At 65.5% G+C, this 56,079-nt stretch carries 54 protein-coding genes (2 of these 54 only partly in view); 18 read left to right on the forward strand and 36 right to left on the reverse strand.

Features of this window, described 5'->3' with window-relative positions; translation table 11 throughout:
- Positions 1-613, reverse strand: the 5' portion of a protein-coding gene (locus ABLE71_RS06450; protein WP_348782525.1) for a glutathione S-transferase family protein. It extends 80 nt beyond the left edge of the window; only the first 613 of its 693 coding nucleotides appear in the window; its start codon is at positions 611-613; the stop codon falls past the left edge of the window.
- Positions 614-773: 160 nt separating this feature from the next.
- Between ABLE71_RS06450 and ABLE71_RS06455 the strand changes: the two genes are divergently transcribed.
- Positions 774-1,580: an undecaprenyl-diphosphate phosphatase gene (locus ABLE71_RS06455; protein ID WP_348782526.1), complete on the forward strand. Its 807-nt coding sequence runs from the start codon at positions 774-776 to the stop codon at positions 1,578-1,580.
- Here the strand turns inward: ABLE71_RS06455 and ABLE71_RS06460 are convergent.
- The 7 genes from ABLE71_RS06460 to ABLE71_RS06490 all read right to left on the reverse strand — a co-directional run bounded on the left by ABLE71_RS06460 (position 1,577) and on the right by ABLE71_RS06490 (position 8,128).
- Positions 1,577-2,341, reverse strand: a complete 765-nt coding sequence (locus ABLE71_RS06460) for a sulfite exporter TauE/SafE family protein (RefSeq protein ID WP_348782527.1) — start codon at positions 2,339-2,341, stop codon at positions 1,577-1,579. The two genes, ABLE71_RS06455 and ABLE71_RS06460, sit on opposite strands and share 4 nt — an antisense overlap.
- 14 nt (positions 2,342-2,355) lie before the next feature.
- Positions 2,356-3,330: a complex I NDUFA9 subunit family protein gene (locus tag ABLE71_RS06465; protein ID WP_348782528.1), complete on the reverse strand. Its 975-nt coding sequence runs from the start codon at positions 3,328-3,330 to the stop codon at positions 2,356-2,358.
- Between the two features lie 447 nt (positions 3,331-3,777).
- Positions 3,778-4,791: an Ldh family oxidoreductase gene (locus ABLE71_RS06470; RefSeq protein WP_348782529.1), complete on the reverse strand. Its 1,014-nt coding sequence runs from the start codon at positions 4,789-4,791 to the stop codon at positions 3,778-3,780.
- Between the two features lie 3 nt (positions 4,792-4,794).
- Positions 4,795-5,610, reverse strand: a complete 816-nt coding sequence (locus ABLE71_RS06475) for an ABC transporter permease (protein WP_348782530.1) — start codon at positions 5,608-5,610, stop codon at positions 4,795-4,797.
- Entirely contained in the window at positions 5,610-6,269 is a 660-nt protein-coding gene (locus ABLE71_RS06480) for an ABC transporter permease subunit (RefSeq protein ID WP_348783675.1), read from the reverse strand. The genes ABLE71_RS06475 and ABLE71_RS06480 overlap by 1 nt, the downstream gene beginning before the upstream one ends.
- A gap of 196 nt (positions 6,270-6,465) precedes the next feature.
- Positions 6,466-7,245, reverse strand: a complete 780-nt coding sequence (locus ABLE71_RS06485) for a transporter substrate-binding domain-containing protein (RefSeq protein ID WP_348782531.1) — start codon at positions 7,243-7,245, stop codon at positions 6,466-6,468.
- A 67-nt stretch (positions 7,246-7,312) separates the two neighbouring features.
- A complete protein-coding gene (locus ABLE71_RS06490) occupies positions 7,313-8,128 on the reverse strand; it encodes an ABC transporter ATP-binding protein (RefSeq protein WP_348782532.1) in 816 nt (271 codons plus the stop codon).
- Positions 8,129-8,353: 225 nt separating this feature from the next.
- Between ABLE71_RS06490 and ABLE71_RS06495 the strand changes: the two genes are divergently transcribed.
- The 3 genes from ABLE71_RS06495 to ABLE71_RS06505 are packed head-to-tail and all read left to right on the forward strand — an operon-like array spanning position 8,354 to position 11,502.
- The gene (locus tag ABLE71_RS06495) at positions 8,354-9,202 is read left to right on the forward strand and encodes an arginine deiminase family protein (protein WP_348783676.1); all 849 of its coding nucleotides are present in this window, start codon (positions 8,354-8,356) and stop codon (positions 9,200-9,202) included.
- The gene (locus tag ABLE71_RS06500; RefSeq protein WP_348782533.1) at positions 9,199-10,779 is read left to right on the forward strand and encodes a 5-guanidino-2-oxopentanoate decarboxylase; all 1,581 of its coding nucleotides are present in this window, start codon (positions 9,199-9,201) and stop codon (positions 10,777-10,779) included. Before ABLE71_RS06495 ends, ABLE71_RS06500 begins: the two co-directional genes overlap by 4 nt.
- Positions 10,780-10,782: 3 nt before the next feature.
- The gene (locus ABLE71_RS06505; RefSeq protein WP_348782534.1) at positions 10,783-11,502 is read left to right on the forward strand and encodes an SDR family NAD(P)-dependent oxidoreductase; all 720 of its coding nucleotides are present in this window, start codon (positions 10,783-10,785) and stop codon (positions 11,500-11,502) included.
- A gap of 18 nt (positions 11,503-11,520) precedes the next feature.
- Here the strand turns inward: ABLE71_RS06505 and ABLE71_RS06510 are convergent, their stop codons facing one another.
- The 4 genes from ABLE71_RS06510 to ABLE71_RS06525 all read right to left on the reverse strand — a co-directional run bounded on the left by ABLE71_RS06510 (position 11,521) and on the right by ABLE71_RS06525 (position 16,453).
- Positions 11,521-13,173, reverse strand: coding sequence for an MFS transporter (locus ABLE71_RS06510; protein WP_348782535.1), 1,653 nt, complete (start codon positions 13,171-13,173; stop codon positions 11,521-11,523).
- Between the two features lie 232 nt (positions 13,174-13,405).
- A complete protein-coding gene (gene rpsA / locus ABLE71_RS06515) occupies positions 13,406-15,103 on the reverse strand; it encodes a 30S ribosomal protein S1 (RefSeq protein ID WP_348782536.1) in 1,698 nt (565 codons plus the stop codon).
- Positions 15,104-15,312: 209 nt separating this feature from the next.
- The gene (gene cmk, locus ABLE71_RS06520; RefSeq protein WP_348782537.1) at positions 15,313-15,966 is read right to left on the reverse strand and encodes a (d)CMP kinase; all 654 of its coding nucleotides are present in this window, start codon (positions 15,964-15,966) and stop codon (positions 15,313-15,315) included.
- Positions 15,967-16,072: 106 nt separating this feature from the next.
- Positions 16,073-16,453 (reverse strand): DUF3307 domain-containing protein, encoded by a 381-nt coding sequence (locus ABLE71_RS06525; RefSeq protein ID WP_348782538.1) that lies wholly within the window; start codon positions 16,451-16,453, stop codon positions 16,073-16,075.
- A gap of 199 nt (positions 16,454-16,652) precedes the next feature.
- Here ABLE71_RS06525 and ABLE71_RS06530 point away from each other — a divergent pair, with 199 nt between their 5' ends.
- On the forward strand, positions 16,653-18,542 hold the full coding sequence (locus tag ABLE71_RS06530; protein WP_348782539.1) for an ABC transporter ATP-binding protein: 1,890 nt from the start codon (positions 16,653-16,655) through the stop codon (positions 18,540-18,542).
- 15 nt (positions 18,543-18,557) lie between these two features.
- Here the strand turns inward: ABLE71_RS06530 and ABLE71_RS06535 are convergent, their stop codons facing one another.
- The 5 genes from ABLE71_RS06535 to ABLE71_RS06555 are packed head-to-tail and all read right to left on the reverse strand — an operon-like array spanning position 18,558 to position 20,878.
- The gene (locus ABLE71_RS06535) at positions 18,558-18,950 is read right to left on the reverse strand and encodes a periplasmic heavy metal sensor (protein ID WP_348782540.1); all 393 of its coding nucleotides are present in this window, start codon (positions 18,948-18,950) and stop codon (positions 18,558-18,560) included.
- Positions 18,947-19,399 carry a hypothetical protein gene (locus tag ABLE71_RS06540; protein WP_348782541.1) on the reverse strand — a complete coding sequence of 151 codons (453 nt, stop codon included), beginning with the start codon at positions 19,397-19,399 and terminating at the stop codon, positions 18,947-18,949. Before ABLE71_RS06540 ends, ABLE71_RS06535 begins: the two co-directional genes overlap by 4 nt.
- On the reverse strand, positions 19,396-20,013 hold the full coding sequence (locus ABLE71_RS06545; RefSeq protein ID WP_348782542.1) for a sigma-70 family RNA polymerase sigma factor: 618 nt from the start codon (positions 20,011-20,013) through the stop codon (positions 19,396-19,398). Before ABLE71_RS06545 ends, ABLE71_RS06540 begins: the two co-directional genes overlap by 4 nt.
- A 7-nt stretch (positions 20,014-20,020) precedes the next feature.
- Positions 20,021-20,404, reverse strand: coding sequence for a hypothetical protein (locus ABLE71_RS06550; RefSeq protein WP_348782543.1), 384 nt, complete (start codon positions 20,402-20,404; stop codon positions 20,021-20,023).
- Positions 20,405-20,446: 42 nt separating this feature from the next.
- Positions 20,447-20,878, reverse strand: a complete 432-nt coding sequence (locus ABLE71_RS06555; RefSeq protein ID WP_348782544.1) for an EF-hand domain-containing protein — start codon at positions 20,876-20,878, stop codon at positions 20,447-20,449.
- Between the two features lie 210 nt (positions 20,879-21,088).
- Between ABLE71_RS06555 and ABLE71_RS06560 the strand changes: the two genes are divergently transcribed.
- Complete coding sequence (locus tag ABLE71_RS06560) at positions 21,089-21,571, forward strand: EF-hand domain-containing protein (RefSeq protein WP_348782545.1); 483 nt, start codon at positions 21,089-21,091, stop codon at positions 21,569-21,571.
- 22 nt (positions 21,572-21,593) lie between these two features.
- Complete coding sequence (locus ABLE71_RS06565) at positions 21,594-22,025, forward strand: BA14K family protein (RefSeq protein ID WP_348782546.1); 432 nt, start codon at positions 21,594-21,596, stop codon at positions 22,023-22,025.
- A 4-nt stretch (positions 22,026-22,029) separates the two neighbouring features.
- On the opposite strand, the gene sugE is transcribed toward ABLE71_RS06565, so the two are convergent.
- The 11 genes from sugE to ABLE71_RS06620 all read right to left on the reverse strand — a co-directional run bounded on the left by sugE (position 22,030) and on the right by ABLE71_RS06620 (position 33,761).
- Positions 22,030-22,344, reverse strand: coding sequence for a quaternary ammonium compound efflux SMR transporter SugE (gene sugE / locus ABLE71_RS06570; RefSeq protein WP_348782547.1), 315 nt, complete (start codon positions 22,342-22,344; stop codon positions 22,030-22,032).
- Between the two features lie 67 nt (positions 22,345-22,411).
- On the reverse strand, positions 22,412-23,044 hold the full coding sequence (locus ABLE71_RS06575) for a sarcosine oxidase subunit gamma family protein (RefSeq protein WP_348782548.1): 633 nt from the start codon (positions 23,042-23,044) through the stop codon (positions 22,412-22,414).
- On the reverse strand, positions 23,037-26,024 hold the full coding sequence (locus ABLE71_RS06580; RefSeq protein WP_348782549.1) for a sarcosine oxidase subunit alpha family protein: 2,988 nt from the start codon (positions 26,022-26,024) through the stop codon (positions 23,037-23,039). Before ABLE71_RS06580 ends, ABLE71_RS06575 begins: the two co-directional genes overlap by 8 nt.
- Entirely contained in the window at positions 26,021-26,296 is a 276-nt protein-coding gene (locus ABLE71_RS06585; RefSeq protein WP_348782550.1) for a sarcosine oxidase subunit delta, read from the reverse strand. The genes ABLE71_RS06580 and ABLE71_RS06585 overlap by 4 nt, the downstream gene beginning before the upstream one ends.
- A gap of 91 nt (positions 26,297-26,387) precedes the next feature.
- Positions 26,388-27,641, reverse strand: coding sequence for a sarcosine oxidase subunit beta family protein (locus tag ABLE71_RS06590; RefSeq protein WP_348782551.1), 1,254 nt, complete (start codon positions 27,639-27,641; stop codon positions 26,388-26,390).
- A gap of 37 nt (positions 27,642-27,678) precedes the next feature.
- Positions 27,679-28,986 carry a type III glutamate--ammonia ligase gene (glnT, locus tag ABLE71_RS06595; RefSeq protein WP_348782552.1) on the reverse strand — a complete coding sequence of 436 codons (1,308 nt, stop codon included), beginning with the start codon at positions 28,984-28,986 and terminating at the stop codon, positions 27,679-27,681.
- Between the two features lie 66 nt (positions 28,987-29,052).
- The gene (locus tag ABLE71_RS06600) at positions 29,053-30,381 is read right to left on the reverse strand and encodes an FMN-binding glutamate synthase family protein (RefSeq protein WP_348782553.1); all 1,329 of its coding nucleotides are present in this window, start codon (positions 30,379-30,381) and stop codon (positions 29,053-29,055) included.
- Between the two features lie 17 nt (positions 30,382-30,398).
- Positions 30,399-31,085 (reverse strand): GXGXG domain-containing protein, encoded by a 687-nt coding sequence (locus ABLE71_RS06605; protein ID WP_348782554.1) that lies wholly within the window; start codon positions 31,083-31,085, stop codon positions 30,399-30,401.
- Positions 31,085-31,981 carry a glutamine amidotransferase family protein gene (locus tag ABLE71_RS06610; protein WP_348782555.1) on the reverse strand — a complete coding sequence of 299 codons (897 nt, stop codon included), beginning with the start codon at positions 31,979-31,981 and terminating at the stop codon, positions 31,085-31,087. Before ABLE71_RS06610 ends, ABLE71_RS06605 begins: the two co-directional genes overlap by 1 nt.
- 138 nt (positions 31,982-32,119) lie before the next feature.
- Positions 32,120-32,338, reverse strand: a complete 219-nt coding sequence (locus ABLE71_RS06615; RefSeq protein ID WP_348782556.1) for a hypothetical protein — start codon at positions 32,336-32,338, stop codon at positions 32,120-32,122.
- Between the two features lie 19 nt (positions 32,339-32,357).
- The gene (locus ABLE71_RS06620; protein ID WP_348782557.1) at positions 32,358-33,761 is read right to left on the reverse strand and encodes an ammonium transporter; all 1,404 of its coding nucleotides are present in this window, start codon (positions 33,759-33,761) and stop codon (positions 32,358-32,360) included.
- Between the two features lie 178 nt (positions 33,762-33,939).
- Between ABLE71_RS06620 and ABLE71_RS06625 the strand changes: the two genes are divergently transcribed.
- The 4 genes from ABLE71_RS06625 (at position 33,940) to ABLE71_RS06640 (ending at position 37,789) form a co-directional block, all read left to right on the forward strand.
- A complete protein-coding gene (locus tag ABLE71_RS06625; protein WP_348782558.1) occupies positions 33,940-35,073 on the forward strand; it encodes an aminomethyltransferase family protein in 1,134 nt (377 codons plus the stop codon).
- A 52-nt stretch (positions 35,074-35,125) separates the two neighbouring features.
- Positions 35,126-35,722, forward strand: a complete 597-nt coding sequence (locus ABLE71_RS06630; RefSeq protein WP_348783677.1) for a dimethylamine monooxygenase subunit DmmA family protein — start codon at positions 35,126-35,128, stop codon at positions 35,720-35,722.
- Positions 35,719-36,684 (forward strand): PDR/VanB family oxidoreductase, encoded by a 966-nt coding sequence (locus ABLE71_RS06635; RefSeq protein ID WP_348782559.1) that lies wholly within the window; start codon positions 35,719-35,721, stop codon positions 36,682-36,684. Before ABLE71_RS06630 ends, ABLE71_RS06635 begins: the two co-directional genes overlap by 4 nt.
- A 64-nt stretch (positions 36,685-36,748) precedes the next feature.
- The gene (locus ABLE71_RS06640) at positions 36,749-37,789 is read left to right on the forward strand and encodes a DUF3445 domain-containing protein (RefSeq protein ID WP_348782560.1); all 1,041 of its coding nucleotides are present in this window, start codon (positions 36,749-36,751) and stop codon (positions 37,787-37,789) included.
- A gap of 49 nt (positions 37,790-37,838) precedes the next feature.
- Here the strand turns inward: ABLE71_RS06640 and ABLE71_RS06645 are convergent, their stop codons facing one another.
- Positions 37,839-38,555, reverse strand: a complete 717-nt coding sequence (locus ABLE71_RS06645; RefSeq protein WP_348782561.1) for a hypothetical protein — start codon at positions 38,553-38,555, stop codon at positions 37,839-37,841.
- Positions 38,556-39,340: 785 nt separating this feature from the next.
- On the opposite strand from ABLE71_RS06645, the gene ABLE71_RS06650 reads away from it, so the two are divergent.
- Complete coding sequence (locus ABLE71_RS06650; protein ID WP_348782562.1) at positions 39,341-39,676, forward strand: hypothetical protein; 336 nt, start codon at positions 39,341-39,343, stop codon at positions 39,674-39,676.
- Positions 39,677-39,698: 22 nt separating this feature from the next.
- Here ABLE71_RS06650 and ABLE71_RS06655 read toward each other — a convergent pair whose 3' ends face one another.
- Positions 39,699-41,093 (reverse strand): MATE family efflux transporter, encoded by a 1,395-nt coding sequence (locus ABLE71_RS06655; RefSeq protein ID WP_348782563.1) that lies wholly within the window; start codon positions 41,091-41,093, stop codon positions 39,699-39,701.
- 355 nt (positions 41,094-41,448) lie between these two features.
- Between ABLE71_RS06655 and ABLE71_RS06660 the strand changes: the two genes are divergently transcribed.
- From ABLE71_RS06660 to ABLE71_RS06680, 5 genes are read left to right on the forward strand one after another with little or no spacing between them, the layout of a single operon-like run.
- Complete coding sequence (locus ABLE71_RS06660; RefSeq protein ID WP_348782564.1) at positions 41,449-42,336, forward strand: metal ABC transporter substrate-binding protein; 888 nt, start codon at positions 41,449-41,451, stop codon at positions 42,334-42,336.
- Positions 42,333-43,226, forward strand: a complete 894-nt coding sequence (locus ABLE71_RS06665) for a manganese/iron ABC transporter ATP-binding protein (protein WP_348782565.1) — start codon at positions 42,333-42,335, stop codon at positions 43,224-43,226. The genes ABLE71_RS06660 and ABLE71_RS06665 overlap by 4 nt, the downstream gene beginning before the upstream one ends.
- A complete protein-coding gene (locus tag ABLE71_RS06670; RefSeq protein ID WP_348782566.1) occupies positions 43,223-44,113 on the forward strand; it encodes a metal ABC transporter permease in 891 nt (296 codons plus the stop codon). Before ABLE71_RS06665 ends, ABLE71_RS06670 begins: the two co-directional genes overlap by 4 nt.
- Complete coding sequence (locus ABLE71_RS06675) at positions 44,110-44,952, forward strand: metal ABC transporter permease (RefSeq protein ID WP_348782567.1); 843 nt, start codon at positions 44,110-44,112, stop codon at positions 44,950-44,952. The genes ABLE71_RS06670 and ABLE71_RS06675 overlap by 4 nt, the downstream gene beginning before the upstream one ends.
- 52 nt (positions 44,953-45,004) lie before the next feature.
- Positions 45,005-46,915: an adenylate/guanylate cyclase domain-containing protein gene (locus ABLE71_RS06680; protein ID WP_348782568.1), complete on the forward strand. Its 1,911-nt coding sequence runs from the start codon at positions 45,005-45,007 to the stop codon at positions 46,913-46,915.
- 81 nt (positions 46,916-46,996) lie between these two features.
- Here ABLE71_RS06680 and ugpC read toward each other — a convergent pair whose 3' ends face one another.
- The 5 genes from ugpC to ABLE71_RS06705 form a co-directional block, all read right to left on the reverse strand.
- Positions 46,997-48,109 carry a sn-glycerol-3-phosphate ABC transporter ATP-binding protein UgpC gene (ugpC, locus tag ABLE71_RS06685; protein WP_348782569.1) on the reverse strand — a complete coding sequence of 371 codons (1,113 nt, stop codon included), beginning with the start codon at positions 48,107-48,109 and terminating at the stop codon, positions 46,997-46,999.
- Positions 48,110-48,149: 40 nt separating this feature from the next.
- Positions 48,150-49,817, reverse strand: a complete 1,668-nt coding sequence (locus tag ABLE71_RS06690) for an alpha-glucosidase (protein ID WP_348782570.1) — start codon at positions 49,815-49,817, stop codon at positions 48,150-48,152.
- Between the two features lie 4 nt (positions 49,818-49,821).
- Positions 49,822-50,988, reverse strand: coding sequence for a carbohydrate ABC transporter permease (locus ABLE71_RS06695; RefSeq protein WP_348782571.1), 1,167 nt, complete (start codon positions 50,986-50,988; stop codon positions 49,822-49,824).
- Between the two features lies 1 nt (position 50,989).
- Positions 50,990-52,000, reverse strand: a complete 1,011-nt coding sequence (locus ABLE71_RS06700; RefSeq protein ID WP_348782572.1) for a sugar ABC transporter permease — start codon at positions 51,998-52,000, stop codon at positions 50,990-50,992.
- 152 nt (positions 52,001-52,152) lie between these two features.
- Positions 52,153-53,508 (reverse strand): ABC transporter substrate-binding protein, encoded by a 1,356-nt coding sequence (locus tag ABLE71_RS06705; protein ID WP_348782573.1) that lies wholly within the window; start codon positions 53,506-53,508, stop codon positions 52,153-52,155.
- 350 nt (positions 53,509-53,858) lie between these two features.
- Here ABLE71_RS06705 and ABLE71_RS06710 point away from each other — a divergent pair, with 350 nt between their 5' ends.
- Positions 53,859-54,881 (forward strand): LacI family DNA-binding transcriptional regulator, encoded by a 1,023-nt coding sequence (locus tag ABLE71_RS06710; RefSeq protein ID WP_348782574.1) that lies wholly within the window; start codon positions 53,859-53,861, stop codon positions 54,879-54,881.
- Positions 54,882-54,928: 47 nt separating this feature from the next.
- Here the strand turns inward: ABLE71_RS06710 and ABLE71_RS06715 are convergent, their stop codons facing one another.
- Positions 54,929-56,079: the 3' portion of a S8 family serine peptidase gene (locus ABLE71_RS06715; protein WP_348782575.1), read on the reverse strand. Its footprint extends 412 nt past the window's final position; only the last 1,151 of its 1,563 coding nucleotides appear in the window; its start codon lies beyond the right edge, outside the window; it ends in the stop codon at positions 54,929-54,931.

Here is a 56,079-nt window from a genome sequence, read left to right on the forward strand (position 1 = left end):
GCGATTTCATCCGCGCGTACCATTCGCGCGCCGCGCCGTGGCCGCTCCAGTCGATCTCGCCCAGATAGTCGAGGATGGAAAGCGTCGCCGCCGCGGCGAGGTCGGCATAGGTGATGCGCGGCCCTGCGAGCCAGTGGCGCGTGCCGGCAAGCCAGTTGGTGTATTTCATGTGCTGGCGCACATTCGCGCGCGCCGCCCGGATCGCTCCCGAATCGGGCGAACCGCCGCCGAGCGCCTCGGGCATCAGCGGCTTCAGCACGCGTTCGCGCACCAGATGACGCGTCACTTCCCCTTCGGTCTTCACCAGATACCAGTCGGCAAGGCGGCGTATCTCGGCGCGGTCCATCGGGTCTTCGGCGAGCAGTCGCCGGTCGCGCTTCAAAACGCCGCGTGTCTCGTCGAGATATTCGGCGATAACATGCGCCCCGATGATCGGCACGTCACCCTCAGCCAGCAGCACCGGCAGCGTACCAGCGGCGTTCAGCGCCAGGAATTCCTTGCGGCGCGTCCACGGCTTTTCCTCGATCAGCGCCAGTTCCTCGCCGAACTCGCCGAACGCCAGGCGGACGAAACGGCATGTCGCGAACATCGGATGGTGAAAAAGCGTCAGCATGATCCCGCGTTCGAAAGTCGAAAATGCGTCTGGCCTCGCGGAGGCCGCGCCGCTACATCTTGCGCGGCCCGATTCAGGGCTCGCCGCGGCGCACCGACCTATAGGGCCGGTTCCACGCCCTGACAAGCAATAGCGGCCTTCCCGGAGAGATTGCTCTAAGATGGAAAATCAGACGATCGTCAACGCCCTGATACTCGGCCTGCTCGAAGGGCTGACTGAATTCATCCCGGTCTCTTCGACAGGTCACATCTTGCTGGCGGGCCATTTCCTCGGCTTCCGTTCGACTGGAAAGGCCTTCGAGATCCTGATCCAGCTCGGCGCGATCCTCGCCATCCTGACCGTCTATTCCGGACGCCTGCTGAAGCTTCTGGCCGACTTCCCGCGCGACGCCCGCACGCGCCGGTTCGTCTTGGGCGTGCTCATCGCCTTCCTGCCGGCGGCTTTTGCCGGCGTCGTCGCGCACGGCTTCATCAAGACCGTGCTGTTCGAGACGCCGAAGCTGATCTGCGTCATGCTTCTCATCGGCGGGGTGGTGCTGTTGTGGATCGACCGGCTTGAACTCAGGCCGAAATACCATGACGTGATGGATTTCCCGCTGTCGCTCTGCCTGAAGATCGGGCTCTTCCAGTGCCTTGCGCTCATTCCCGGCACGTCGCGCTCCGGCTCGACGATCGTCGGCGCGCTGCTGATGGGCACCGACAAGCGCTCGGCAGCCGAGTTCTCATTCTTCCTCGCCATGCCGACCATGGCCGGCGCCTTCGCCTACGATCTCTACAAGAATCGCGACGTGCTTTCGGCCGCCGACCTGCCGATCATCGGCGTCGGCTTCGTCGCGGCTTTCGTCATGGCGGTCATCGTCGTGCGCTATCTGCTCGACTACGTCTCGCGCCACGGTTTTGCGCTGTTTGCCTGGTGGCGGCTGATCGTCGGCGGCGTCGGTCTCGCCGCCCTCTTTGTCTGGGGTTAGAGCCCCGTCAGCCCGCGCCGCAAAAGATCGAGCGCCAGCACCGTGATGCCGATCCGGAACCACTTCCGGAACACCTCTTCAGGCATGCGCTCGAGCAGGACGCTGCCATAAACCGTCCCGATGTACCCCGACAGCATCATGGCGGCCACCAGCGGCACCCATTCCCAGAAGGCGAAGCCGGCGATCCCGAAGACGACGATCTTCAGGAAATGCTGCGTCGTCATGGCGACCGCGCTGGTGGCAACCAGAGCCTTGCGGTCGTTCTGGAGAAACCGGGCGAAAAGCACCGCGACCAGCGGCCCGGTCGCGCCGACAAGCATCGACAGCAGCGCCAGCGCGATGCTGGCCACCGCCAGGCCCGCCTTGGTCAACCGGTCGATGCCGGGGATTTTCGCCCAGGTGAGCAGCAGGATGAAGCCGCCGAGCACGAGTTTCAGCAGCGCATCGGGAAGCTGCACCACCAGGAACACGCCCACGATCGCCCCCACGACGCTGCCGGCTATGAAGGGTTTGGCCACGTCCATCCGCACGAAGGCGCGCTGATGCCAGGCACGGCCGGTGTTCGATCCGAGTTGCACGGCGCCGTGGACCGGAATGAGCGAAGCCACCGGAACGAACAGGCCCATCAGCGCGAGCATGGCAATGCCGCCGCCTATTCCGAAAGCAGCCGTGATGGCCGACGTGAAGGCGCTGGCGACAATCAGGAGTGCCGCGACCCACGGCTCCATGCCGGACGGCAGGAGGGCTGCAACCGCATCCACGCCGGGCGCGAACCCTAGACTTCGCTTCTGTGCGTGAACTGGCCCGCCGGCCGGTAACGCCAGAGATAGCTCGGCAGCACCGCCGCTGTCGATTGCGGCTGGATGCCGAGCCCGGCGAAGGTCAGCCGGGCATCCTCGGCTTCCGTGGACACGATATTGTCCGTCTTGAGCAGCGTGACCTGGTCGCTCGTCAGCAGCGGGTTGGGCAGCAGGCCGAGGAGCGCCCCTTTGATGTGGGCGGCCCACCAAGGCACCGGCACCAGGATCCGCCTGCGGTCGATGATCTCCAGCATCTGCTCCAGGCATTGGCGGAAGGTGAGGATGTCGGGCCCGCCGAGTTCGTAGATTTTGCCGGCCTTGGCCTCGCCGTCGACCGAAAGCGCGATCGCTTCGGCGACGTCGCCGACGAAGACCGGCTGGAACTTCGTCTTGCCGCCGCCGATCAGCGGCAGCACAGGCGAATAGCGCGCCATGCCGGCGAAGCGGTTGAAGAACTGGTCTTCCGGCCCGAAGACGATCGACGGCCGGAAGACCACGGCGTCCTTGACCGTCTCGAATACCGCGTTCTCTCCGGCAGCCTTGGTGCGGGCATAGACGGATTTGGAGTTCGGATCGGCGCCGATCGCCGAACCGTGCGTCAGCCTGGCGCCCGCAGCCTTGGCGGCTTGCGCGACGTTGCCTGCGCCATCCTGCTGGACCGCGGGAAAAGTCTGCGCGCCGGACTGGTGGAGGATGCCGACGAGGTTGATCACATGAGCCGCGCCCTCGACGGCGCGGTCCACCGACCAGCGCACGCGCAGATTGGCCTGCACCGGCTGTATCTGGCCGACATTGCCGAGCGGCTGGAGATGACCGGCGAGTTCGGGCCGGCGTGTGGCGACGCGGATCAGGTAGCCGCGCTTGGCCAGCGCCCGCACCACATGCCGCCCGATGAAGCCGGAGCCACCGAACACGGTGACGAGTTTCGGGGTTTCCAGGATTTCGGTCATGGCTGGCTCCGGCGACGCCCACAGGCGCTTGGCTTGGAGCCCGTGTCTAAGTCGGATTCGAGAAAAACGCAAAGGCTGCAAAAGCGGCCAATGGAGCAGGCCGCCTTTGTAGGCTTGTCTCGCCCGGAATTCCCTGCCGCGCTTGGCGCCCACCGACCGGCGAGGGCGGCTCGCGACGCGAAAAACCCCGCCGAAGCGGGGTCTTTCGGGCACTGGGCCCCCGACGCGTTCGGGTCCCGGCCTATTCGATGCGTGTCAGCATGCGCGAAACAAGTCCTGTCGCCCGCCCTTGTCCGCCTGACATGGCGGCGCTGGTCCTCTCGCAGGCATCTGCACGACAATGGGTCGCAGGCGCGATGCAAAAGGTTCAGCGGCGGCGCAAAAATCGTTCGCGAGCGCGGCGTCGGCCATCCGGCCGTGTACTATACGCCCGCTTCCGCTCGCGGCTCAGCCGGCCTTGCGGTCGGCGAATTCGGCGATGCGCCGCACGATCTCGACCGGCACGTCGAGGCCGAGAGCCTTGGCGAGCATGCCGGCCTTGCCTCTCGCGACCCCCGGAATGTGTACCCGGTAGTCGAATGCGAGACGATCGAGCTGTTCGCGAAGCCGCGTCGCAAAGTCCGGATCGATCAGCTTCGGCTCGATAGCGAGCACGAAGAGCCCGGTTCCAGGACTGTCATGGCCCTCAGAGAAGGGCGGCGCGTCGAGCGACCAGTTGGCGCCCGACAGACCAGCCGCCAGCACCTCGACCATCAGCGCGATATTGGCGCCGCGATTGCCTCCGAAAGCCAGCAGCGCGCCCTTCATGGCCGCTGCCGGGTCGGTGGTCGGCCGGCCGCTTGCGTCGAGCGCCCAGCCGGCCGGGATTTCGCGACCCTCTTCGGCGGCTTGGCGAATGCTGACGAAGGCGGTGGCGCTCGACGCCTGGTCGATGACCAGCGGCGCTCCGCCTTCGACCGGGGCGGCGAAGGAAATCGGATTGGTGCAATAGACCGGCTTGGTGCCGCCAGCGCCGGCGAGCAGCGCCGGACCGTTGGTGGCAGCGAAAGACACCAGCCCTTCGCCCGCCAGCCGCCCGGTGAAATAGCCGAGCTCGCCGCAGGTGTAGGCGTTCCTTTGCGCAAAGATCGCCACGCCGAAGAGCCGCGCCGATTTGGCAAGCTCGGTGAAGATGCGGTCGAAACCGGTATGCGCGGCGCCGCCCTTGGCATCGGATACGTAGACCGCCAGCGCCGGCCTGGTGATAGCAGGCTCGGCTTGGCCGTCGATGCGGCCGGCTTCGAGCGCTTCGAGATAGTCCAGGAAATGCGACAGCCCCACGGCCGTCACGCCTTTCGCTTGCGCCGCCACGGAGGACTTAGCCAGCGCCTCGGCCGTCTCCTTGCTCGCCCCCGCCGCGATGGCCGCTCTCTCGCAGAGCGAAACCGCTTCAGCCAGATCCAGGCGAACAGTGTCGGCCATGTCTTATCCCAGTCGCGAGGGAATCCGGGCCTCGAGCTTGCGGAATGCAAACACCAGGATGCCGGTGATGCAGAGATAGATGAGCGCCAGCAGAAGCAGCGGCTCGTAGACGATGAAGGTGTCCTGCCTGACACGCGAGGCGACGGCGTAGATGTCGACGACGGTGATGGTGGCGACCAGCGGCGTCGCCTTGAGCAGAAGCACCGCCTCGCCAGCCAGCGTCGGCAACACGCTGTAGATCGCCTGCGGCAGCCAGATGCGGCGGAACAGCGTCCAGCGGTTCATGCCGTAGGCGCGCGCAGCCTCCAGCTGGCCGCGCGGCACGCCGGCGAAGGCGCCCCGCATTATCTCACCGGCATAGCCGCCGACCGAGAGCGTCAGCCCCAGCACCGCGTAGGGCCATGCCTGCCTAAGATACGGCCACAGGAACGACCCGCGTATCCAGGGAAATTGCGGGAACAGCGAGCCCAGCCCGTAGTAAAGAAGCCAGAGCTGAAGCAGAAACGGCGTGCCCCGGATAACGGTGCACAGAGCGTTGGCAGGCCATGCAAGCCAACGCGGACCGGTTACCTGGACGAGGCCAAGCGGAACCGCCAGTGCGAAGCCCAATATGCCGGTGACAATGAGAAGCCAGATCGTCCGCCAGAGGCCGGCGGCCGCCAGCCCGTAATAGTTGGGTATCCAGTCCCAGCGCATGAACAGCGCGGCCGAGACGACGAGCGCCACTCCTGCTGCGATCAGGCCGATGCGGTGGGGCTGCAGCCAGAGCGAGGCGCGCGCTCCGGCATCGATCAGCCCGGTAGCCACGCGCTCGGCCATCAGTGCCCCCCCGCAGGCATGCCGCGCCGCGACCAGCTCTCGATGCGCGCGATGATGACGTTGGAGACCAGGGTGATCAGCAGGTAGAGTACGCCCGCGGCGAGGAAGAAAGTGAAATACGCCTTGGTGGTGCTGGCGGCGGTGCGCGTTTCCTGCGTCAATTCGTTGAAGCCGACGATGGCGAGCAGCGCCGTGTCCTTGGTCGCGATCAGCCAGAGATTGGCGAGGCCGGGAATGGCGAAAGGCAGCATGGCCGGCAGCGTGATGCGTCTCAGCATCAGGCCGACCGACATGCCGTAGGCCCGCGCGGCCTCTATCTGCCCCTGCGGGATCGCGAGGATCGCGCCGCGGATGACCTCGGTGGCGTAGGCGCCCTGCACGATGCCGAGCACGCAGATGCCAGCGACGAGGCCGTTTATGTCGATGCGCTGGTAGCCGAAGGCTTCGAGCAGGCGGTTGATAAGGTCCGTGCCGGCGAAATAGAGGAGCAGGATGAGCACCAGCTCGGGCACGGCGCGCATCACGGTGGTGTAGAGTTCGAGCAGGTCGCGGACGATCGGCCCGCCATAGAGCTTGCCGAAGGCACCGCCGATGCCGAGTACGATGCCGATGCCGTAGGCGCCGACGGCGATCATGATGGAATTGAAGAGGCCGCGCAGGAGGTTGCCGCCCCAGCCGGGCGGGCTGAATGCCAGCAGGTCGAATATGCTCGCCTGCGAAAGCTGGAGGATGACCGCTTCGATCGGCTCGTTCCCGCACTATGCGGCGGCGCCCCTTTGCGGGATCTGCTCGCCGGTTCCCCGTCAGATGCAGTGCCAGCCACGCCGAATCCCGGCGTGGCTGGCAGAGCCTATATCAGCCGCCGTAGATGTCGAAGGTGAAATACTTCTTGGTGATCTCGTCGTATTTGCCGTTCTCGCGGATCGCCTTGATCGCCGCGTTGAGGCGGTCCTTGATAGCGGTATCCTCCTTGCGCAAGCCGGCGCCCACGCCCGGCCCGAGGATTACGAGGTCCTCGGCGACGTTGCCCTTAGAATCGCAGCAGGCCTTGCCCTGGTCGGACTGCAGGAAGGCGTCGAGCGCGATGGAATCGGCCTGGGTGGCGTCGATGCGCCCGGCCGCCAGATCCTGGTTCGCCTCGTCCTGGGTCTGGTATTCCTTGATTTCCGCCGCATCGGCGAAGTGCTTCTTCGCGTAGGCCGCGTGGACAGTCGACACCTGGACGCCGAGGATCTTCCCCTTCAGCCCTTCGGGCGTCGCGGCGAAGGTCGTGCCCTTGGCTCCGATCACAGCCGTCGGCGTGTTGTAGTACTTGTCGGAGAAGTCGATCGTCTTCTTGCGCTCGTCGGTGATCGACATGGAGTTCATGATCGCGTCGATCTTCTTGGTGGTCAGCGCCGGGATCAGGCCATCCCACGGGATCGGCACCAGTTCGCATTCGAATTTCGCCTCGGCGCAGATCGCGTTGACGATCTCGACCTCCCAGCCGCCCCAGGCCCCGGACGCGTCGGCCACGTAGAAGGGCGGGTAGGCCTCCGGCGAGAAGCCGACCTTCAGCGGCTCGGCATTGGCCATGGCCGATCCCGACGCTGCAAATAGCAGCGCCGCGGCGGCGATTTTCAGAGTTTTCAACATCACGTTCTCCCAGTTGTTGTTGTGTTCCCGGTATTCTCAGGGCTTGCCGACCCCAGGGTCCGTGGCCCTAATGCGTGTTGTGCAGGAACTGCTTCAGCCGTTCCGATTTCGGCGCGCCGAATATCTGGTCCGGCGGCCCCTCTTCCTCGACCAGCCCGTTATAGAGATAGACGACATGCGTCGCGACCCTGCTGGCGAACTTCATTTCATGGGTGACGAGGATCATGGTGCGGCCCTCGAGCGCGAGATCGCCGATCACCTTCAGCACCTCGCCGACAAGTTCCGGATCAAGTGCGGAGGTCGGCTCGTCGAACAGCATGACGCGGGGTTCGATGGCGAGCGCCCTGGCGATCGCGCCGCGCTGCTGCTGGCCGCCCGACAGGAACGCCGGATAGACGTCGCGCTTCTCGGCCAGGCCGACGCGCGCAAGCAGCCGCTCCCCGTTGGCGACGGCCTCTTCGCGCTTGACGCCGAGCACGTGGATGGGCACCTCGATAACGTTCTCGATCAGCGTCATGTGGCTCCACAGGTTGAAATTCTGGAACACCATGCCGAGCTTCGAGCGGATGCGCTCGATCTGGCGGCGGTCGGCCGGCACTGTATGGCCGTGGCTGTCCGCCTTGAGCCTGATCTCCTCGCCATTGACCCTGATCAGCCCGCTGGTCGGATTCTCAAGGCAGTTGATGCAGCGAAGCAGCGTCGACTTGCCCGAGCCCGAACCGCCGATGATGGCAACGACATCACCGTCCTTCGCCGACAGCGAGACGCCCTTCAGCACCTCGAGCTGGCCGAACTTCTTGTGCAGGTTTTCGATATGGATGGCTTCGGCCGCGCCGTCCGGCGCATCCTTCGCGGCAGATGGCGCGGCGGCGACCTTCGTCACGTCGACCGACCTGCGCTTCGCTTTGCCGCCTTTGGAAATCCCTGACCCATCACCCTGTCGCAAACGCTTCACCTTTGTCAGGATGGACCGGCCCGCTTGCCGCCGTCAACCCGCCTTCTGTGGCTCTTGCGAGTGTCTAGACGGCATGTTTATTGGCTGTTTTTCGGCTCGCCCGGAGGGAACGGAATGAACATCCAGCTGCAGCGGCAATATGGTTCGCAGTCAATGGCTGCGCCGCTCGAGCGCGTGCTGATGCGTTCGGCGGCAAGCGCCATGCGCCACGCGAAGCCGGCCGAATGGCACTACGGCCCGGGCTTCGACTGGGCACGCGCGGCGGCCCAGCACAAAACCTTTTCCGATCTCGTCGCCGCCTCCGGGGCGGAGGTCGAATGGCTGACGGACGAGGACGACGGGCTCGCCGATTCCGTCTTTACGCACGATCCGTCGCTGGTCACCGACCACGGCGCGGTCATCCTGTCGATGGGCAAGGCGCTCAGGCGCCCTGAGCCCGGCTTGCACGAGCAGGCCTACCGCCGGATGGCCGTTCCAATACTCGGCCGCATCGAGCCCCCGGGCACGGTCGAGGGTGGCGACTGCGTCTGGGTCGACGCCAAGACGCTGGCGATCGGACGCGGGGTCCGCACCAACGAGGCCGGCATCCGCCAGATGTCCGCGTTGCTTGCGCCGCATGGCGTCGAGGTGCTCGGCTACGACTTGCCGCTGTGGCATGGCGAAGAGGCCTGCCTGCATCTGATGTCGGTGATCAGCCCCCTGGCCGACGACCTGGCGCTGGTCCATTCGCCGCTGCTGCCCGCCGCCTTCTATCAGTTGCTCAAGGCGCGCGGCATAAGGCTGGTCGAAGGCGACGCCCGGGAATTCCACGACAGTTTCGGCCTCAGCCTGAACGTGCTGCCCACCGCCCCGCGCGAGGTGATCGCCGTCGCCGGCTTCCCCAAGACCACCGCGGCGATGGAGGCCGCGGGCTGCCGTGTCAGGACATTCGAGGCGGACGCGCTCTGCATCGCCTGCGAAGGCGGGCCGACCTGCCTGACCAGGCCGGTGTGGCGGTCATGACCACGCTCGGCGAAGCGCTGATCGGTCTGCTCGAAGCGCACGGCGTCGACACGGTGTTCGGCATTCCGGGCGTGCACACGGTCGAGCTCTACCGCGGGCTGGCGGGCTCGAGGATCCGCCATGTCACGCCGCGCCACGAACAGGGCGCGGGCTTCATGGCCGACGGCTACGCGCGCGCTTCGGGCAGGCCCGGCGTCGCCTTCGTCATCACCGGGCCGGGTCTCACCAACACGATCACCGCCATGGGACAGGCGCGCGCCGATTCCGTACCGATGCTCGTCATCTCCGGCGTCAACGCGACCGATACGCTGGGCAAAGGTCTCGGCCATCTGCACGAACTGCCTGACCAGCGCGGCATGATGGAGAAGGTGGCGCTGTCGTCGCGCCGCATCGCCAGGCCCGAAGAACTGCCGGGCGCGCTGGCCGACGCCTTCTCCCTCTTCGCCGGCGCACGGCCGGGGCCGGTCCATATCGAGATTCCGATCGATGTGATGGCCATGCCGGCGGACGCTCTTGCGCCGCTGCCGGTGATCGCCGGGCCGCCTGCGCCCGACGCGGCGCAGATCGCGCGGGCAGCGGCACTTGCCGGCAACGCCTCCCGCCCGCTGATCCTCGCCGGCGGCGGCGCGAAAATGGCGGAGGCGGCCCTCAGGCGCCTCGCCGAAACCCTGGACGCGCCGGTGGTGCTCACGGCGAATGCGCGGGGCCTGCTCCACGCCCACAAGCTCGCCGTGCCCGCGAGCCCGAGCCTGAAATCCGTGCGCCGGCTGATCGATGGGGCCGATCTGGTCATTGCGCTGGGCACCGAACTCGGGCCGACCGAATACGACATGTATGGCGACGGCGGCTTCGTCCTGCCCAAAAATCTCATCCGCATCGACATCGACGCCGCGCAACTGGCGCGCCATCCGGCCGCCGTCGCGATCGAGGCGGATGCCGAGGCGGCCACGGACGCGCTGTTTGTAGCTTTGCCCGGCGTGCGATCGGGGGACGGGTCCGGCACTGCGCGCGCGGCCGCCGCTCGAAACGCCGCCCGCGCCGAACTGCCCGCCTACATGCAAGCGCAGCTCGAGGCGGTCGAGACGATCCGCGACACGCTTCCCGGCTCGATCATCGTCGGCGATTCCACGCAGCCGATCTATGCTGCCAATCTCTATTACGACCACGACCGGCCGGCCGGCTGGTTTAACGCCGCGACCGGTTTCGGGGCGCTGGGATATGGGCCGCCGGCCGCGATCGGCGCGGCACTTGCAGTGCCGGACGCCACGGTCGTCTGCCTCTCGGGCGACGGCGGCTTCCAGTTCTCGCTGCCGGAGCTCGGCGCGGCGGTGGATGCGGGCGCGCCGGTCATCTTCGTCATCTGGAACAATCGCGGCTACCGCGAGATCGAGACCTCGATGCGTGACGTCGGCGTCGAGCCGGTCGGCGTTTCGCCGGCGCCGCCTGATTTCCGCAAAATCGCCGAAGCCTACGGCATCTCCGCCGAGTGGCTCGGCTCACCCGCCGGACTGTCCGAGGCCCTCCTGCGTGCCAGTGCGGCGAAAAAGCCCTATCTCATCGAAATCGCGGTGGATTGAGCGATGGCGGGCGCGTTTCACGGCAGGACGGTAGTGGTGACGGGCGGCACAGGCGCACTCGGCGCCGCCGTGCTCGACAAGCTGCTCGACGAGGGCGCCATTTGCCACGTGCCGACCAGCCATGCTGCCTCACCCAAGGGATTCGCCTTTGCCAGGCACGGGCGCGTCACGCTCTCGGCCAATGTCGAACTCGGCGATCCGACGTCCGTCGAGGCCTTTTACGCAACCATCCCGGACCTGTGGGCCTCGATCCACTGCGCAGGCGGCTTCGCGATGTCGCCACTTGGCCAACCAGGTTCGGACGCTTCGGACGACATTTTTGCCGGCATGATGGACGCCAACGCGCGAACCGCCTTTCTCTGCTGCCGCGCCGCGGCGCGCGCGATGCTCGCCTCGGGCACGGCGGGCCGCATCGTCAACGTCACCGCGCGGCCGGGGCTTGACCCGCGCAGGGGTGCCGGTATGTCCGCCTACACGGCGAGCAAGGCGGCGGTCGCCGCGATCACCGTGACGCTCGCTGAAGAACTGAAGGGCGACGGCATCCTCGTCAACGCGGTTGCGCCATCGACGCTCGATACGCCGGCGAACCGCAAGGCGATGTCCAAGGCCGATTTCTCCAAATGGGTGAGCCTCGAGGCGGCTGCGGAGGCGATCACCCATCTCGCTTCGCCAGAGAACGCGACGATCAGCGGCGCGCTCGTGCCGCTTTACGGCCGCGCCTGAGCTTACCGTCGCGCCCCCTCACGACGAGCCGTGGATATCCATCATCGGCTTCAGCTGATCCTGAGATGCCGCCCAGTCCGGCGGCCGCTCGATCATGCGGCGCACCTTGATCGGCTCTGTTCCGCTGTGCAGCCGGCGCAGCGTGTCCCACACCACCGCGTCCGAATGCGTGGTGCGCAGATTGTGCCTGATATATTCGTGCCAGGTCGGCGTATGATAGGTCTCGACCCAGATTTGCGGGTTTTCCAGGTCGCGCTTAAGCGTCCAGTTTCGCGCCCCGTCGCGCCGCCTGATCCGCCTTCGCTCGGCCATCGCATCGAGGAACTCGTGCAGATCCGCCTCGCGGATCACGTATTCGATCGAGATGACGATCGGCCCTGAACGCGGCTTCAGGTCGAGCGCGAGATTCGGCTCGCGCCAGCGGTTGAGCGGGTCGAGATTAAGCTCCGTCAGTTCGGGCAGCTTGAACCACAGACCGAGCGCGGCCCCGACAAGCATCAGCGCCGCGGAGACGAGCAGCGCCTCGACGGGACTGTAGCCCTCGGCGACCAGGCCCCATATCCAGCTTCCGAGCGCCATGCCGCCGAAGGTGGCCATCTGGTAGAGCGACATGGCGCGCCCGACAACCCAGCGCGGCGTCGACAATTGCACGGTGATGTTGAAGAGCGAGAGCGTGAGCACCCAGCTCGCGCCGCCGATCACCAGGCCGATGCAGGTGAGCCACGCGCTGGTCGAGAGCGCCTGGATGGTCGCCGAGAGCGCGAAGGCGACGAAGCCGATGCGCGCGATCCATTCGTTGGCGAGCACGCCGCGCAGCCGGCCGCCGAGGAATGCGCCGCCGATGGCGCCGATTCCGTACGCGCCGAGCAGGACGCCGTAGAGCAGCGGGCCACCCTGGATGATGTCGCGCGCGACCAGCGGCAGCAACGCCAGCGTCGAAATCGCGGTGATGCCGAAGGCGAAGCCGCGCAGCAGAACCGTTTCGATATTCGGCGACATGGCCACGTAGCGCAGCCCGGCCGAGATCGCGAGGCCGAGCGGCTCGCGCGGCAGGGTCGACGGCGGCGTCGCAAGCTTCCAGCGGAAGAGCACGATGATGAGTGCGATGTAGCTGACGGCGTTGGCGGCGAAGGCGGCCGCCGCACCCGCCGTCGCGACGATCGCGCCGCCGATCGCCGGACCGACGCTGCGCGTCAGGTTGAAGCTCATCGAGTTCAGCGCCACCGCCGCCGGGACATGGCTGCGCGGCACCATGTCGCCTACCGCCGCCTGCCATGAAGGGTTGTGCAGCGCCGTTCCGCAGCCGATCAGGAAGGTGAAGGAGAGCAGCAGCCAGGGCGTCATGATGTCGGCATAGGCGGCCAGCGCCAGCGCCACCGACACGGTGAGCATGAAGCATTGCGCAACCAGCATGACGGAGCGGCGGTTGAAATTGTCCGCAAGCGCGCCGGAGACCAGCGAGAACAGCATGATCGGCAGGGTGGTCGAGGCCTGGACCAGCGCGACCTGATCGGCCGACTGCGAGATCGAGGTCATCATCCAGGCCGCGCCGACGCCCTGGATCAGCGAACCCATGTTGGAGCCGAGCGTCGCGAACCAGACGTGCCGGAAGACGTCGGACTCGAAAGGTGCAAGCGCACCGGGGCGCACGGGAAGGGGTTGGTCAGGCATGCCGTTGTGGCCGGCGTCCGGCCCTTGGCTTTCGAAATGCGGTTTCATGAGCGCACGCGAGGGATGCGCGCGCGGGCAGGAACGCCCTGATTGAAGTCACTATCCCAGTTCGAAAGCTCCTCCGCAACTTTCACGCACCGTTTGTGGGCAAAAGAAACCCGCCGGATCGCTCCGGCGGGTTTTTGTCACGCCCACAGCACCTCTTTGAAACGGCGCGGCGGGAACCGGCAGCTTAGCTGCCCTGCTTCTTCAGCGCGGCGCCCAGGATGTCGCCGAGCGATGCGCCGGAGTCGGTCGAGCCGTACTGAGCGACGGCTTCCTTCTCCTCGGCGATTTCCAGCGCCTTGATCGACACCGACAGCCTGCGGGTCTTCTTGTCGAAGGAGATGACGCGGGCGTCCACCTTCTGGCCGACGGTGAAGCGCTCGGGGCGCTGCTCGTCGCGGTCCCTGCTGAGATCTGACCGCTTAATGAAGGTCTCTATGCCGTGATCGACGAGGCGGACGTCGAGGCCGCCATCCTTGACGCCGATGACCTCGCAGGTGACGACCGCGTTCTTGCGCAGTTCGCCGGAGCCGGCGGCCTCGCCGACCGCATCGCGCGCCATCTGCTTGATGCCGAGCGAGATACGCTCCTTCTCGATGTCGACGTCGAGAACCTGAGCCTTGACCATGTCGCCGCGGTTGTACTCCTCGATGACCTGCTCGCCCGGACGGTTCCAGTCGAGATCGGAGAGGTGCACCATGCCGTCGACGTCGCCTTCGAGCCCGATGAACAGGCCGAACTCGGTCTTGTTCTTGACCTCACCCTCGACAACCGATCCGACCGGATGGTTGCGCTGGAAGGCTTCCCAGGGATTGTCGAGCGTCTGCTTGAGGCCGAGCGAGATGCGGCGCTTGGCCGGATCGACCTCCAGCACGACCACGTCGACCTGCTGGGTGGTCGACAGGATCTTGCCGGGATGCACGTTCTTCTTCGTCCACGACATTTCCGAGACGTGGATGAGGCCCTCGATGCCCGGCTCCAGCTCCACGAAGGCGCCGTAGTCGGTGATGTTGGTGACCGTGCCGGTGATCTTCTTGCCGATCGGGAACTTGGTGCCGATCTCGCCCCACGGATCCGACTCGAGCTGCTTCATGCCGAGCGAGATGCGGTGCGTTTCCTGGTTGATGCGGATGATCTGCACCTTGACCGTCTGGCCGATATTGAGGATCTCGGTCGGATGGTTGACGCGGCGCCATGCCATGTCGGTGACATGCAGCAGGCCGTCGATGCCGCCGAGGTCGACGAACGCACCGTAGTCGGTGATGTTCTTGACCACGCCTTCGACCACCTGGCCCTCTTCGAGGTTCTGCACGATCTCCGAGCGCTGCTCGGCGCGGCTCTCTTCGAGCACGGTGCGGCGCGACACCACGATGTTGCCGCGGCGGCGATCCATCTTGAGGATCTCGAAGGGCTGCGGATTGTGCATGAGCGGTGTGACGTCGCGGATCGGACGGATGTCGACCTGGCTGCGTGGCAGGAAGGCCACGGCGCCGTCGAGATCGACGGTGAAGCCGCCCTTGACCTGGTTGAAGATGACGCCTTCGACGCGCTCGCCCTTGTTGAACTTCTCTTCGAGCCGGACCCAGCTCTCCTCGCGGCGGGCCTTGTCACGCGACAGCATGGCTTCGCCAAGCGCGTTCTCGATGCGCTCGACATAGACCTCGACCGTGTCGCCGACTTTGAGGGTGGAGTCCTTGCCCTTGACGCCGAATTCCTTCAGCGGCACGCGGCCTTCGACTTTCAGGCCGACGTCGATGATGGCCATGTCTTTTTCGATGGCCGTGATGATGCCCTTGACGACCTGGCCTTCACCCGAATGTCCGTCCGAGAAGGACTCTTCGAGAAGCGCGGAAAAATCGTCGCGGGTTGGATTTGCTACAGACATATTTTCTCCTGGGAAGCCCCGCGTCTGGCGGGACCTGGCGCCGTGGTTAGAGTTGCGTTGGCCTGCCGGCGTTCCGGGCTGGAAAAGCCCTGTTGCCGCTTTTCGCGGCGATACCGGCGCAAGAGAATGCTGGCAGGCTGGTTTTGGTATTTCCTCGGCCCGATATGGGGACTTCATCTGCTTCCGTCGATCGGAAGCGGACGCCCGGCTCAGGCCTTGTTCCGCTTGGCGAGGGCGTTGTCGATCAAAGTCCGCGCCGCCTGGAACGCGGCCTCTATAGACATTTCCGACGTGTCGAGCAAGTGCGCGTCGGCGGCGGGCCTGAGCGGGGAGTCGGCGCGGCCCATGTCGCGTTCGTCGCGCCGCGTGATGTCGGCGAGGATTTCCGCCAGTTCGGCATGGCCGCCCCGGGCCTCGATGTCGCGCAGGCGGCGGCCGGCGCGCACCTCGGCGCTCGCCGTCACATAGAGCTTCACCTCGGCGTCGGGACATACCACCGTGCCGATGTCGCGGCCGTCGAGCACGGCGCCGCCGGCTTGAGTTGCGAATGCGCGCTGCTTGTCGACGAGTATCTGGCGCACCCCCGGGAACACCGCGACCTTCGATGCGGCCTCGCCGACCTCATGCGCCGACAGCGCCTCGCGGTCGAGCTTCTTGAGATCGACCTGGCGGGCGGCGGTTTCGGCCGCCGACACATTGTCGAGCGGCAGGCCGTGGATCAAGAGCGCATGGCCGACCGCGCGGTAGGTCAGGCCGGTGTCCAGATGCGGCAGATGGTAATAATCCGCCAGCCGTCGCGCGAGCGTGCCTTTTCCAGACGCCGCGGGTCCGTCTATGGCGATGGTGAGCGGGAGAGCGTCCAATGGCGATGCCCAGGGTCAGAACCTATTGATCCGGTCGAAATGGTACGAGGCTATGGCCGGATAAAGATGCACATAGGCTGCTTCGAAGCCTGGTGTCCACCGTGCCTCAGCCGGCGACGCGCCCGATGACGTAGACGACGATCGCAACATAGGTCAGCCCGTGCAGGAGCTGGTCGAAGCCGATCGCGTTCCAGAAGCGAGCGCCGTCGCGCCAGTCGAAAGCCCGCACGACCTGCTCCTTGCCCCAGTCTATGTGGTAGTGGACGATATATTCGGCGATCAGCACCGGCACGATCACCGAGACCGGCGTCAGCACCGCGACCAGCGCGACAAGCGTGCCCGCCACGTGGATGCCCGAATGCACGATCCCTCCGGGGGCGCCGTAGATGCCCTTCTGATGCACCTGCCATTTGGTCTGCAGCACGAAATCGCAGATGAAGTGCTTGACCATCAGCAGGGAAAGGAGCGCGATCGCGGCAGAGGTCATAGGGCACCCAATTCCAGTCGGCGCTTTGGACGCTGGACGGCCAAACTGCGTGAGCATGGCCCCCGATGTCAATTGCTCCAATGCGCGACGCCCCGCGATCCAGAGCCGCGGCACGTCCATCCGGCTGCGCAAGCGAAGCCGCCGCCCACCTGTCCGGCGCATTGCGCAAGCGCGCCGAAAGCACCATCTTGGGCTGGCAATGAGTTCAAGCGAGAATTTCGCCGCGCGCCTCGCCTTTCGCGGCTCGACCGCCGACCAGCCGCCGCTCGGCGAGCAGTTGGCAACGCTCCGGCACCTGAAGCGCTTCTTCGCGCAGGTCTGGCGCACCAGCGCGCCGCTGACGGTGGCCAGCATCGTTCTCCGCCTGCTGCGCGCCGTGCAGCCGCTGCTTGTGCTTTATGTCGGCAAGCTGATCATCGACGAGGTCGTGCGCCAGAGCGGCATGCCCTCGCCCGGCCCCGGACTGTCCGCCTGGATCGCCAGCGGGCGGCTCGTTCCCGTGGCGGAGCTTCTGGCGCTCGAATTCGCGCTGATCGTCGCTGCCGACCTGCTCGGCCGCGCCGTCTCGCTGGTTGACGGCATCCTTGCCGAGCTGCACTCCAACGTGGTCAGCATGGAGCTGATGCAGCATGCGGCGGGGCTCGACCTCAGGCATTTCGAGTCCAGCGAATACCAGGACCGGCTGGAGCGGGCGCGCCGCCAGGCCGCCGGCCGCAACGCCCTTCTGGCGCAGATCTTCGGCCAGGGTCAGTCGATCGTCACCATCCTGACTCTGGCCGCCGGCCTTCTCGTCTACGCGCCATGGCTGATCCTGCTGCTCCTCGTCTCGCTCGTCCCGTCGGTGGTCAGCGAGGCGAAGTTCAATACCCGCTCCTACTATCTCAACCGCAGGCGCTCGCCCGAGCGGCGCGAGCTCGAATATCTGCGCTACATCGGCGCCAGCGCCGAGACCGCCAAGGAGATCAAGCTGTTCGGCCTGGGGACATTCCTGGTCGGACGCTTCAAGCGGCTCGCCGACACGATCATGCTCGATAACCGGCGGCTGGCCATTCAGCGGGCCATCTGGGGCGGCCTCTTCGCGGCCCTCTCCACCATCGCCTACTACGGCGCCTACGCCTACATCGTCTGGCGCACCGTCGAGGGCGAGTTCACGCTCGGCGACCTCACCTTCCTCGCCGGTTCGTTCCTCAGGCTGCACGGCCTGTTCGAGCAGCTCCTGATCGGCGTCACCCAGATCGCCGGCCAGTCGCTCTATCTCGACGATCTGTTCTCCTTCTTCGACATCAAGCCGACCATCGCGCTGTCGCCCAACCCCAAACCCTTCCCGCAGCCGATCCGCGAGGGCATCGTCTTCGAGAATGTCGGCTTCCGCTACCCCGACACCGAGCGCTGGGCTGTGCGCGGCCTGAATTTCACCTTGAAGGCCGGCGAAGCGCTGGCGCTGGTCGGCGAGAACGGCGCCGGCAAGACCACCATCGTCAAGCTCTTGACCCGCCTCTACGATCCGGACGAGGGCCGAATCCTGATCGACGGCATCGACCTCAGGGACATCGCCATCGAGGATCTCAGGACCCATATCGGCGTCATCTTCCAGGACTTCATCCGCTATTCCTTCACCGCCGCCGAAAATATCGGCGTCGGCCGCATCGAGGTCGAACCCGATCGCGGGCGCATCGAGGCCGCCGCCGGGCAGAGCCTGGCGGCCGGCGTGATCGAGAAGCTGCCCCTCGGTTACGACCAGCCGCTCGGCAAGCTGTTCGCGAACGGCCGCGACCTCTCTGGCGGCGAGTGGCAGAAGGTGGCGATCGCGCGCGCCTATATGCGCGATGCCGAACTCATCATCCTCGACGAGCCGACGGCAGCCCTCGACGCCAAGGCCGAAGCCGAAGTGTTCCAGCGCTTCAAGGGGCTGGCCAGGGGCAAGACGGCGGTGCTGATCTCGCACCGCTTCTCCACCGTGCGCATGGCCGACCGCATCCTGGTGCTGTCGGGTGGCCGCATCATCGAGTCCGGCACGCATGAGGAACTGGTCGCGCAGCGCGGCGTCTATGCCGACCTTTTCGAACTGCAGGCCGCGGGCTATCGCTGAGCGCTGATCCGCGGCCTACACCGCCTGCCGCGTATTGCGCAGCGCCTCGAGCAGCAGGCCCTGCATCATGCGCTGCAATTCATCGGTCGCGGCGCGCACGCGCTCCATCGCACGCTCAACGTCCGCCTCGACATAGGGCGTGGCCTTCGACGCCTCGGCGACGTTGCGGCGCGCCTGCCTGAGTTCGCGCAGCGCCGCGCGGGTGCGGGTCCGGTTTTCCTTGAGCAGCCGGCGGAACTCGCTGCGCACCTCCTGCGGGTATGCGCCAACCAGCGCTTCTGCGACGATGCCGCCGCCAAGTCCTGTGCGCGAGGCCTTCACGATGAACCCGAGCAGGAAGAAGTTCGCGATCACCGAGATCGCGAGGGCCGTGACAAGGAATATCTGCAGCCAGGAGCGGCGCGTCATAGCTGCTCCTCCTCGCCGGCTCCAAGCTGATCGAGGATGCCGCCGTCCAGGCTCTCGCCGCCGAGCGCGAAGGCCATCAGCGCATCGTCCCCTGCGTCCATTCCGCGATCCGCCATCGTGTAGCCTGCAAGAGCCGCGACCAGGAGCAGCGCCGCGAAGCCGGACGCCGCTGCCGGCATCGTCCACATTCGCCGGAAGGCGCCGGAGACGCTGGAGCCAGCCGGCTTGCCTTCAGCCGCGATCTTCGCGAGCACCTTGCGCGTCAGCGCGACCTCGTCGGTGTCGGCCCGCGCAGCGTCGAGGATCAGCCGATCGAGTTCGTCATCCGGCTCCGCCGTCACGCCCTTGCCGGAAAGATGGGCGAGCCCTTCCTGCCTGTGCGGCGCGGGCCAAAGGGAAACGTCCGCGCCGAAGCGCCGCTTCAACCGCTCGAATTCCTGTTCGGTCATGACACACTCCCTGGCCGATCTTCGTATTTCTTTTCCGCCGACGCCATATGCTCCCGCAGCGCGCGGCGGCCGCGCACCAGCAGTTGTTCCGCCGAGCCGACGCTCACCCCCATCACCTCGGCGATATCCGGCACGTCCATGTCCCCCACCGCGCGCAGCAGCAGCGCCATGCGCTGGCGCTCCGGCAGCGCGGTGAGTCCGCCGCGTACGATCGCCAGTTCCTGCCGGGCGCCGACGCGCTGGTCGGCCGCCGGCTCGTCGCCCGCCGGCTCGTCGGGCATGGCGTCAAGCCCGATGAAGGCGCGGAAGCTGCGCCGTCTCCGCCGGTCGATGCAGCGGTTGGCGGCGATACGGTAGAGCCAGGTCGATGCCCGGCCCTTTGCCGGATCGAAACGCGCCGCGTGTTTCCACGCTGCGAGAAACACGTCCTGCACGATGTCCTCCGCATCGCCCGCGCTCCCCAGAAGCCGGGCGGCGAAGAGGCGCAGGCCGCGTCCATGGCGGTCGATGATCTTCGCGAGCGCGGCCTGGTCTCCGGACGCCACGCGGACCAGCAGGCGGTCGTCTTCGTGACCGCCCGCTGTCGTTGCGCCAGGCTCCCCCGCACCGCTCACGCCAAGCCTATCTCCGCCAGAAGCGGCGTACGCCGACGACAGTGTTGCCGTTCGGGCCGGTGACGGCGCCGGCCTGACGCACCCGGTAGGGACCGCGCGCCGCGTAGGCCGTCCCGGATACCGTCTGGCCCTCCGGCCCGGTCGCCGAGAAGCTCCTCTTGCAGCGGTCGACGACACCGTCGAAGCAGGTCGAGTTCGACGAATAGGTGCCGCCGTTCGGACCGGTTCGCGTCGTTTCGCCGGAATAGACGCGGCCGTCGCGCGTCACCTCACGGGTCAGTTCGCCGCCATGCGCGGTCGGGCGCTTCCATTGTTCGGCTGCGGCCGGAGAAGCGGCGGCCGCCACGGCAAGGGCGAGCGCGACAAAAGTTGGTTTCAGCAGATTGGTCATGGGTATCTCCGTTGTTGAGCAAAGAGGGAAGTTGCCGTGCGGTCAACCGTCGCGGCCGAACAGGCCGCGCAGCAATTCGATCTCGTCCTTGCCGACCGTGCCGTCGCCGTTGCGGTCGGCAAGATCGAAGAACATGGCGTGCGACTGGAATTCGGCGGCCGAAACCTTGCCGTCACCGTCCTTGTCCAGACGTTGCCACTGGAGCGACAGCCGCGCTTCCATCATGGTCGCGCGGTCGATGATCGCTTGGCGCGCGACGTCGATCTCGGCTTCCTCGACGAGGCCGTCGCCGTTCTTGTCGAGCCGCGTGAACAGGCGGGCTCGCGCGGCCGCGGCTTCCTCCTTGGTGATCTGGCCGTCTTGATTGGCGTCGATTCGCCCCATCGGCCCCAGACCCTGGAATGGCTGGGCGGCGGCGGTGATCGTCGCCGCTGCGAGAACCATCGTGGCGAACGCCACGGACGCGGTTTTCATGTTCGTGTTCCTTTCTTTCGGTACCGCCCACGCTGATATCCGGGCCGTATGCCTGTCGATACGCAGGGCCGGTTCTGCTCCTACGCCGACGTGGAAAAATTGTTGCCGGACGTCCGCGATCCACCGCTCGAAAAAAAGTCGCGTCGCCCCGTAGGGCCATCCGCGCGCCTGCGTAGAAGCGCATGACCCCGGCCTTCAAGGAGAGCGCCTATGAGAATGATGACTTCAGCCCGAGGGCTGGCTGCGGCAGCGGTGTGCGGATTGTTTTGCGTCGGCGCCGCTGCCGCTTCCGACGTCGAGGGCGTGCGCGCCAAATTCAAGGAGATGGACACCAATGCCGACCGCTCGCTGCAATTCAGCGAAATCCAGGCGGCGCGGGCGAATATCTTCGACCGCATGGATGTCAACGGCAACGCCATCCTCGACCGGGACGAGATCGAGAACGTCCGCAAGGTCGCCCAATCGCACGCCACCCAGAAGGGCTCGCGGCAAGGCGGCTTCCTCGGCGAGGGCAACCTCGCCGAGCGGGCAAAGCAAATGGACGCCGATGGCGACGGGAAGATCTCGCGCGCCGAGTTCGTCGCCTACCTGCCCGAACGGCTGAGGGCCGCCGACAAGGACGGCAACCAGACGCTGTCGCTGCGAGAGCTGCGCTCGCTCAAGCGCGACCGCGAAACCTCTGCGACCCAATAGATCGCCAACAGGACCAACAACGATGAAGACGAAAATTGCCCCGATGGCCGCAGCCATTCTTGCCTTGGCCACCGTCACGACGCCGCTGTCTGCGATGCCGTTGCCCTCTCCCGTGCAGGCGCCCGCCGCCGCGCCTGAGACCACGGCCCAACCCGTCGCCCACCGCCGCGGCTTCCACGCGGTCGGCGGGGTCTGGTACTACAACGGCCATCGCGGCTTCGTCGTCGCGCGGCCGGGCTACCGCTACTACAGAGGCTACTGGTTCCCCGCGGCGGCATTCGCAGCGGGAGCGGCGGCCGGCGCGGCGATCACGGCTCCCCCCGCCCCCTATCGCCGGCCGGTCGCCGCGCATGTCGCGTGGTGCTACGACACCTACCGGTCCTACCGCGCCTACGACAACACCTACCAGCCCTATGAAGGGCCGCGCCGGCAGTGCTGGTCGCCCTACAGCTGAGCGACTACGATACGATCTTCAGGCCAACGATCCCCGCAACAATCAATCCGATGCAGGCGAGCCTTCCCATCCCGGCAGGCTCGCCGAGCAGGTAGACGCCGAGGATCGCGGTGCCGACCGCGCCGATGCCGGTCCACACGGCGTAGGCGGTGCCGACCGGGAGCGATTTCAGCGCCAGTCCCAGCAGGCCGAGGCTGACCGCCATGCTGATCGCCGTCAGCACGGTCGGCACGAGCCGGGTGAAACCGTTGGTGTATTTGAGGCCGATGGCCCAGCCGACTTCAAACAGGCCGGCGACGAAAAGATAGACCCAGCTCATGGAAGAACTCCTTTGCGCCCGGAGTCTTTCGACTCACAAGAAGGGTCGTCCCTTCGGTTTCAGTGCGTCACCCTTGCCATGCTCCGGCGGTATCGATCGTTACGCCGTATTCGGCGCCTGAATCGAGCAGAGTATGCCACAGGCTCTCGGCGAAAGTGGCGAAGACGAGCAGGTAAAAGACCGCTGCGTCCGAGGAATCCTCGCCGCGCCACAGATTAACCGAGGTGTGATCGATCGAGGTCGCAGCGGCGGTCCCCGCCGGAAAGACCGCCGGGTGCAGGTCGAGCGAGCAGACCTTCGCCAGCATGTCGCGAGCCTGGGGGCCGGAAACGCGGATCAGCGATCGTCCGTCCGATTGTTCCGACAGCGAGGCCATGCCTGCGAAAGCCAGCCGCGCCTTTTCGAGCGCCGAGCCGGCTCCTCGCGCGGACAGCACCAGAAACTGGTCCGGCCCCGACCAGATCAGCAGTGCGCCGTTCGCCTCGACGGCCTGCGGTTTTGCGGGAGCCGGCCTGCGGTAAGCGTCCCTGCAGGCCTGGTCGGCGGCGCTCCACATGCCGCGCCGCGCCATCACCTGAACCAGTTCAAAATCGGTTAGCTCGGCCATCGCTAGGCCGGCTGCGCTTCCCTTCGCGCCGTGACGGCCCGCCGCGTAGATGCGCGACAGCGGCGTGGTGGCAATCCAGTTGAGTTCAATCACGTTGGCGGCCTCCTTCCGGATCGTAGAAGACGGGATGGCAGAGCTCGATGTCATAGTCTTCCCCGCGCAGCGGATCGTGCGCCATGGCAATCTCGCCGATGCGCTCGCGGCCGTGCGACACGAGGCCGAGCCCTATCCATTGGCCGAGCATGGGCGAGAAGCAGACCGAAGTGACGTAGCCGCCGTCCGTCTCCGGCGCAGGCGCCTCGCCCTTGCGGATGACATGCGCGCCGGAGCGCAGCCGCCGCGCCTTGTCGACCGGCTTGATGCCGACTACCACCTGCCGGTCTGGCGCAACCAGCGCCTCGCGGCCGGCCATCACGCGGCCGATGAAATCCTTCTTGGTCGACATCATCTTGCCGAGTCCGAGGTCGGCGGCGGTCGTCATGCCGTTGAGCTCCGGTCCGGCGACATGACCCTTCTCGACGCGCATCACCCCGAGCGCCTCGGTGCCGTAGGGGGTCACGCCGAACTGTTCGCCTGCGATCATCAGGTTGCGGACCAGCGCATCGCCGAAGCGGGCCGGCACGGAAATCTCGAAAGCCATCTCGCCGGAGAAGGAGATGCGGAACAGCCGCGCCCTCAGCCCGCCGCGAAGCGTCACCTCGCGCGCGCCCATGAAGGGAAAACCCTCATTCGACAGGTCTTCCCCTGGATCGACGATTTCGCGCAGCAGATCCCGCGTCTTCGGTCCAGCGATCGAGAACTGCGCCCACTGGTCGGACACGGAGGTCAGTTGCACGTCGAGTTCCGGGAACAGCACCTGCCTGCAGAATTCCAGATGCTGCATCACCGGCCCCGCCTTGGCGGTGGTGGTCGTCAGGAAATAGTGGTCCTCGGCGAGCCGCGAGGTGGTGCCGTCGTCATAGACTATGCCGTCCTCGCGCAGCATCAGCCCGTAGCGCGCCTTGCCGATTGCGAGGCTGGAGAAGGTGTTGATATAGACGCGGTCGAGGAAGGCGCCTGCGTCCGGCCCGTGCACGTCGATCTTGCCGAGCGTCGAGACGTCGCAGAAGCCGACGCCGCTTCTGACCGCCTTCACCTCGCGCGTCACCGATTCCAGCCAGTCCTTCTCGCCTGGCAGCGGATACCACTGCGCCCGTTTCCACAGCCCGGTGTCGACGAAGATCGCGCCGCGCCCTGCCGCCCAGTGGTGCGACGGCGTCAGCCGCACGCTGTGGAAATTCTCGTCGCGATGATGGCCGGCCAGTGCGCCGATCGCCACCGGCACGTAGGGCGGGCGATAGATCGTGGTGCCGGTCTCCGGGATCGAGCGGCCGGTCAGCTCGGCCATGATGGCGAGGCCTTGGACGTTCGAGCTCTTGCCTTGGTCCGTCGCCATGCCAAGCGTCGTGTAGCGCTTCAGATGTTCGACCGACTGGAAACCTTCACGCGCGGCAAGCTCGATGTCGGACGCCGTCACATCGTTCTGGAAATCGACGAAGGCTTTTTTCTTCCCCTTCACGTGCCAGAGCGGTTTCAACGCGTAGGCCACGCCATCGTCCGAGGACGGCGCTTGGCCTGCAGCCTTGGCGAAGCCGAGATCGGCGGCGGCCGCGGCACCGGCCCCGTGCCCCTCGCGCAGGCAGTCGGCCAGCGGGAACGCACCGTTCGCGGCACCCGCCGCGACCATGCCCGGAGGGGCGCCGTCAGGCGCGAAGGCCGCGATGTCGTCGCGCCATTTCGGCCGGCCGCGATGCTGCGAGGTCAGTCCGACCGAAGGATTCCAGCCGCCGGAAACGGCGAGCCCTTCGGCCTCCAGCGTCGCGCGCGCGCCGCCGGCCAGCGCCACGGAAACCTTGCTGACACCACCCTTGCCGCCGTCGACGCCGTCGACCACGCCGTTGAGGAGCGCGAAGCCGTGCTTGGCCGCGAGCGCGCGGCGCTCGGCCGAAACCTCCACACGCGCATCGACCACGCCCGCGACGGTCAGTCCGGCGGCGAGCGCGACATCGATTGTCTTCCAGCCGTCGTCATTGTTGGTGAAAAGCGCCAGCCGCTTCGCCGGCGTCGCCGCGTAGCGGTTGAGGTAGGTGCGCACCGCCGACGCCAGCATGACGCCCGGCACGTCGTTGCCGCCGAAAACGACCGGCCGTTCCAGCGCACCCGCGGCGACCACCGTGCGCCTGGCGACGATGCGCCAGAGCCGCTGGCGCGGCTGGTGCTCGGGCGGCACAGGCAGATGGTCGTTGACGCGCTCGAGCGCTGAATGTTGCCCGTGGTCGTGGACGCCTGTCACGGTCGTCCGCGTCATGATGCGGACATCAGGCATGGCTTCGAGTTCTTCAAGGGCTTTCGCGATCCAGTCGGCCGCCGGCTTGCCGTCGATCGTGCCGCCGTCCGACAGCAGCCGCCCGCCGAGCGAGGTATCCTCTTCGCAGAGGATGACGCGTGCGCCGGCGCGCCCTGCCGCCAGCGCCGCCGCCAGACCGGTCGGACCGCCGCCGGCAACCAGCACGTCGCAATGCGCCCAGGCCTTTTCGTAGTGGTCGGGGTCGCTTTCCGTTGCCGCCCGGCCAAGCCCGGCGGCGCGGCGGATCAGCGGCTCGTAGAGCGCCTCCCACAGTTTCGCCGGCCACATGAAGGTCTTGTAGTAGAAACCCGCGACGAAGATCGGCGACGCCAGCTGGTTCACCGACAAGATGTCGAAATCGAGCGACGGCCACCGGTTCTGGCTCGCCGCCAACAGCCCGCCATAAAGCTCGATCGTGGTCGCGCGCGTGTTGGGTTCGCGCCGCGCGCCGGTGCGTAACTCCACCAGTGCGTTCGGCTCTTCCGAGCCGGCGGTCAGTATGCCGCGCGGGCGGTGATACTTGAACGAGCGGCCGACCAGCCTCACGCCGTTGGCGATCAGCGCCGAGGCCAGCGTGTCGCCCTGATAGCCGGCGAAGGATTTTCCGTCGAAGCTGAAGTCGAGCGGTTTCGACCTGTCTATCAGACCGCCCGAGGCAAGGCGGTGCGTCTGCCCGGCCGCGCTCACGGCGACACCTTTGCGGCGCCAGCACCCGCAGCCGGCTCGACGGAGAATATCTCGTGCGTCACGGTGTTGCGCCGCACCTTGAGCCATGAGCGGCAGCCGCCGCCATGATACCAGAGTTCCTCCATCTCCCCGGCGACATTGTCGCGCAGGTAGACATACTCGTAGACGGCCTGCTCGCCGGCGTCCGGAGCCGGGCGCTTAGGCTTCGCGTCGCCCAGATAGGAGAACTCGCCGTTCTCGCGCGGGCCGCAGAAAGGACAGGCTATGCGCATGCGACGGCCCTCCTCTCCCCACCGGGGAGAGGGTTGCTTGCGAAGCAAGCCGGGTGAGGGGGAAAGAGGGAAGCGCTCACGGCCGGTTCTTTCAATGCAGGTTCGGTTGGGCGCCCTGGCCCTTTTCGTCGATCATCGCGCCGCGCTGGAAGCGGTCGAGCCGGAAGCGCGTCGCCTCCTTGTGCGGTTCGTCGCGCGCGATCAGATGCGCGAACACCAGCCCCGAAGCCGGCGTCGCCTTGAAGCCGCCGTAGCACCAGCCGGCGTTGAGGTAGAGCCCGTCGACCGGCGTCCGATCGATGATCGGCGAGCCGTCCATCGACATGTCCATGATGCCGCCCCACTGGCGCAGCAGCCGCACGCGCCCGATCATCGGCATCAGCGCCATGCCGCCCTCGCAGACGTCCTCCACGACGGGCATGTTGCCGCGCTGGGCGTAGGAATTGTAGCCGTCGATGTCGCCGCCGAAGACCAGCCCGCCCTTGTCCGACTGGCTGACGTAGAAGTGCCCGGCGCCGAAGGTCATCACGCCGGGAACCAGCGGCTTCAACCCCTCCGACACGAAGGCCTGCAGCACGTGGCTCTCGATCGGCAGCCGGAGGTCGGCCATCGCCGCCACGCGCGAGGAACTGCCCGCGACCGCCATGCCGACCTTGCCGGCGCCGATTGATCCGCGCGTCGTCTCGACGCCGGTGACCCTGCCATTGGCGTCGCGCGTGAAGCCGGTCACCTCGCAGTTCTGGATGATGTCGACGCCGCGCTTGTCGGCCGCATGGGCGTATCCCCAGACCACTGCGTCATGCCGCGCGGTGCCGCCGCGCCGCTGCAGCAGTCCGCCCTGGATCGGAAAACGCGCATTGTCGAAGTTGAGAAACGGCACCATCCTGCGCACGGCGTCTGCGTCGAGCAGTTCGGCGTCGATGCCGTTGATGCGCATGGCATTGCCGCGCCGCGCGTAGGCGTCGCGCTGCGCGTCTGAATGGTAAAGGTTCAGCACGCCGCGCTGGCTGACCATGGTGTTGTAGTTGAGGTCGCGCTCCATCGTCTCCCACAGCTTCATCGACAGCTCGTAGAAGCCGATATTGCCTGGGAGCAGATAGTTGGAGCGGATGATCGTCGTGTTGCGGCCGGCATTGCCGGAGCCAATCCAGCCCTTCTCCAGCACCGCTACGTTGGTGATGCCGTAGACGCTGGCGAGGTGATAGGCGGTGGCCAGCCCATGCCCGCCGCCGCCGATGATCACCACGTCGTAGCGCGGCTTGGGCGTCGCATCGCGCCAGGTTCGCGGCCAGTTCCTGTGGCCGGAGAGCGCCGCGCGGGCGAGCGAGAAGATCGAGTATTTCATTTTGCCTGCGCTGCGCGTGCCAATTCCGGCTCGACCCTCAGATGTCGAGCGTGTTGTCCCGCTCCCACTGGGTGAAGTGGGAAGCATAGGAATTCCATTCCATGTGCTTCAGCTTTAGGTAGGCCGACGAGAATTCCTCGCCCAGCGCCGCCTTCAGCGATTTGTCCTTGTCGAACTCCCTGAGCGCGTCGAGCAGGTTGAGCGGCAGCTTGGGCGCCCCCTTCACCGTATGACCCTGGCTGTACATGTCGATGTCGTAGCGCTTGCCGGGATCGGCCTTGGAGCGGATACCGTCGAGCCCGGCCGCGATGATCACTGCCTGCAGCAGATAGGGGTTCGCCGCGCCGTCGGGCAGCCGCAGTTCGAAGCGGCCGGGGCCGGGCACGCGCACCATATGGGTGCGGTTGTTGCCGGTCCAGGTCACCGAGTTCGGCGCCCAGGTCGCGCCCGATATGGTGCGCGGCGCGTTGATGCGCTTGTAGGAATTCACCGTCGGATTGGTGATCGCCGCAAGTGCCGAGGCATGTTTCATGATGCCGCCAAGGAAATTCCTGCCCTTGGCCGACAGGCCGAGCTCCATCTTCGGGTCGGCGAACACGTTGGTCTTGCCTGCCTTGTCCCACACCGAGATGTGGACGTGGCAGCCATTGCCGGTCAGGCCCTGGAACGGCTTCGGCATGAAGGTCGCGCGCAGGCCATGTTTCTCCGCGACCGAGCGCACCATGAACTTGAAGAAGGAGTGCTTGTCCGCCGTCGCCAGCGCGTTGTCGAAGGCCCAGTTCATCTCGAACTGGCCGTTCGCGTCCTCGTGGTCATTCTGGTAGGGCTGCCAGCCGAGCGCCAGCATGTGGTCGCAGATCTCGGCGATCACGTCGTAGCGGCGCATCACCGCCTGCTGGTCGTAGCAGGGCTTCGCGGCGGTATCGGCGGGGTCGGAAATTTTCGTGCCGTCCTGCGAGATCAGGAAGAACTCTGCCTCGACGCCGGTCTTCACGTGCATGCCTTCCTTGGCGGCGTCCGCGATCAGCCGGTTCAGCGTATCGCGCGGCGCCTGCGCCACGCTCTTGTCTTCCATCACGCAATTGGCCGCCACCCAGGCGACCTCAGGCTTCCATGGGAGCTGGATCACCGAATCCGGGTCCGGCACCGCCAGCATGTCGGGATGGGCCGGCGTCAGGTCGAGCCATGTGGCGAAGCCGGCAAACCCCGCACCGTCCTTCTGCATGTCTGATATCGCCGCCGCCGGCACCAGCTTGGCGCGCTGGCCGCCGAACAGGTCGGTGTAGGAGATCATGAAATATTTGACGCCGTTCTTCTTGGCGAATTGCGCGAGATCAGTTGCCAACAGAGTTCCCCATTTTCGTTCGCGGATGCCGTTCCCCGGGCATCCTGTTCCTTTTCGGGAGCGGTTCTAGAACCCGCCCTTGCCCGGTATCCAGCCCGTGCCGGCCAGCGGCACCTGCGCCATCGCGGCGGCCTCCACCGTCAGCGCACACAGATCCTCCGGTTCGAGGTTGTGAACGTCGTTCTTGCCGCAGGCGCGGGCGATGGTCTGCGTCTCCAGCGTCATGACCTTCAGATAATTGGCCAGCCTGCGGCCCGCCGCAATGGGGTCGAGGCGCGCTGCAAGCTCCGGGTCCTGCGTGGTGATGCCGGCCGGGTCCTTGCCCTCGTGCCAGTCGTCATAGGCGCCGGCCGTCGTGCCGAGCTCGTTGTATTCCGCTTCCCAGCGCGGGTCGTTGTCGCCGAGCGCCACAAGCGCTGCCGTGCCGATCGACACCGCGTCGGCGCCGAGCGCAAGCGCCTTCGCCACATCCGCGCCGTTACGGATGCCGCCCGAAACGATGAGCTGAACCTTGCGGTGCATGCCGAGGTCCTGCAGCGCTTGCACGGCGGGCCTGATGCAGGCGAGCGTCGGCTGGCCGACATGCTCGATGAAGACTTCCTGCGTCGCGGCCGTGCCGCCCTGCATGCCGTCGAGCACGACCACGTCCGCGCCGGCCTTCACCGCGAGCGCCGTATCGTAATAGGGACGCGCGCCGCCGATCTTCACATAGATCGGCTTCTCCCAGTCGGTGATCTCGCGGATTTCCAGAATCTTGATCTCGAGGTCGTCGGGCCCCGTCCAGTCGGGATGGCGGCAGGCCGAACGCTGGTCGATGCCCTTCGGCAGGTTGCGCATCTGGGCAACGCGATCTGAAATCTTCTGGCCAAGCAGCATGCCGCCGCCGCCGGGCTTTGCCCCCTGGCCGACGACGATCTCGATGGCGTCGGCGCGCCTGAGATCCCTGGGATTCATGCCGTAGCGCGACGGCAGGTACTGGTAGACCAGCGTCTTCGAATGGCCGCGCTCTTCCTCGGTCATGCCGCCGTCGCCTGTCGTGGTCGAGGTGCCGGCGATCGTCGCGCCGCGTCCGAGCGCTTCCTTGGCGGGGCCGGACAGCGAGCCGAAACTCATGCCAGCGATGGTGATCGGGATCTTGAGCTCGATCGGCTTCTTGGCATGGCGGGCGCCGAGCACCACCGACGTGTCGCAGCGCTCGCGATAGCCCTCCAGCGGATAGCGCGAGATCGACGCGCCGAGGAACAGCAGATCGTCAAAATGCGGAAGCTTGCGCTTCGCGCCGGCGCCGCGGATGTCGTAGATGCCTGTCGCGGCGGCGCGGCGTATCTCCGACAGCGTGTAGTCGTCGAAGGTGGCGGACTTGCGCGGCGTGGTCGGCGGGTTTCTGTAGGTCATAAGGCTCTGTCCCCGCCTCAATACGCGTCGGCGTTGTCGATATTGAAATTGTAGAGCGTGCGGGCCGAACCGTAGCGGGTGAATTCTTCCGGCTTCACGCCCTTCACCCCGGCGCGGTCCAGAAGTTCCTTCAGCCGCTTGATATGCTTGGGATGCATCTTCTTCTTCACGCAGTCGGCGCCCAGGCTTTTCACCTTGCCGCGCACGTAAAGCTTCGCCTCGTAGATGGAGTCGCCCAGCGCGTCGCCGGCGTCGCCGAGCACCACCAGATTGCCCGACTGCGCCATGAAGGCGGACATGTGGCCGATATTGCCGTGCACGACGATGTCGATGCCCTTCATCGAGATGCCGCAGCGCGACGAGGCGTTGCCCTCGATGACCAGCAGTCCGCCCTGTCCGGTCGCGCCGGCATACTGACTGGCGTCGCCCTTCACGACGATGGTGCCCGACATCATGTTTTCGCCGACGCCGGGGCCGGCGGAGCCGTGCACGGTGATCGCGCCGCCGTCGTTCATGCCGCCGCAATAATAGCCGACCGAACCCCTGACATCGACCGCGATGGGCGCGTCGACGCCGGCCGCCACCGCGTGGCTGCCCTTCGGGTTGATCACTTCCCAGGAGGTTTCGTTCGAACCCTTCTTGATCTGGTGAAGCGCATGATTGAGGTCGCGCAGCGAGGATTTGGCGAGATCGACGGTTGGCATCAGTGCTCCCAGAAATAGACTTTGGCCGGCTCCGGCTCCCACACCTTGGCATCTTCGATGCCGGGCAGGTTGGCGAGAGCGCGATACTCCGAACCGAAGGCGACATACTGGTCGGTCTCGGCCATGACGGCGGGCTTGCAGGCGATCGGATCGCGCACCACGCCGAAACCGTTCTTGGTGCCGACGACGAAGGTGAAGAAGCCGTCGAGGTCGGTCAGAGTCTTTTCCAGCGCCTGGCCGAGATTGTCGCCATGCGCCATCTTGTTGGAAATGAAGGCGGCCGCGACCTCGGTGTCGTTCTCGGTCTCGAAGCTCATGCCGTCACGCTTCAGCTCGCGCCTGACATTGTTGTGGTTGGACAGCGATCCATTGTGCACCAGGCACTGGTCCGGACCGGTCGAAAAGGGATGCGCGCCCATGGTGGTGACGGCCGACTCGGTCGCCATGCGGGTGTGGCCGATGCCGTGCGTGCCCGACATCTTGGTGAGATTGAAACGCTTCACCACGTCGGCGGGAAGGCCCACTTCCTTGAATATCTCGATCACCTCGCCGGCGCCCATGACGCGCACGGCCGGGCGGGTTTTGAGGATGGCGTCGCGCGCCGCTTCGAGCTTGGCAGTCGGCACTTCGATGACGGCATGGGTCGATTTCACGATCACGCCGACCTTGGCGCCGATCTCCTTCTCCAGCTCCTTGCCGAGGCCTGCGAAATCCTTGTCCGGGTCGGCCGACTGGATGGTGATCTTGCTCTTTTTCTTTTCGCCGGAGCCGTAAATGGCGATGCCCGCGCTGTCCGGCCCGCGGTCCGACAGCGAGACGAGCATTTCCGACAGCATTTCGCCGAGCTTCGGCTCCAGCGACTTGTCCTTCAGGAACAGGCCCACGATGCCGCACATGGCAGTAGACTCCTATGGTCGTGTTGGTTCGTTCGACAGCTAGCGGTTTCCCGAACAGTTTTCAACTGGGATGAAAAAATTTTTCCTGTGAGACAAGGTGGACAAGAGGCGCCGCGCGGACGCGGCGCCCCTCTTCGGTCAATAGCGGTCGATCGCCTTTCGGGTTTCGTCGCCGCTGCGGTCGGCGGCCATGTCGGCCTCGATCTCAGCGTTCTCCTGGCGGGTCTGCCAGATGTGCCACCCGATCCAGAACACGAGGCCGATGACGACCATCAGAACCTCCGATCCCTGAAACGGGTAGATCGCGCCGACATCCTTGAGGTCGACAGCCCAGCTTTCCATTCCGTTGGTAGACATGTTCGCTCCTCCTCGTGCGCTATTTGTTGACCATTGCCTTCTCGGCCGCCGCGACTTCGTGCACGGACGCCTCGAACGCCTGGTTGATGGCGAAATCCACACCTTCCAACTCGACCTTGTGCGGCACGCGCAGAAGACCGAAGCCGTCAAGTATCTTGCAGACGATGAAGATCGGTATGAAGCCGAGCAGGAACATCAGCACAGCGCCGGCGAAATTGCCGAGCGGATTGATGTGGGCGAAGCCCTCATAGGGCGATGACGGCTGTCCCCACAGCATGAAGCCGGCGACCACCACGCCGAGGAAGCCGCCATAGCCATGCACCGCGACTGCCCCCACCGCATCGTCGATCTTGAAGCGGCGTTCGACGAAGTAGTGAAGCTTGTAGCAAATGCAGGGCACGATGGCGCCGATCAGCATAGCCTGGATCGGATGGTAGAGGTCGTTGCCGGCCGAGGCGGAGATGACGCCGCAGAGACCCAAGGAGAAGGTCCAGAACGGATCGCCCTTGGAGATGAGATAGCCGCCAAGCATGCCGCCCGACAGCGACATCAGGAAGTTGAATGTGATCGCCGACAGGCTGGTCGGCGCGAGGTAGATGTTGGTCGCCGTCCACATCGGCCCGGTGATCTGGCCGGCTATCGCCTCCGGGCTGATCATCGGGATGTTGCAGGCGGCGTAGAAGCCCCAGAAGCCGGTGTAGATCAGGAACAGCCCGATCGTCACCAGCCAGACATTGTGGGGCGGTATGTCGCGCGCAGTGCCGTCCGGCCTGAACTTGCCGAGGCGCGGTCCGAGCACGATCAGGAAGGCGAGTGCGGCGCCGCCGGCGATGGCATGCACCACGCCCGAGGCATAGGCGTCGTGATAACCCCAGAGCTTCACCATCCAGCCCTGCGGGTGCCAGCCCCACGAGGCGTCGAGGATCCACAACACCGAGCCGATCAGCACGGCGACGATCCAGAATGCGCCTGACCGCGCGCGCTCGATGATCGAGCCCGAGATGATCGAGGCGGTGGTGATGGAGAACAGCAGGAACGCGCCCCAGAAGACACCGTTCAGCCTATGCCAGTAGGCAGCCTCGGCCGGCGTGACGTCGACCTCGCCGGGATTGACGCCGGTGAGATGCGGCGCCATCAGCGGGCTCCACGGCTCGGCGAAGTTGGATGTCACCAGCCCGCCGTCGATGATGCCCGGACCGTTGACGAAAGCGAAATAGATCCACCAGCCGAAGAAATAGAAGGTGATGGTGACGATGGGAATCGCCATCGCGTTCTTCATCAGCGTCTTCAGGTGGTTGCGCCGGCGCGAAACGCCGACCTCGTAGGTGCAGAAGCCTACGTGAATGAGAAACATCATCACGATCGTCACCCAGTAATAGAACTCGGTGAAGACCGTCGTCAGAGCATTGAGATTCCCTTCCATTTCATTTCCCCTCCCGTCATGTGGCTATTTTTGCCTCTCAGTAAAACTTTTTGCATGTTAGTATTGCGCGCTTTCGCGAATTTGAGTCAATATCCGGCTGGGGAAAACGGACCGCCTGCCAGCGACCAGAAGGGGCGGCCGACCGCAGAAGCGCGACCGAAGAGATGGGAGAGCCGATATGACCCGTTCCTGGAGATTTTCGACGCTGATCGACCGCCACAGGGCGCTCGGATCGAATCTCGAGGACTGGAGCGGCATGGGCACCGCCTGGAGCTATTCCGGCAGCGCCGACGATGAATACATCGCCATCCGCACCAAGGCCGGGCTGATGGACGTGTCGGGCCTCAAGAAGGTGCACATCACCGGGCCGCACGCCGCCCACCTCATCGACCTCGCCACCACCCGCGACGTGGAGAAGATCTATCCCGGCAAGTCGGCCTATGCCTGCATGCTCAACGAGGCCGGCAAATTCACCGACGACTGCATCATCTACCGCATCAGCCCGAACTCCTGGATGGTCGTGCACGGCTCCGGCACCGGCCATGAGGAGTTGACCAAGGCGGCGATGGGCCGCGACGTCTCGATCCGCTTCGACGACAATCTGCACGATCTGTCGCTGCAGGGCCCGCTCGCCGTCGACTATCTGGCGAAACACGTGCCCGGCATCCGCGACCTGCCCTATTTCCACCACATGCAGACGCAGCTCTTCGGCCTGCCCGTCATGATCTCGCGCACCGGCTACACCGGCGAGCGCGGCTACGAGATCTTCTGCCGGGGACAGGACGCCGGCGTGATCTGGGACCGCATCCTCGACGAGGGCAAGGCGATGGGCATCATTCCCTGCCGCTTCACCACGCTCGACATGCTGCGCGTCGAGAGCTACCTGCTCTTCTACCCCTACGACAACTCGCAGAAATATCCGTTCGCCGACGAAGGTCCCGGCGACACGCTGTGGGAGCTCGGTCTCGACTTCACCGTCAGCCCCGGCAAGACAGGCTTTCGCGGCGCCGAGGAGCACTACCGGCTGAAGGGCAAGGAGCGCTTCAAGATCTTCGGCGTCCTGCTCGACGGCAAGGAGCCCGCCGACGAGGGCGCGCCGGTGCATGCCGGCGGCGAACTGGTCGGCGTCGTCACCTGCGCCATGTATTCGCCGCTGGCGAAAAAATCGATGGGCATCGCCAGGCTTTCGGTCGACACTGCCGTTGCCGGCACGCCGCTCGAGATCCACAACAGGAGCGGCGTCATCCGGGCGACCGCCCAGCCGCTGCCCTTCGACGATCCGAAGAAGACGAAGCGCATGGCGAAAGGCTGAGGAGATCGATCGGAAGGGGCCGTGCGGGAACAGGGAAGAACCGGAATTGCCGATTGAGCCGACGATCAAGAGCCGCCCCGTCTACGGAACGCTCTCGCCCCAGCCGGGCAGGCACCATCTCTTCATCGCCGACGCCGAAGGCGCCGAGGCGATCCTCGACCTGGCGAAGGCGGCGCCCGCCGGCTTCTTTGCCGGCGCCGAGATCATGTTCATCCCGCGCTCGACCGGCGACCGCTACCTCGCCGCGCTAAAGGCGCTGTCGCCTGCCCGCTTCTACGAGGGCCCGTCGATATCGGCCGCACTGCCGCGCCTCAGGCAGACGCTCGCCACCGCGCATATGGGCCTGCGCCTCTATCTCTCGGGCACCGAGGGACTGATCGGCCAGGCCATGCAGGCGGCGCTCGAAGCCGGCATCGACCATTCCTCCATCCAGACCGAGCATCGCGGCTCGCTCGCGCGCCGCGTCCAGTGCGTCCACTGCAAGGGCGTCACCGAGGACGTGACGACGCAGCCCGTCACCTGCGCGCATTGCGGCCTGCTGCTCCTCGTGCGCGACCACTATTCGCGTCGGCTCGCCGCCTTCCAGGGCGTGTGCATCAACGCCGAGGACCGCAGCGAACAGGTGCCCGTCGAGGAGGTGTTCCGATGAGCACCGGCACCACGAAACTCGATGTGGTGGTGTCCGACGTCGTTCCCGTCAACGAGCTGGTCACCCGCTTCCACTTCCGCCCGGCCGGCGGCGGCCTGCTGCCCACCTTCTCGGGCGGCGCGCATGTCGTGGTGGAAATGCGGGACGGCGACCGGCCCCGCCTCAACCCCTATTCGCTGATGTCCTCGCCACTCGACACCAGCGAGTACACCATCTCGGTGCGCCGCGACGATGCCGGGCGCGGCGGCTCGCTGTTCATGCACCGCAAGGTGAAACCCGGCGACCGCATGGTCGTCTCCTACCCGGTCAACCTCTTCTCGCTCGATCTCAGGGCGAAAAAACACCTGATGATAGCCGGCGGCATCGGCATCACGCCCTTCATGGCGCAGACCGCGCAGCTTGCCGCCGACGGAGGCAATTTCGAGCTGCATTACGCCTGCCGCACCGCCTCGCTGTTCACCTATGGCGACGTGCTCGCCGAGCGATACGGCCGCCGCATCCACCTCTATCACGACGACCGCGGCGAGAAGATCGCGCTCGAACGCCTGCTGTCGTCGCAGCCGCTCGGCACCCATCTCTACATCTGCGGCCCCGCCCCGATGATCGACTGGGTGCGCGCCACCGCCGCCTCCCTCGGCTGGCCGCCCGAAACCGTGCATTACGAACATTTTTCCGCGCCGCAGCCCGGCGTCCCGTTCGACGTCACCCTCGCCGTGACAGGCAAGACGATCCATGTCGGCGAGCAGCAGAGCCTGCTCGAAGCCATCGAGGCGGCCGGCGTCGACCCGCCCTATCTCTGCCGCGGCGGCGTCTGCGGCCAGTGCGAAACCAATGTCATTTCCTGCGACGGGAAATTCCTGCACAACGACCACTGGCTCTCCGAAGAGGATCACGCCTCGGGCAAAAAGATCATGCCCTGCGTGTCGCGCTTCGAGGGCCGCTCGCTCGTTCTTGAAAGGTAGGGAGCATGATCCCGAAAAGTTGCAGACTTTTCGGATAAGATCATGCTCAACAAGGGATAGTTCCATGGGCATCAATTTCAGGAAAGAATCCTTCCGCGACGACTTCACCTTCAGGAACTCGCCGGAGCACATCCGCCGCTTCCCGTTCCCATTCCACGAAGACGCCTACATGTACGCGGTCAACATCGAGCCGCATGTGCCGGGTCCCAAGGGCAGCGTGCTCGAAAACCTGATCGACGTCGACGAGCACTATGTCTCCGAGATGGCCGACCGCGCTCTGGTGCTGGCCGAGGATCCGCTGCGCTGCCAGTCGCTGCCGCACATGACGCTGGCCGGCTGGGACCTGCTCGAACTGCTGATGACCGAGCAGGCCGCCGGCTACCCCGAGCATTTCTCGCTCACCCGCGACGGCGACAACTGGCACTGGATCAACCGGCCGCTCGACATCGACCAGAAGTTCGTCTTCGGCGACCTCACCACGCTGCCCTGCGGTCCCATGGAATACATCACGCGCCAGAGCCAGGGCGACTTCTGCATCCTCGACCAGCGCGACGGCAATCTGTGGATGGACGCCGGCATCGTCACCACCCAGGCCGACTGGTCGCTCGACTTCGACATCGGCATGAATTTTTTCGAGTGGCACGCGCCGGTGCCGCTGGCGCACGAAAAAGGCATCTTCACCCGCGCGCTGAAATTTTTGACCAACCTCCAGCAGGGCAAGCCCGCGCGGAGGTTGAATTGGACCATGACCATCAACCCGCGCCTCGACACGAGCCCGGAGAATTACCACAAATGGGGTCCGGACCGCGCCACCGTCACGCCCGAAAACGTCGGCCAGAAGGTGCATCTGCGCGTCGAGCTGCAGAGTTTCTGGCGCCTGCCACGCTCCAACGCGCTGGTCTTCCCGATCCGCTGCTATCTGATCAAGATGGACGAGCTGGTCACCTCAGCCAAATGGGCGCGTCGCCTCCACCGCGTCATCCGCGACCTGCCCGAGGAACTCGCGACGTACAAGGGCCTGACGCGGTATAGGCCGACGCTGGTGGAGTGGCTGTCGAAGTACGACGATGGCGCGCCGACGTCAGCGGGGTTCGGGCCGGATTAGAGGGAAATCATCATTATGAACTAGGCACCGAGTGCAGGCGAAAGCGATCTCAACTCTGTAAACGAGATAGTGGAAACCACTTCGGCGCGATTAGGATGCCAATCCGATGTACTTCAGCCGCTATCTTGGGATACCAGCTCAGAAAGATTCGGCTCGTTCGTGTTCGTCCGACCAAGTCAAGTACTGTCGGACGATGCAGATGTGCATTTGACTTATTGTGAAAAGCCGCCTCTGCGGTTTCAACTAACACATCGAACGTAATACCCAAGAGTTGCACGCGGACCCCTGCTAAAGCTCCCGTTCCGTTTGACAGCAGCGGAGCCCACTGAACCTGCCTAGAAAAGTCCGTTCCAATATTTGGATGGACATATGTTCCAAGCGGGGCACTCAAAAGCTCCTCTAGGATCGCCCGTCGCGCCAAAGTTTCGTCGAAGCGGACCCCATCACGAAGCCGCTTGCCGTCAGCCCAAGCCAAACCTCCGTGGTAAAACGCGAAAAGGGACTTGATAGCCCATCGCTCGAGTGCTTCCCCACTAGCAAAGAAATAGGCAGTTTTGGTGGACAAGGACTTCTTGGTTATGTGATCGAAGCCCTCCGTAAGACATCTAAACAGCCGCCCAGCTTCCGCGTCCAATGGCGATAGCGAGCTGTTGTGACGCTCACAAAGAACATTGGCGGTAAGCGCGTTGTGGCCAAACGTTTTCTCCTCGCCCTTGGCCTGCCAAGGCATACCACCGACAACAACTTGAGGTCCAAACTGCTCCAAGATGTTCCTTGAAACATAGTGTTCCCTTGAAATCTTGGAGCTGCAATCGTTCGTGTGACGCAAATAGCATCCAGGATTGGAATGATTGGTCGTTGGCGATGCAGGTGTCGTAGACGGAAGCTTCTTGTATGCGCCGCCGGTAGATATTCGGCAGCATGCAGCAAATTTCCTGCCAGTTCCGCACGGGCATTCGCCATCCGGAAGCCACGGCAAGTCCAGCTTGGTGTTACTCGGCCTCGGCATCTGTTTGTGCTTTGTACTCCTGCCTATCCACAACCCGGTATACACTCTTCGTCGATCTAGGAGTTCAACAATGATTGAATTACTGACTTCACTGCTTCAAGAACGAAAGCCCGGTTGGGATCAAAAAGCGATCCATGAAATCATAAAACTCTACGGAGGCACCGAAAAATTCGTGCACCATCACTTGGAACTGCTCGCCAGAGCGCACTCGACAGATAGTCGGAAAGGATAGCAGCGCGACCGACACCGCCCCTTCTTCGTCATCCTAGGGCGGAGCAAGGAGCGCTGCGACGCGGCGCAGACCCTAGGATCCATGCCGTGACCGTCAGGCCGTCCTCCGGCGATGCAGAACAAGCGCCGGCCGCCTGCGCCCGTGCTTGCGATCAACGTCACGGCATGGATCCCCGGGTCGCGCGCCGCTTCGCGGCGCTTGCCCGAGGATGACGAAGGATGGTTGTCCACCCTCCCTTCTCCCCTCCCCAATCGACTCCGCGCTTTCTCCATGCCACCATGCGTCAAACATCCCCCACGCGGAGCCATGGATGGAAGAGCAGGTGATCCTTCGCAGGTGGACCGGCAGGGTGCCGACCGAGCGGGCGGCCGAATATGCCAAATACATGGCCGACACCGGCTTCGAGGAGATCGAGACCTCAGAGGGCAATCTCGGCCACCAGATCATGCTGCGCGACCTCGGCGACGGCACCACCGAGATCACCGCGCTGTCCTGGTGGACCGGCTTCGACGCGATCAAGGCGCTGGTCGGCGACGATCCCGAGCGCGCCCATTATTACGCGATCGACGAGATGTACCTGGTGGAAAAACCCGACACCGTCGAGCACCACGTCGTCGTTTCCGGATTCACCCCGCCGGAAAAATAACCTTGGCCCGGGCGCGGCCGGCTCACGTCGCGGTCAGCCCCAGCCGCTCCCGCCGCAACCAGCGGCCAAGCAGCAGCGCCGCCACCACGGCCAGCCCCGCCGACAGGCCGATCCAGATGCCGTTGCCCTCGAGCCCGCCGGGAAAGGCCAGCGCCACGCCGAGCGGCAGGCCGACGCCCCAGTAGCCGATCAGCGCGTAGACCATCGGCACCGTCGTGTCGTGCAGGCCGCGCAGCATGCCGCCGGCCACGGCCTGGGCGCCGTCGACGATCTGGAACAGCCCGGCGAAGGCGAGGAAGGTGGCGGCCAGCCGCACCACCTCGGCATTTTCGGGCGCGTCGAGGTCGATGAAGGCAGAGATCAGCGTGTAGGGGAAAAGGATCATGACCGCGGCGGCCGCCGCCATGAAGCCGACGCCCATCGCATAGGCGGTCCAGCCGGCGCGGGTGACGCCCGGTCCGTCGCCGGCGCCGTAGGCGCGCCCGACGCGCACCGTCGCCGCCTGGCCGAGGCCGAGCGGGATCATGAAGGACAGCGAGGCGAGCTGGATGGCGATCGCATAGGCGGCGATCGAGGCGGCGTTGATCAGCCCCATCAGGAAGGACGCCGCGTTGAAGATCGACACCTCGAACAGCAGCAGCGCGGCGATCGGCATGCCGAGCCTGAGGAAGGATTTCAGCCGCGGCCAGTCGGCGCGCCAGAAGCGCCCGAACAGCCGGTAGCGGCGGAAACGCCGCTCGAACACCACCACCGCCGCCATGCCGGCGAACATCAGCGCCGAGGACAGCGTGGTGGCGATGCCGGAGCCGGGCAGGCCGAGCGCCGGGAAGCCGAGATTGCCGTACATCAGGCACCAGTTGGCGAGCACGTTGAAGGCGACCGCCGAAAACACGATGATCAGCGCCCAGCGCGGCCGCTCCAGCGCCGAGATGAACGAGCGCAGCACCAGGTAGCCGTAGAACGGCATGCTTGCCCACATCAGCGTGCGCACATAGGTGCCGGCCATCGCCGCCAGCCGCGGCTCCTGCCCCATCGCGTTCAGGATCGCTTCCGCCTGCCAGAGCAGGAACCAGATCGGGATCGACACCATGATGGCGAGCCACAGCCCCTGCCGCACGGTGCGGCGCACGTCGCGCACCGAGTGGCGCTTGCGGCCGAGTTCGGTGGCGATCATCGGCGAGGCCGCCGTCATCAGGCCGAGCGCGAAGATCAGCGGCATGAAATAAAGGTTGGCGCCGAGCGACCCCGCGGCAAGCGCGTCCGGTCCGAGCCGGCCCATCATGAGCACGTCGGTCGCGGTCATCGCCGTCTGGCCGAGATTGGTCAGAACCATCGGCCAGCTCAGCTGCAGCATGGCGCGCATCTCGTCGCGCCACGGGGTTTCCGGGGCCGCCGCCCCGGCGTCGATCGCAGACATGTCCTCGCCTGTCCGTTCGCGCGGTGCATCGGCTTCGAACCGCAAGCCGGAAACCGCTTCTGTCGGCGCTGGAAAAAACACATCCCGCGCCGGGAGCGCGCCTTTTGCGTCAGGCGGCCCGTGAATGCAAGGCGCTGCCGTTGGGGAAAGGCTGGTCCAGTCGAGACAGCGGCGCATCATGCGCGCCCGAAGAGCCCGGCACGGACGCTGCCACGAGCGCTGCGAGCGAGCCCCCGCTCGCCCTTCCCGACATCGCCCGCGTCCAGTTGCAAACGATTTGCAATTGCATTGACGTGGCGCGGCGGGTTTGCTATCGATGCCCCCAACCACCCCTCCCACCCACGTCGAGGATGCAATGAGACTGTTGAGTACCGCCCTTGCGCTGATCGCCGGCATTGCGCTTGCCGGGCAGGCGGCCGCGCAGGAGAAGTTCAAGGCGGTCACCACCTTCACCGTCATCGCCGACATCGCGCAGAACGTGGCGGGGGACGCCGCGATCGTGGAATCGATCACCAAGCCGAACGCCGAGATCCACAACTACCAGCCCACGCCCGGCGACATATTGCGCGCGCAGGACGCCAGGCTGATCTTCTGGAACGGCCTCAACCTCGAGCAATGGTTCGAGCGCTTCTTCAACAATGTCAGCGACGTGCCCAGCGTCGTGGTATCCGATGGCGTCGCGCCGATGGGCATCGCCGAGGGTCCCTACACCGGCAAGCCCAACCCGCATGCGTGGATGTCGCCCGAGGCCGCGCTGATCTATGTCGAGAACATCCGCAAGGCATTCGTGGAGCACGATCCCGGCAATGCGGAGGCATACAACCGCAACGCCGCCGCCTATTCGGAGAAGATCAAGGCCGCAGCCGAGCCGATCCGGCAGGCGCTGGCGGCTATCCCGCAGGAGAGGCGGTGGCTGGTGACGAGCGAAGGCGCGTTCAGCTATCTCGCGCGCGATTTCGGCCTCAAGGAACTCTACATCTGGCCGATCAATGCCGACCAGCAGGGCACGCCGCAGCAGGTGCGCAAGGTGATCGACGCGGTCAGGGCCAACCGCATACCGGCAGTCTTCAGCGAGAGCACGGTCTCTGCCAATCCGGCCAAGCAGATCGCGCGCGAGACCGGCGCTCAATATGGCGGCGTCCTCTATGTCGATTCGCTCTCCGATCCCAGCGGCCCCGTGCCGACCTATCTGGACCTGCTCAAGGTAACCGCCGAAACCATCGCCAAGGGCCTGCAGGGATGAACGCGCCCTTGAAAGCCGGGACGACAGCCGGCGACGGCGTGGACGTCCAGCATGTGACCGTTACCTACCGCAACGGTCACACCGCGTTGAAGGACGCCTCCTTCGCCATTCCGCGCGGCACCATCACGGCGCTTGTCGGCGTCAACGGTTCCGGCAAGTCGACGCTGTTCAAGGCGATCATGGGCTTCGTGCCGCTGGCCGCCGGATCGGTGAATATCCTCGGCCGGCCGGCGTCGGAGGCCCTGAGGCAGAACGCCGTCGCCTACGTGCCGCAAAGCGAGGACGTCGACTGGAACTTCCCCGTGCTCGTCGAGGACGTGGTGATGATGGGTCGCTACGGCCACATGAACTTCCTGCGCATGGCGCGCAAGCAGGACCGCGAGGCGGTGGACCGCGCGCTGGAGCGGGTCGGCATGGCGGCCTTCCGCAAGCGGCAGATCGGCGAACTGTCGGGCGGCCAGAAAAAACGCGTCTTCCTTGCCCGTGCGCTTGCCCAGGACGGCAAGGTCATCCTTCTCGACGAGCCGTTCACCGGCGTCGACGTGCGCACCGAGGAGGCGATCATCGCGCTTCTCGGAGCGCTCCGCGACGAGGGCCGGGTGATGCTTGTCTCGACGCACAATCTGGGCAGCGTGCCGCGCTTCTGCGACCGCGCCGTGCTCATCAACCGCACCGTGCTCTGCCACGGTCCGACGGCCGAAGTGTTCACGCAGGCCAATCTCGAGAAGGCGTTCGGCGGCGTGCTCAGGCAGTTCACGCTGGGCGGCGCCGACCTGCACGAAGACGACGACCGGCGCAAGGTGACCGTGCTGACCGACGACGAGCGGCCCTTCGTCATCTACGACACGGGTGCGGCCCGAAGCGCCGATCTCGACGAGAGCGAGAAATGACCGCGCTGCTCGCCGAGCCTTTCACCTACGACTACATGGTCAACGCCATGTGGGTCTCGGCGCTGGTGGGCGGCGTCTGCGCCTTCCTGTCCGCCTATCTGATGCTGAAGGGCTGGTCGCTGATCGGCGACGCGCTCTCGCACTCGATCGTGCCGGGAGTGGCCGGAGCCTACATGCTCGGGCTGCCCTTCGCGCTCGGCGCGTTTTTGTCCGGCGGGCTGGCGGCGGCCGCCATGCTGTTCCTCAACCAGCGGACCAAGCTCAGGGAAGACGCCATCATCGGGCTGATCTTCACCTCCTTCTTCGGGCTCGGCCTGTTCATGATCTCGCTCTCGCCTGCCTCGGTGAACATCCAGACCATCGTGCTCGGCAACGTGCTGGCGATCACGCCGGCCGACACGCTGCAGCTCGTCATTATCGGCGGCGTGTCGCTGGCGATCCTGCTCGTCAAGTGGAAGGACCTGATGGTCACCTTCTTCGACGAGAACCATGCGCGTTCGGTCGGGCTCAATCCGGACCGGCTGAAAGTGCTGTTCTTCACGCTGCTTGCGGCCTCGACGGTGGCGGCGCTGCAGACGGTCGGCGCGTTCCTGGTGATCGCCATGGTGGTGACGCCCGGCGCCACGGCCTATCTGCTCACCGACCGCTTTCCGCGCCTGATCGTGATCTCCGTGGCGATCGGCACCCTGACCAGCTTCGTCGGCGCCTATGCGAGCTATTTCCTCGACGGCGCGACGGGCGGCGTCATCGTGGTGGCGCAGACGTTGATCTTCCTCGCCGCCTTCGTCTTCGCACCCAAGCACGGGCTGCTCGCGGCGCGGCGGCGCGCACGGGAAGCATTGGCGACGGATACGGCAGGCGACGAAGCGCCGGAGACAGTGGCATGATCGAGACCCTTCTCCTGCCCTTCCAGTTTCCCTTCATGCAGCAGGCCTTCGTCATAGCGCTGCTGGTGGCGGTGTCGTCCGCGCTGCTTTCCTGCTTCCTCGTCCTCAAGGGATGGTCGCTGATGGGCGACGCCGTCAGCCACGCCGTTCTTCCCGGCGTCGTGCTTGCCTATATCGCGGGCCTTCCGCTCGCCATCGGCGCGTTTGGCGCCGGCATGGTCTGCGCGCTGGCGACCGGCTACCTCAAGGAGAACAGCCGCATCAAGGAAGACACGGTGATGGGCGTCGTCTTCTCCGGCATGTTCGGCCTCGGCATCGTGCTCTACACCAAGATCCAGACCGAGGTTCATCTCGATCACATATTGTTCGGAGACATGCTCGGCGTATCGTGGAGCGACGTCGGACAGACGGCGCTGATCGCGGCCTTTTGCGTGGGGGCCATACTGGTCTTCCGTCGCGACCTCCTGCTGCACGCCTTCGATCCGCAGCATGCGCGGGCGATCGGCCTGCCGGTCAGGCTGCTTCACTATGGGCTGCTGTCGGTGCTGTCGCTCACCATCGTCGGCGCGCTTAAGGCGGTTGGCATCATCCTTGCCATCGCTCTCCTGATCTCGCCGGGCGCGATCGCCTTCCTGCTGACCACGCGTTTCGAGCGCATGCTCGCCGTCTCGGTGATCGTGGCGGTCGCGGCGTCGCTTGCCGGCGTCTATCTCTCCTTCTTCCTCGACAGCGCGCCGGCGCCGACCATCGTGCTCCTGCTCAGCACCGCGTTCGTGGTCGCTTTCCTTTACTCGCGGCTGCGCGTCGCCCGAGCCGAACGGGTCGCCGGCGCGGCCTGAACGTCACGCCAGCCGGGCTTGCATTTCGCCGGCCCGTGACGACATTGACGGTATGGATTCGTCGAATGAACCCTTACGCTTCGTCCGCCCGGCCGAAAAACGGCGGCGCATTCCGGTCGCCGTCATCATGGCGCTCAGCTTCGGGGCGCTGGTTTTCCTGTCGATAGGCGGCGTGCTGGCGCTGACCGTCGGCGCCAATGTCCGCAACACCCTCGATCTGCTCGGCGCGCAATCGACGCTGCTCGTCGATGCGATGGAAGATTCCCTGCGCGCGGAGATGGGACAGGCGGAAAGCGCCGTGACCGGCGTCTCCCAGCTCTATGCGCAAGGCGAATTTCAGATCGACGACGACGTCGCGATGTCGGCCGCGCTTGCCGGAGCCCTCTCCGGTGCACGACAGGTAACCGCCATGCTGATCTGCACAGCCGACGTAGTCTGCAGGGGCGTCGCGCGAACCGGCGACGGGAAGATCGAGCCGTTGCCGCCCGAAGCCGAGAAATCGGCGCAGGTGGTGGCCGCGCTGGCGGAGCGCCGCGAGTTCAACCGGCTTTTATGGGGCTCGTTCGTGGCCAATGAGCATGGCCTGTACGCCAACGTGTCGATGCCGCTCTCCCGTGGCGGCGGCGCACCGCAAGGCTGGGCGATCGCGGCGGTCGAACTGGAAAGGCTGTCCGAAATCACCAGGAGTCTGTCTGCGCGCTTCGGCACGCACGCTTTCATTCTGGACGGAGACGACCGCGTCATCGCCGACGAGCGCCTGGCGGATCCCAACGCCGTAAAGAGCGGCATAGCGCCGATGATGCCGCTGGCCACGTTCGGCGATCCCGTTTTAGCCGCTTATTCCACCCGAAGGGTGGGAGGACAATTCGACGCTGAACGCACCCGCGATGTCGAGTTCTCGGAAATCAACCTCGACGGCCGGGATGACGACTGGTGGGGCGACGACGCCTACGTTGCCATCACCCGCAAGATGTCAGGCTATGGCGAGCGGCCCTGGACGATCGGCGCCTATTTCAGGGGCAGCCAGATCGGCGGCGAGGTTGAGCGCGTCATCGGGTCGGCGCTGCTTGGGCTTGCCGCCATGACGGCTGCGGTCATCGTCGCGATCCTGCTCGGCAGCCGTCTTTCAAAGCCCATCAAGGCGATTGCCGGACAGGCGACGCGCGTTGCCGATTTTGATCTCGAGGGCGTGACGCCGCTGCCGCGCAGCTGGATCAAGGAACTGGATGACCAGGCCTCGGCCTTCAACGCCATGCTGATCGGCCTGCGCGCCTTCTCGACCTATATTCCGCGCTCGCTTGTCGCCAAGCTGGTGCGCACCGGCGAGATCGGCATCGCCGAGCCGCGCGAGACGATCGTCACCGTCATGTTCACTGACATCGCCGACTTCACCGCGTTGTCGGAGCAGATGGACGCAGCGGCGGTGTCGAAGCTGTTGAACCGTCATTTTGCGATCCTCTGCCGGGCCGTCGACGCGCATGGCGGTACGGTCGACAAATTTCTCGGCGACGGCATGATGGCGTTCTTCGGCGCGCCAGACCGGCTGAAGGGCCACGCCGCCGCGGCAGTCCGCGCCGCCGTCCAGATCCGGGAGGATCTCGCAGCCGACAACCGGTCGGCGGTGCTGGAGGGTCGCCCCGCCTTGCGGGTGCGCATCGGCATCCATACGGGGCCAGTCATCGTCGGCAACATCGGCGCGTCCGACCGCGTGAACTACACGATCATCGGCGATACGGTGAATGTCAGCCAGAGGCTGCAGGGGCTGGGCAAGGAACTTGCGCCGGAGGCCGCGACGACCATCGCGGCTTCGGCCGAGACCGTGTCGCGTCTCGACGAACGCTTCGAGACCATGCCTGCCGGGCGGCACCGGCTCCGTGGCCGGGGCGAGCCGATCGAGGTCTTCCTGGTCGGCGATGTCCTTGAGGCGTCTTCCATTGCCGGACGCCAGGCAGGCGCCGCCTGAAACAACGCGACGGAGACGCCGGAACGGCAGGCGGGCTCCCTTTCGGGAGCCCGCCACAAAGTCGCCGGACGGGAGGAGGGGTCAGGCGGCCTTGGCAGGGACCTGATCGCGCGCGAAGGAACGTCCTTCGGCGTTGAAGATATGCAGCGTGCCGGCATCGGCATCGAGCTTGAGCACCGCGTCGCGCTTGACCTCGCTGTTGCCCGGCAGCTTGACGACCAGAGGCGTGTCGGCGCGGCCTATATCGAGATAGACGAGCTGCACTTCGCCGAGCTGCTCGACATAGTCGACGCGGCCTTCGAACAGCACGCTGTCCCCCGTCGCGATACGCAGATCCTCCGGGCGCACGCCGAAGCTGATGCTGGTTCCGGCAGCGTCGGCAGGCGTCGCGACGGGCACTTTGATCTTGCGGCCGCCCGCGACGGCGATCTCGGTCGCGGCGCCCGGCTTCTCGATCGTCGCCGGCACGATGTTCATCGCCGGGGATCCGATGAACTGCGCGACGAAAAGATTGCCCGGGTGGTGGTAGAGCTCCATCGGCGTGCCGACCTGCTCGACCCGTCCGTCCTTCAGCACCACGATGCGGTCGGCGAGCGTCATCGCCTCGACCTGGTCGTGGGTGACGTAGATCATCGTCGTGCCCGGCATCGATTCCTTGAGCTTGGCGATTTCGATGCGGGTGGCAACGCGCAGCGCCGCGTCGAGGTTCGACAGCGGCTCGTCGAACAGGAATACCTTCGGGTTGCGCACGATGGCGCGGCCGATGGCGACGCGCTGGCGCTGACCGCCCGACATCGCCTTCGGCAGCCGGTCGAGATACGGCGTGAGCTGCAAAATGTCCGCGGCCTGGCGCACGCGGCGGTCGATCTCCGCCTTGTCTTCCCTGGCAATCTTCATGCCGAACGCCATGTTGTCGTAGACGGTCATATGCGGATAGAGCGCATAGGACTGGAAGACCATGGCGATGCCGCGCTTCGACGGCGGCACGTCGTTGACGACCTCGCCAGCGATCTTGAGTTCGCCGGAGGTGATTTCCTCCAGCCCGGCGATCGTGCGCAGCAGCGTCGACTTTCCGCAGCCTGACGGTCCGACGAAGACGATGAACTCGCCCGACTGTATGTCGAGGTCGATGCCGTGGAGAATGTTCACGGCGCCGTAGGACTTCTTGATTTGCCTGAGAGTGAGGTCTGCCATGGTCCGCTCCTTTTCAGTCCCCTTAACGTTCGCCGGCGTTCTAGTCCAGCCGGCCGAACCATGCTCCGTAACCGTGGAATACGATCTTATCGTTTTCCGCCCTTCCCGAAAGCCCATGGCCGCTCAGCGGTTGGGCTTTTTTTCCGGCGCCGAGCGTCAGCGTCGCCGGTCTGCTGCCGAGGTTGAAGGCGCAGACGATCTGCTCGTTGCCTTCCCGCCGGGCAAAGGCGATGGCGTCGCCTTCGACCGCGAGGAACTCGATCTCTCCCTTGACCAGCGCCGGATGGCCGCGCCGGAAGGCCAGGAAGCGCCGGTAGTGTTCGAGCAGCGAGTTCTGGTCGCCCTGCTGTCTGTTGACGGCGAGCTGCAGGTGTTCCTTCGCCACCGGCAGCCATGGCCGGGCGGTCGAGAAGCCGGCATTGGGTTTGGCGTCGTCCCAGACCATCGGCGTGCGGCAGCCGTCGCGGCCCTTGAATTCCGGCCAGAAACGGATGCCGTAGGGGTCCTGCAGGTCCTCGAAGGCGAGTTCGGCTTCGCCGAGTCCCAGTTCCTCGCCCTGATAGAGGCAGACAGAGCCGCGCAGCGACATCAGCAGCGCCGAGACGACCTTGAGGTAGGCGGTCCGGTCCGGTTCGTCGGCGGCCCAGCGCGATGCATGCCGCATCACGTCATGGTTGGAAAAAGCCCAGCACGACCAGCCGTCGCTGGCGACCCGGCCGAAGGCTTCCAGCACCGAACGCACCTTTGAAGCGCTGATCTTTTCCGGCGCCAGGAAGTCGAAGGCGTAGCACATCTGCACACGGCTTTCGCCAGCCGTATAGGCGGCGACGACCTCCAGCCCGCGCTGCGAATCGCCCACCTCGCCGACCGCCGCTACAGCCGGGTACTCGTCGAGCAGCGCGCGGAACCGTTCGAGGAAGCCGAGATTTTCCGGACGGCTCTTGTCGTAGAGGTGGTCTTGGTAGTTGTAGGGATTCACGGCGGGAGCCGTCTGGTCGTTGCGCTGCTCGGGAGGTAGCGGCGGATTGTCCTCCAGCCCCTGGCTGTGGAAGTAGAAATTGATCGTGTCGAGCCGGAAGCCGTCGACGCCGCGCTCCAGCCAGAAGCGGGTGACGTCGAGCAGCGCGTCCTGCACATCGCGGTTATGGAAGTTGAGATCGGGCTGCTCGGCCAGGAAATTGTGCAGGTAATATTGCTGGCGCCGCGTGTCCCACTGCCAGGCCGAGCCGCCGAAGATCGACAGCCAGTTGTTGGGCGGCGTGCCGTCGGGCCTGGCATCCGCCCACACGTACCAGTCCGCCTTGGGGTTGTCGCGGCTGGAGCGGCTTTCCTTGAACCAGGGGTGGATGTCGGCGGTGTGCGAGATCACCTCGTCGATCATGACGCGCAGGCCGAGCCGATGCGCCTCGGCGACGAGTGCGTCGAAATCGGCAAGCGTGCCGAACATCGGATCGACATCGCAATAGTCCGAGACGTCGTAGCCGAAATCCTTCATCGGCGACTTGAAGAAGGGCGATATCCAGATCGCGTCGACGCCGAGCGAGGCAATGTAGGGAAGTCGCGCGGCGGCGCCCCTGAGATCGCCGATCCCGTCGCCGTTGGAGTCCTGGTAGCTGCGCGGATAGATCTGGTAGATCACCGCGCCGCGCCACCAGTCGCGGTCAGGGGCGAGTTCGGGTTGCGCCTCCCGGTGCTGCAATACCGGCATCGATTCAGCCCCCCTTCACCGAGCCAGCGAGCAGCCCGCGGACGAAATAGCGCTGCAGCGAGAAGAACACGATGAGCGGCACGATGATGGTCACGAAGGCCGATGTCGTGAGTATCTCCCAGTCGCCGCCGCGCGAACCCAGCAGTGCGTTGAGCTTGCCGGTGAGCACGAGCTGGTCGGAACCGGAGCCGAGGAACACCATCGCCACCAGCAGGTCGTTCCAGACCCAGAGGAACTGGAAGATGGCGAAGGAGGCAAGCACCGGGAAGGAGAGCGGCAGCACGATCTTGATGAATATCTCGAAGTCGCTGGCGCCGTCGATACGCGCCGATTCCATCAGTTCGCGCGGCAGGCCCGCCATGTAGCTCCTGAGCAGATAGATGGCGAAGGGCAGGCCGAAACCGGTATGCGCCAGCCAGATGCCGAGATAGGTCTTCGACGGCACGCCGAAGAAAAGGCCGACGCCGTTGTAGAGCTGGAGCAGGGGAATGAGCGCCATCTGCAGCGGCACGACCAGAAGCCCGATGATCACCGCGATGATCAGCGCGCGACCCGGAAAGCGCATCCAGGCCAGCGCATAGGCGGCGAAGGCGGCGATCATGATCGGGATGACGGTGGCGGGGATGGTGACGGTCAGCGAGTTGATGAACGACCGGCCGATGCCCTCGGAGAAAAGCACCGTCTCGTAGTTCTCCGCGGTGAAGCGGGGCGGCGCCGAGGACGCGTAGTAGACGCGCTGTCCGCGTTCGCCCTCGAAGGCGACGGGCGAGGACATGACGAAGCTTCCGTCCCCGTTGAGTTGCAGCGTCACGCCGTCGCCAAGGTCGGCTGCCTCGCCGGCGGCATATTGCGTGGGGGTCGCCGAGCGCAGGCCGAAGGCGCTGATCTCGCGCGCCGGCCCGTCGCCGAAGATGTTGCCTTCGATGACGAATTTTCCGTCCTTTTCGACCTGGCTCGCGGCCGACGGCAGGCGGCCGGCCTCCGTCTGCGTGGAACTCGAGAAGGAGTTCCACCAGCCCGACGCGATGATCTGGTCCTTGTCGCGCAGCGACGACACCAGGATGCCGAGTGTTGGGATCGTCCAGATCGCGACGAAGATCAGCACTGCTATATGGACGCCGAACCGTCCGAAGAAGGATTTGCCGGCCGACTTGCCGCTGGCTTGGGCCATCTCAGAGTCCCCCTTCCTTGTTGGCCTGGCGGATGTTCCAGATCATGATCGGCAGCACGGCCAGCATGATGATGATGGCGATCGTCGCGCCGCGGCCGAAATCGCCGCCGCCGCGGAACATCCAGTCGAACATCAGATTGGCGAGCACCTGGCTGTTCCACTGGCCGTTGGTCATGGTCAGCACGATGTCGAACACCTTGAGCACGAGGATGGTGATCGTGGTCCAGACCACCGCGATAGTGCCCCAGATCTGCGGGATCATGATCTTCCAGAAGATCTGGAACGGGTTGGCGCCGTCGATCACTGCGGCTTCGATCGTCTCCTCGGGGATGCCGCGCAGAGCCGCCGACAGGATGACCATGGCGAAACCCGTCTGGATCCAGATCAGGATGACCATCAGGAAAAAATTGTTCCAGAAGGGCAGCGATATCCAGACCTGCGGATTGCCGCCCAGCCCCTGCACGAGGGCGTTGAGCAGGCCGATCTGCGTCTGCCCATCGCCGCGGTACTCGTAGATGAACTTCCAGATCACGCTGGCGCCGACGAAGGAGATGGCGAGCGGCAGGAAGATCAGGCTCTTGGCGATCGTTCCCCACCAGATCTTGTCGGTCAGCACCGCGATGACCAGGCCGAGGAAGGTGCAGGCGGCCGGCACGACTGCGAGCCACAGCAGATTGTTGAGGATCGAATTCTGGAACTCGCGGTCGCCGAACGCCCAGGCGTAATTGGCGGTGCCGACGAAATTCTCGCCCGCCCGGTCGTGGAAGGACAGGAAGAGCGTCTGCACAACCGGGTAGATCAGGTAGACCACCAGGATGATGAGAGCCGGGCCGATGAACAGCCACGGGCGGATCAGTCCCTGGCGGCGCAGATTGTCGACTGCGCTTGTTCCCGTCACGCCGCGCGACGGAAAGATCAGGTCGAGCAGCTTGTTGGCGCCCCAGAAATAGGCGATCGCGCCGCCGACGCCGACAATAATGGTGATGATGGCCGAGAGTATCTGGGCCGCCATGGCTTCCTCCCCTTGTTGCCGCACCTAGCCTGGGGCGCATGCGCCGTCAGACAGGCGTCTTGCCAGCAGTTTCCGGCACTTGGACCCGGGCCGAGGCGGCCCGGATCTGGATATTGGACAAGGCTGGAGCAGCGTGTGCTCCGCGAGGCGCGCTACTTGATCGCGTCCCAGCTCTTCTGGACGTCGGACGCCACGTCCGCGGCGGGCTTGCCGCCGACCAGGTCGATCATGCCGGTCCAGAATGCGCCGGCGCCGATTTTGCCGGGCATCAGGTCCGAACCGTCGAAGCGGAAGGTCGAGGCGTTGACGAGAATCTCGCCCTGCTTCTTCAGCTGGTCGTTGGCGTAGGCCTCCGTGTTGGCGGTCTTGAGCGCCGTCAGCAGGCCGGACTGCGCCATCCAGATCTCGTGGGCGAGCGGCATTTCGAGGAATTTGATGAACTCGCGCGCCGCCTTGGAATCCTTGGTGATGGCGAACAGTGTGCCGGCGCCGAGCACTGGATTGCCGAGTTCGGGCTTGGAAGCCATCGGCGGCAGGTAGAAGAAGTCGGCATCTTCCCCGAGCTTCGTGCCTTCCGGGAAGAAGGACGAGATGAACGAGGCCTGGCGGTGCAGGTAGCACTTCGGCGGGATGCCGAAGAGGCCCTTCGGGCTGTCGCGGAAGTCGGTCGCCGCGACCGCGGCCTTGCCGCCGTCGACATATTTGTCGTTGGTGGCGATGTCGGCGAAGACCTGCAAAGCATTGACGACCGCCGGATCGTTGAACGGAATCTCGTTGGTCGTCCACTTGTCATAGGTTTCGGGCGGCGCTGTACGCAGCATGATGTCCTCGACCCAGTCGGTCGCCGGCCAGCCGGTTGCGCCGCCGGAGCCCAGCCCGATGCACCACGGCACGCCGCCGTCGGCGACGATCTGGTCGGTCAGCGCCTGCAGCTCTTCCCAGGTCTTGGGCACTTCGTAGCCGGCTTCCTCGAAATTCTCCGGCACGTACCAGACCAGCGACTTCAGGTCGGCCTTATAGGGGAACGCGAAGAACTTTTCCGCGCCGTCCTTGTCCTTGTAGGTGCCGAGGTCGACCCAGGACTGACCGGCGCCGTAATTGTCCTTCACGAAGGTCGCGACGTCGTCGCCGAGCGGCACCAGCAGACCCTTGGAGGCCAGATCCTGCAACAGGCCGGGCTGCGGCAGGATGGCGATGTTGGGCGGGCTGCCGGCCTGCGTGTCGATGACGATCTGCTGCTCGTAGTTCTCGGACGAGGAGTAGTTGATCGTGACGCCCGTCGCCTCGATGAAATAGTCGAGCACCGAGCGGACCAGCGCCTCGTCCTCGCCGCGCCAGGGGCCGAAGATGGAGAGCGTCTCGCCCTTGAGGTCGACCTTCTTCAGGTCCTCGAAGTTTTCCCAGTGGAATTTTGAATCCTCGCCAGGCTTGAACTTCAGTTCGGCAGAGGCGGGGGCGGCGACAACGAGCGCGGCGAGTGCAGCGCCCAGCAATAGGGTCTTTTTCATTTCGGCATTCCTCCCTGTGGAACAGATGACACTGAACGGAACCTCCAATTCCGCTCTGCAGGACTTCGCCTCGAAGCTTGCCTCAGGATCAGACCAACCGCAACCGTCTGAAAGAGGACCTCAAAGCGCTTTGGCTATTCATAATATCGACACCGATTGCTCCGAAAGTCAAGCAGACGTCCGAATTAATCGGTTTAGGTTGCTGCAATGCAGCATATTTCGCAAGCACTCCAGGCAAGTTTTTGCTTCTCATGCGCGCGTTTCACGTTAAGGATTGAAATGCCGAGCCGACATCTTCCGCGGGGCGCGGCGACCTGTCATTTGAAAGCGCTTTGACTCCGGAGAGCATTGTGAACCTCAAGCAGCTGTCGGACATGCTTGACCTCTCGCAGACGACGGTTAGCCGCGCGCTGAACGGCTATCCGGAGGTCAACGAGGACACGCGCCGCCGCGTCGCGGACGCGGCCAAGCGGCACGGCTACCGTCCGAACCCGAGCGCCCGGCGGCTCGCGACCGGCAAGGCCGGCATGATCGGCTACGTCATGCCCACCGGCGCCGCGGTCGACATCGACCCGCATTTTGTCGAATTCCTGTCTGGTCTCGGCGACTATGCCCGAGGCCACGAGCTCGACCTGGTGCTTTCGCCGACCGCCGCCGACGAGGAGGAAACCACCTACCGGCGCGTCGTCGCCAACAAGCAGGTCGACGCCGTCTACGTGTCCTCGCCGCGCCCGGCGGACCGGCGCGTGACGCTGCTCAACCAGCTCGGCATCCCGTTCATCGTGCATGGCAGGAGCGAGGGGCTCGGCTTCGACTACCCGTTCATGGACATCGACAACGAGGCGGCCTTCCACGACGCCGCGCGGCTCTTGATCCAGCTCGGCCATGCGAAGGTCGGGCTGATCAATGGCGACATCGGACAGACCTTCGCGATCTTCCGCGAACGCGGCGTCCGCCGCGCGCTTGCCGCAAGCGGCCTGACGCTGGCGGCCGAACGGGTCCGCTCGGTGGCGATGACCGAGGAGAACGGCTTTCGCGCCTCGATGAGCCTGCTCCAGGGTAACGCGCCGCCCACGGCCATCCTCTGTTCCAGCCTGATCATGGCGCTCGGCGCCGTGCGCGCCATACGCGATCTCGGCTTGACGATCCCCGGCGACGTATCTCTGATTGCCCACGACGACGTTTTCCCCTGGCTGAAGCCGGAAAACTTCTCGGTGCCGCTGACGACGACGCGCTCGTCGATCCGCGCGGCCGGGAGCCGCATCGCCGAGCGGCTGGCGGCGAAGCTCTCGGGACTGGAGACGGAGCCGCGCGGCGAGGTCTGGCCAGTGGACCTGGTGGTGCGCGGCTCGATCGCCGGCGCCAAGACCTAGAACCCGCTTCGGGACAAACCGCGTTCCGGTTTCGGTCCGGCTCGCCGCTACTCCTCTTTCATCTCGCTCGCAGCCTTGGCGTCGATCAGGCCGAAGCCGAAATCGCTGTCACGGCCGGCATCGCCGAGATCCCTGGCGGTGGAGGAAAGCGCTGCCTCGATCCAGTCGGCCGAACGCTCGGGCGACGCGTGGATCAGATTGGCGATGGCCCCAGAGACGACGGCGGCGGCGAAGGATGTGCCGGTGACGAGGTCCTGTCCGCCGCCGACCGGGGCGATGACGTTCACGCCGGGCGCCGAGACGAAGACGTAGGGCCCGCGATTGGCCTGCTGCATCAACTCGTCCTTGTCGTCGGTCGCGGTGACGGCGATGACGCCGTCATAGGCCGCCGGATAGCCGTAGGGCGCTTTCGGCCCGTTGTTGCCGGCGGCGGCGACCAGAACGATGTCGCGCTCGCGCGCCGCCGCGCAGGCTTCCTCGAGGAATTCGTTCTTCGGCCCGACGAAGCTCATATTGATGATGCGCACATCCTGCTCCGCCGCCCAGTCGAGTGCGGAGAGGATGACGCCCATGGTCGACTTGCCGCCCTCGAAGGCGCGGGCGTGGTAGATCCTCGAACCCGGCGCCATCCCCCGGAATTCGCCGACACCGGCGATGAGGCCGGCCACGGAGGTGCCGTGGTCGCGCGCGGTGACCTCGACCCCGGGCATCGCGTCGAACTGGCTGGCAACCGCGTCCTTCAAGGCCGGATGCGTGTCGTCGATCGCCGTATCGATGACGGCGACCCTGACATTTTCGCCGCTGGCGCTGTCGGGGGCAAGCGCGATGCGCTGGAAAGCGTAGTTCACCACGCCGGCCGCCTGCTGCAGGTCGTAGACGTGATTTGGCGCACGCCGGGTCGTGCGCCCGTCGCCGGCAAGCTGCGCCAGCACCACGCCGACCGGGCGGCCGTCCGGAATGCCGAAGCGCACCAGCGTCGAACCGAGCAGCGTCGAGCTCCGCTGCGAGCGGACCTCGAGCCCGAAGGCGGCGGCGATGGCGGCGGCGACCGCTGCGTCGCCGTCGACGGTGACCAGCACCTCGTCTGGAACGAAGGCGCCCGATACGGCGACCGGCGCGGCCGTCGGCGGCGCTACCGCAAGCGCGCCCGGCGGAACCGGCGGAGGCGCGGGCGGATCGGCTGGCTGATCAGATGGCG

Source organism: Mesorhizobium sp. KR9-304 (genome assembly GCF_040049215.1).
Taxonomy (GTDB): domain Bacteria; phylum Pseudomonadota; class Alphaproteobacteria; order Rhizobiales; family Rhizobiaceae; genus Mesorhizobium_K.

Coding starts and splice junctions, on each gene's coding strand:
- ABLE71_RS06650 (WP_348782562.1), top strand. CDS start 39,341: ATGGAAGAGCAGGTGATCCTTCGCAGGTGGACCGGCAGGGTGCCGACC.
- ABLE71_RS06665 (WP_348782565.1), top strand. CDS start 42,333: ATGAACGCGCCCTTGAAAGCCGGGACGACAGCCGGCGACGGCGTGGAC.
- ABLE71_RS06605 (WP_348782554.1), bottom strand. CDS start 31,085: ATGCCAACCGTCGATCTCGCCAAATCCTCGCTGCGCGACCTCAATCAT.
- ABLE71_RS06655 (WP_348782563.1), bottom strand. CDS start 41,093: ATGTCTGCGATCGACGCCGGGGCGGCGGCCCCGGAAACCCCGTGGCGC.
- ABLE71_RS06475 (WP_348782530.1), bottom strand. CDS start 5,610: ATGGCCGAGCGCGTGGCTACCGGGCTGATCGATGCCGGAGCGCGCGCC.
- ABLE71_RS06670 (WP_348782566.1), top strand. CDS start 43,223: ATGACCGCGCTGCTCGCCGAGCCTTTCACCTACGACTACATGGTCAAC.
- ABLE71_RS06700 (WP_348782572.1), bottom strand. CDS start 52,000: ATGGCGGCCCAGATACTCTCGGCCATCATCACCATTATTGTCGGCGTC.
- ABLE71_RS06530 (WP_348782539.1), top strand. CDS start 16,653: ATGAGTTCAAGCGAGAATTTCGCCGCGCGCCTCGCCTTTCGCGGCTCG.
- ABLE71_RS06640 (WP_348782560.1), top strand. CDS start 36,749: ATGGGCATCAATTTCAGGAAAGAATCCTTCCGCGACGACTTCACCTTC.
- ABLE71_RS06535 (WP_348782540.1), bottom strand. CDS start 18,950: ATGACGCGCCGCTCCTGGCTGCAGATATTCCTTGTCACGGCCCTCGCG.
- ABLE71_RS06455 (WP_348782526.1), top strand. CDS start 774: ATGGAAAATCAGACGATCGTCAACGCCCTGATACTCGGCCTGCTCGAA.
- ABLE71_RS06560 (WP_348782545.1), top strand. CDS start 21,089: ATGAGAATGATGACTTCAGCCCGAGGGCTGGCTGCGGCAGCGGTGTGC.
- ABLE71_RS06590 (WP_348782551.1), bottom strand. CDS start 27,641: ATGAAATACTCGATCTTCTCGCTCGCCCGCGCGGCGCTCTCCGGCCAC.
- ABLE71_RS06615 (WP_348782556.1), bottom strand. CDS start 32,338: ATGTCTACCAACGGAATGGAAAGCTGGGCTGTCGACCTCAAGGATGTC.
- rpsA (WP_348782536.1), bottom strand. CDS start 15,103: ATGTCTGTAGCAAATCCAACCCGCGACGATTTTTCCGCGCTTCTCGAA.
- ABLE71_RS06525 (WP_348782538.1), bottom strand. CDS start 16,453: ATGACCTCTGCCGCGATCGCGCTCCTTTCCCTGCTGATGGTCAAGCAC.
- ABLE71_RS06505 (WP_348782534.1), top strand. CDS start 10,783: ATGGCGGGCGCGTTTCACGGCAGGACGGTAGTGGTGACGGGCGGCACA.
- ABLE71_RS06465 (WP_348782528.1), bottom strand. CDS start 3,330: ATGACCGAAATCCTGGAAACCCCGAAACTCGTCACCGTGTTCGGTGGC.
- ABLE71_RS06550 (WP_348782543.1), bottom strand. CDS start 20,404: ATGACCAATCTGCTGAAACCAACTTTTGTCGCGCTCGCCCTTGCCGTG.
- sugE (WP_348782547.1), bottom strand. CDS start 22,344: ATGAGCTGGGTCTATCTTTTCGTCGCCGGCCTGTTTGAAGTCGGCTGG.
- ABLE71_RS06565 (WP_348782546.1), top strand. CDS start 21,594: ATGAAGACGAAAATTGCCCCGATGGCCGCAGCCATTCTTGCCTTGGCC.
- ABLE71_RS06705 (WP_348782573.1), bottom strand. CDS start 53,508: ATGAAAAAGACCCTATTGCTGGGCGCTGCACTCGCCGCGCTCGTTGTC.
- ABLE71_RS06620 (WP_348782557.1), bottom strand. CDS start 33,761: ATGGAAGGGAATCTCAATGCTCTGACGACGGTCTTCACCGAGTTCTAT.
- ABLE71_RS06500 (WP_348782533.1), top strand. CDS start 9,199: ATGACCACGCTCGGCGAAGCGCTGATCGGTCTGCTCGAAGCGCACGGC.
- ABLE71_RS06510 (WP_348782535.1), bottom strand. CDS start 13,173: ATGCCTGACCAACCCCTTCCCGTGCGCCCCGGTGCGCTTGCACCTTTC.
- ugpC (WP_348782569.1), bottom strand. CDS start 48,109: ATGGCAGACCTCACTCTCAGGCAAATCAAGAAGTCCTACGGCGCCGTG.
- ABLE71_RS06470 (WP_348782529.1), bottom strand. CDS start 4,791: ATGGCCGACACTGTTCGCCTGGATCTGGCTGAAGCGGTTTCGCTCTGC.
- ABLE71_RS06485 (WP_348782531.1), bottom strand. CDS start 7,245: ATGTTGAAAACTCTGAAAATCGCCGCCGCGGCGCTGCTATTTGCAGCG.
- ABLE71_RS06540 (WP_348782541.1), bottom strand. CDS start 19,399: ATGACCGAACAGGAATTCGAGCGGTTGAAGCGGCGCTTCGGCGCGGAC.
- ABLE71_RS06495 (WP_348783676.1), top strand. CDS start 8,354: ATGGCTGCGCCGCTCGAGCGCGTGCTGATGCGTTCGGCGGCAAGCGCC.
- ABLE71_RS06680 (WP_348782568.1), top strand. CDS start 45,005: ATGGATTCGTCGAATGAACCCTTACGCTTCGTCCGCCCGGCCGAAAAA.
- ABLE71_RS06675 (WP_348782567.1), top strand. CDS start 44,110: ATGATCGAGACCCTTCTCCTGCCCTTCCAGTTTCCCTTCATGCAGCAG.
- ABLE71_RS06585 (WP_348782550.1), bottom strand. CDS start 26,296: ATGCGCATAGCCTGTCCTTTCTGCGGCCCGCGCGAGAACGGCGAGTTC.
- ABLE71_RS06660 (WP_348782564.1), top strand. CDS start 41,449: ATGAGACTGTTGAGTACCGCCCTTGCGCTGATCGCCGGCATTGCGCTT.
- ABLE71_RS06600 (WP_348782553.1), bottom strand. CDS start 30,381: ATGACCTACAGAAACCCGCCGACCACGCCGCGCAAGTCCGCCACCTTC.
- ABLE71_RS06610 (WP_348782555.1), bottom strand. CDS start 31,981: ATGTGCGGCATCGTGGGCCTGTTCCTGAAGGACAAGTCGCTGGAGCCG.
- ABLE71_RS06625 (WP_348782558.1), top strand. CDS start 33,940: ATGACCCGTTCCTGGAGATTTTCGACGCTGATCGACCGCCACAGGGCG.
- ABLE71_RS06635 (WP_348782559.1), top strand. CDS start 35,719: ATGAGCACCGGCACCACGAAACTCGATGTGGTGGTGTCCGACGTCGTT.
- ABLE71_RS06690 (WP_348782570.1), bottom strand. CDS start 49,817: ATGCCGGTATTGCAGCACCGGGAGGCGCAACCCGAACTCGCCCCTGAC.
- ABLE71_RS06555 (WP_348782544.1), bottom strand. CDS start 20,878: ATGAAAACCGCGTCCGTGGCGTTCGCCACGATGGTTCTCGCAGCGGCG.
- ABLE71_RS06695 (WP_348782571.1), bottom strand. CDS start 50,988: ATGGCCCAAGCCAGCGGCAAGTCGGCCGGCAAATCCTTCTTCGGACGG.